This window comes from Ehrlichia chaffeensis str. Arkansas, assembly GCF_000013145.1.
Classification (GTDB): Bacteria; Pseudomonadota; Alphaproteobacteria; order Rickettsiales; family Anaplasmataceae; genus Ehrlichia; species Ehrlichia chaffeensis.
The window spans coordinates 576,717-634,387 of record NC_007799.1 but is presented as its reverse complement, the minus strand read 5'-3'; the positions used below and the strand labels follow the sequence as shown (position 1 = coordinate 634,387).

Here is a 57,671-nt window from a genome sequence, read left to right as displayed (position 1 = left end):
TAATAATATGGCATCATCTCCTTTTTGGGTTGCTGGTTTTTCTTTTGGAGCATGGGTTGCTATGCAATTAATGATGAGACGTCCTGAAGTTGAAGGATTCATAGCAGTGTCACCACCTGCGAATAAATATGATTTTTCATTTTTATCACCTTGTCCTGTACCTGGATTAATTATTCAAGGTGACCAGGATAGCATTTCTGATGAAGCTGCAGTATCTCAACTAGCTGCTCGATTGAGTAATTCTATTAAAAGTGAGTACATGCAATATTATGTTATAGAAAAAGCAGATCATTTCTTCCGTGATCATATGGATAAGTTTAATGAGATTGTTGATAATTATATAAAATTTCGCTTATCTGAATCTGTAGATAGTCGTAAGAAGGGGGTTATGCATAAGAAAATAAAGCAACGTCGTGTTGTTATGCATGATGATCCAGTATAGTTTGGAGTAATTTCCTATAAATGTTAAAACCCTTTAATTTGTTGTATGACCATGACATATTGGTATAAGGTCTTGTTGTCTTAAAGGTGACCGGGGTAGCATTTTTGATGAAGCTGCGGTATCTCAATTATCTGCTTGATTTAGGAATACTAAATAAAAGTTATAGTTATGTTCTAGAAAAGATTTTTTGATACTATTTTAAAATAGTTTATAGGGTATTTCGAAATTCATTTTGTGTAATCTTGCTATATATTTGCCACTTTATACATTTTGTGTTATATAGGTGAGTGAGATTATAAGCTATCAGTTTTATGTATTATGGTGGGACAGTACAAATTTTGGCCATTTCAAGAAGCAGAAAAAATATTAAAAAGATTTGGGGAGAATACAGAAATTATTTTTGAAACTGGTTATGGCCCGTCAGGACTTCCTCATATTGGTACTTTTGGAGAAGTATTACGTACTACAGCAATAATGAATGCTCTACGTAAAATCTGTCCTAATATTACAACAAAAGTAATAGTTGTATCAGATGATATGGATGGTCTAAGGAAAGTGCCAGATAATATTCCAAATAAAGATATGATAGCTGACCATTTAGGTAAACCTTTGACTATGATACCGGATCCTTTTTGTGCTTGTGAAAGTTACGGGCATCATATGAACATGTTGTTGTGTAGGTTTCTTGATTTATTTAATTTTGAATATGAATTTAAAAGTGCAACAGAATGTTATAAGAATGGTTTATATGATGAAAAGTTGCTCTTATTGTTGAAAAATTATGATAAAGTGATGGATGTTATGCTGCCTACATTAGGTAGTGAAAGACAAAAAACTTATAGCCCATTTTTGCCAATATGTCCTAGAACGTCAAGAGTATTACAAGTGCCTATTGTTGATATTGATATTGCATTAGGTACTATTTCTTATCAGGATGAGAATGGGGAAGTTATTCAAGTTCCAGTTACAGGTGGAAAATGTAAATTACAATGGAAGCCAGATTGGGGTATGAGATGGTCAGCACTTAATGTAAAGTATGAAGCATATGGTAAAGATTTGCAGCCATCTGCGGAATTATCTAGTAAAATATGTGAGATTCTAGGTAGTGAACCTCCGGTTCTATTCTGTTATGAGTTGTTTCTTGATAAAGAAGGTAGGAAAATTTCAAAATCAAAAGGTAATGGTATATCAATAGAAGATTGGTTGTCTTATGCTCCTTCTGAAAGTTTAGCATTATATATATTACAGAATCCTAAAAAGGCAAAGAAGTTATATTTTGATGTTATACCGCGTTCTATGGATGATTATTTATGTCTAGTGGATGATTATCATAAAAATGTTAGTTGTGATAATCCTGTGTGGCATATTCATAATGGAAATGTGCCATTAATTAATATTTCTGGGTTAAGTTTTTCTTTATTATTGAATTTAGCATCTGCTTGTAATGCTGAAACTAGTGAAGTATTATGGGGATTCATTGAAAATTACCAAGATAATGATAATCTACAAGATAATAAAATATTATCTCAATTAGTAGATTTTTCAGTTAAATATTATCATGATTTTGTAAAACCATATAAGGTTTATAAAACTCCAAATCATGATGAAAGAATCATATTAGATGAATTGAAAAATATGCTTAATGATTTCTCAGAAAATATTACATCTGAAGAAATACAAAGTAATATATTTTCTTTAATGAAAAAATATTGTTTTAATGATCTGCGATCTTGTTTTCAAAGTTTTTATGAAATTCTATTAGGGCAAAGTCATGGCCCTAGGCTTGGATCTTTTGTAAAATTATATGGAGTAAATAATACTATAGACCTAATAAATCAAGCATTGGAAAGGTGAACTGTAAGCATCTATTTTGTAGAATAATGTTTTTGTATTTACTAATAGGTATATATTTAAAAATATATAATATGAAATTGACCAGTTAATTAAATTATGATAACTTTACACGATACTTATTTTTGAGATGTTATGCTAACGAGAGTTATTTATATAGCTTTGTTTTTATTAAGTAGTTGTCATACTATATCTATTCACCATGGCTATCCTGCTTCAGAAGTTAATTTGTGGAATAATGTAAAGGTTGGGGATTTAAGTAGTCAGGTTATACAACTTATAGGGGATCCGTGCATTATTGAGGAAAATGTATGGTATTATGTTTCTTATAGTATTTATAAGAAGCGTTTTTTTTCAACAAAAGAATATGAATCTCTTGTTTTAAAAATAACTTTTGATTCTCAAGCTAATAAGGTAACGGATATACAAAACATTAAGGTGGATAGAAAGAGTTTAGTAAAATTGCTAAAAAAGAATACACCAGTTACTGGTATACATGATAGCTTACTTCGTCAATTTAGCAATAAATTACAATAGTAAGTTAAGCAAGTAAAATAGAATTTGCTAATTTTATATTTTATTTCTGTATTCATGATTAATTTATGGATAATGTTGTTTTAGCAAAGACTATGTGTCTAGAAAAATTTAAAGTTGTATTTAAAATGGTATTGTAAGATTTCAAGCATTATATAAGCTAATTTCTAAACCCTAGAAAAACGTTTGCTTTAGTGTTTAAATGGTGTGAATAAAAATAACTGTGAGAAGATTGTATTACAAATCTTTTGTATAGCTCATAGTATGTTGTAAGGAATAAATATTTGTATGTATGGAATAATAAATTCTATTAATAGGTTTTATTTTTAATCTTAGTTTGTACTTTTAAGTGCAAAGCTAGTTTGATGTTATGTAATAAAATGGTTTTTATAGTTATGTAATTAAGTTGATGATAGTCCTGGTATTAAGTTAGCAAGAACAGATCTGCTAGGTATGCCATGGCAAGTTATAATTGGTAAATCAACAGTAGAACAAGACCTTATTGAAGTAAGGAATAGATTAACAAAAGATAAAGTTTTAATTTCCACAGAACAATTCTTAAATAAATTAAAAAAATGATACTAGGGATTGGTGCAGACATTGTTTATGTTCCTCGTATATCAAATTTATGGAAAAAATTTGGTACTAAATTTCTTAAACGGGTATTTAGTGAAAAAGAAATAGAAGATAGTAAGAAATATACAAATTTTGATGCACAAGTAAGACACTTTGCAAAACGTTTCGCAGCAAAGGAAGCTTATGTGAAAGCTGTAGGAACAGGTTTTGGAAAATCCATAAAAATGCCAGATATTTATTATTGTTAATATACTATCTTATTAAGTATTTATTTTAAATATTTGTATTTATCCTATTATTTTTTATGTAAAAGCTATAAGTAAATTTCATAAAAATATTTTTGGTATTACATTAGATATGCTGTTTAACCATATGTATTTATACTGTTATTTACTTAAGCATTATTAGTGAATTTTTATTTATCGAAAGTACGTTTTGTACTGTATAAAACTTTAATAATCTACTTTTACAAAATATAAGCCGTATGGTGGTGCTGTCATACCTGCATAAGATCTATTTTTTGCTTTTAAGATATTTTTTATATGTTCTGGTGAAAAATTATTTTTTCCACACTCAACTAGTGTACCTACAATAATACGTACTTGATGATGTAAAAATGATATAGCAGAAATATGAATGTTAATAGATTGATTATTATGAATAATTTTTAAATCATCTATTGTTTTTATTGGATTTTTGGATTGACAATGCCTTGCTCTGAAACTAGAGAAATCATGATTACCTTTTATATATTCGATAGCTTGTATCATATTTTCAATATTTAAAGGATTATGTATAAGCCACGCACGATTATAATCTATTGTTAATGGTGAATAACGATTTATTATTTTGTATAAATAGTGACGTTTTTTTGCTGAAAATCTTGCATGAAATTTATCATCTGTTTTTTCTACACTTAATATGGCAATTGCATGAGGTATTAAGTGATAATTTATTGCATTTCTTACTACATATGTGTCAAGGTTTGTTGTTAAATCAAAATGTGCTACTTGACCTAAAGCATGTACACCAGCATCAGTCCTTCCCGCAACATATACTGTAGTATGTTGTTGTGAAAATTTGAGTATTGCATTTTCAAGAATTTCTTGAATGGAATTTGATGAGTGTTTTTGTTTTTGCCATCCAATAAAATTAGATCCATTATATTCTATAGTAATTTTATATCGCATTATTGATGTTATATTGACTTATTGTACAGTAAATAATGTAATATAGCTTTACGTGCTGCAACACCCATTTTTACTTGTAATAGAATTACAGAATTTTTTTCTGCCACGTTATTGGAGATTTCTATCCCTTTATTTGTAGGTCCTGGATGCATAACTATGACGTCTTTTTTTGCATGTAATAGTTTTTCATGGTTTAGCATATATAGGTGAGAGTATTCTTGTTCTGAAGGAATAACACAATTAATAATGCGTTCTTTTTGTAGCCTTAGCAACATGATGACATCTGCATTGCGTATTCCTTCAATTAAGTTGTGATATATATGTGATATACCTGTTAAGTTACATGATAATGTTGGGGGAGCAACTAAAGATATATTAGCTCCATATCTGGATAATAATCTTATATTTGATCTTGCGACTCTACTGTGTAATATATCTCCACATATAGATATATTTAAATTATTAATATCTTTTTTTATGTAACGTATAGTACAGTAATCTGTTAATGCTTGTGTTGGGTGTTCATGATGTCCATCTCCGGCATTTATTATAGAACAGCTTGGTAGATATTCTGATATTTTTTTGATAAATTGACTGTATTGCGACCTTATGATAATTAAATCAGGATTCATTGCATCTATATTTGAAATAGTGTCTATAATGCTTTCTCCTTTATTTATAGATGATGTGTTAATGTTTAAAGTAATAGAATGTGCACCTAGTGATTTTTCTGCAATTTCAAAAGAAGATAAAGTACGTGTTGAGCTTTCAAAAAATAGGTTAACAATGACTTTTCCAGTTAGGATATTATGGTTTAAGTTTGTATTATTAAAGTACTGTATTGTAAGGTTAAAAATAGATTCTATGTCATCAGATGTTAGATTACTTACCTCTAATAGTGTCTTCATTATACTCCTATTTTATATGTAAAAGTGTTATTAATTAAGATTATACATATTATTTAAACATTGAATGAAATTTTTTTACAATCTGAATTCTATTTATAAAAATAGTATGTATTGGCTGGTTACATGGTAGCTTTGATTATAGAATGTAGTTAGAATTAAGTTTTTATAACCTAAATTTACTGGTATATCGTTATGTATTAATTAATAATATTAATTAATGCACATTGTATATCAAGTTATACGCTTGATAATAATGCACTGAACTTATAAATAAAGACTTTTTTTACTTTATCTAAAATTTTCTGCAGATATAATGTCTATTAACTTAATTAACTTATAATGTTGCTATGGATGATTATAATGCGAGTTCGATTACTGTCTTAAAAGGACTTGATGCGGTTAGAAAAAGACCAGGCATGTATATTGGTGATACTGATGATGGATCTGGATTACACCACATGGTATATGAGGTTATTGATAATTCTATAGATGAAGCGCTTGCTGGATTTTGCAATAAAATAGATATTGTAATTCAAAGTGATGGGTCTGTTTCTGTTGTGGATAATGGTAGAGGTATACCTGTAGATATGCATGAGGACGAAGGCATGTCAGCTGCTGAAGTAATTATGACACAGCTACATGCTGGTGGTAAATTTGACCACAATAGTTATAAGGTTTCAGGTGGACTTCATGGTGTTGGTATATCAGTTGTGAATGCTCTTTCTAGTTGGTTAGAGTTGACCATATGGCGTAATGGTAAAGAGTATTTTATGCGTTTTGAAGATGGGATAACTGTGAAATCGTTATCTGTGGTTGGTGAGAATACAACTAAGAAGGGTACTAAAATTACTTTTTTACCATCTAAGAATATTTTTTCATCTATAAATTTTAGTTATTCAACGTTAGAGAATCGTATTAGAGAGCTGTCCTTCCTTAATTCAAATATTAATATGAACCTAAAGGATTTAAGGGGTGCTCAAATATTAAATTCATCTTTTGGTTTGAAGGATAATTCTAAAGTTAATGATATAGAGGATAGAGGAACTGCTGCTTTTGTAAAATATCTTGATCGCAATAAAACTGCTGTAACCAAAGTTGTTCATATAGAGGGAATTGTGCTTGAACATGGGATTAGCTTAGAACTCTCAATGCATTGGAATGATTCTTACTATGAGAATATGTTATGCTTTACAAATAATATTAGGCAGAAGGATGGTGGTACTCATCTTGCAGGGTTCAGATCAGCTATGACACGTTGTATTAATAATTATGCAACAAATGAGGGTTTCTTAAAAAAGGCAAAAGTAAATATTTTAGGAGAAGATGTAAGGGAAGGTTTAACTTGTGTATTGGCAATAAAATTGCCTGATCCTAAATTTTCATCTCAGACTAAAGATAAATTGGTAAGTTCTGAAGCAAGGACAGCTGTAGAAAATATAGTGTATGAAAAGCTTACAAATATTTTTGAAACTAATCCTAAGTTGGCTACTAGCATTATAGAAAGAATAATTAGATCTGCTAAAGGGAGAGAAGCTGCTCGTAGAGCAAGAGATTTGATAAAAAGTAAGAACGGTTTTGACTTTACTATTTTACCAGGTAAATTGGCAGACTGTCAGGAAAAGTCTCCAGAGTTATCTGAATTATTTATTGTAGAGGGTAATTCTGCAGGTGGTTCTGCAAAGCAAGGGCGTGATAGACGTTCTCAAGCTGTGTTATCTTTGAAGGGAAAGATATTAAATGTAGAACGTGCAAGTTTAGATCGTATATTATCATCAGCAGAAATAGCATCATTAATTACTGCAATAGGTAGTAATATTGGAACTGAAAATTTTGATATTGAAAAAGTGCGTTATCATAAAGTTATTATTATGACAGATGCAGATGTTGATGGGTCACACATTAGAACTTTATTGTTAACATTCTTTTTCCGTTATATGCGTGAAGTGATAGAAAAAGGGTATTTATATATTGCACAGCCTCCACTTTATAAGGTTACAAAACATAAGAAAGAATTTTATATAAAAAATGATGATATGTTGCATGATTATATAATTAATAATGCAGTAAAAGATCTCACTCTTAATGCAGGTGAAAGCTATTCAGGAAATAGTTTATCTAAGGTTTTACATCAATGTATGAATATTAGTAAGATAACAAAATCTTATGATAGGGTAATTCCTCAGCATGTTTTAGAATCATTGATTATTTTCTTTAGAAAGCATAATTTTGATTCTGCTGGTGCAATATCTGATCATTTAAATAAAGTTTTTTGTGAATATGAATGGAGTGTTGAAATACCTAAAGAAGATGAGATAAGTATTTTTAGATTATCTCATGGGCTGGTTGATAAATATTATATTAATAGCGCAATGATGAATTCAGAAGATATTAAGCATGTTATTGCTATGTGTGATGGAATTGAGGATATTTTTTATAATATGCCTATTTTATCTACTAAAGACAATAATATAAAAATAAGTTCACCTACTTCTTTAGTAGATAATATTATTGAATTTGGTAAAAAGGATATGACCTTACAGAGGTTTAAAGGTTTAGGTGAAATGAATGCAGATCAATTGTGGGATACCACATTAAATCCTGAAACAAGGACACTCCTAAAAATTAAAATAGCTGATTGTGAAGCTGCTGATTCAATATTTTCAGTGCTTATGGGTGATTTTGTAGAACCAAGACGTGACTTTATTAATAATAATGCTTTAAATGTACAAAATATTGATGCGTAATAACAAGTAGTAAATATTGTTGAATATGTTTTATTAATAAATTACCTCCATTAAAGATATTTTTGTAAAGATAAAGAATTAAAGTAAAAATAGCAAATCATTAAGAGTTTTGTCTATATAATTTATTGACGTTAAAAACCTAAATGGTAAAATGTGCTATTACTTCATGATTTTATGGCTATGGGGGTATTATGGCTAAGAAAGGAGCTAAAGTTGCAAAAACAGCAAGTAAGAATAATCCATTGCAACGTAAAAAAGGTACAGCTCAAAAAATGTATAATGGTAAATCTGTAAAGCCAGTTAAATATATTAATAGAGAAGCAGGTAAAATTTTTATTGCAGGTCAATATGATAATGGTGATTTAGTACAAGATACTACAGGTAATCCTATAGAATGGGCTAGTATATAAGGATAGTGCGTGGTTAAACTAGTTATAGATTCTTTAGAAATAGAAGTCGAAGATGGAATGACTGTACTGCAGGCTTGTGAAGTTGCTGGAGTACAGATACCTAGGTTTTGTTATCATGAAAGGCTTGCTATAGCAGGTAATTGCAGGATGTGTCTAGTGGAAGTTGTTGGTGGTCCACCTAAACCTGTAGCTTCTTGTGCAATGCCTGTTGCAGAGGGTATGGTAGTAAAGACTAATACTGACAAAATAAAAAAAGCTAGGGAAGGGGTACTGGAATTTTTATTAATTAATCATCCTTTAGATTGTCCAATTTGTGATCAAGGTGGAGAATGTGATTTACAAGACCAAACCATGTTATATGGTAGAGGTAAAAGCAGATATAAGGAAGAGAAACGAGCTGTAAAGAAGAAGAATTTTGGTCCACTGATAGAAAATACAATGACTAGATGTATACATTGTACTAGATGTGTTAGATTTTTATCAGATGTTGCTGGTAGCTATGAATTAGGTACAATGGGCCGTGGTGAAAATATGGAGATAGATACGTATATTTCTAAATGTATTACTTCAGAATTATCTGGTAATATAATAGATCTTTGTCCAGTTGGTGCATTAACTTCAAAACCTTATGCATTTAAAGCTAGATCTTGGGAATTACGTCATTGTGAAACAATAGATGTATTAGATGCTGTATGTAGTAATATTAGGGTTGATACACGTGGTCTAGAGGTAATGAGGATATTGCCTAGATTGAATGAAAGTATAAATGAAGAATGGATATCAGATAAAACACGTTTTTCGTATGATGGTTTAAAATTGCAGAGGTTGGATAAACCATATGTGAGAAAGAATGGGCAGTTATTACCTGCAACATGGGAAGAAGCATTTAATGTAATTGCTAAAAGGATTAGTAATGTTTCTGGAGATAAAATTGCGGCAATTGCTGGAGATTTAGCAGATTGTGAATCTATGTTGCTATTAAAGGAACTAATGCATGGGTTAGGGAGTTCTAATATAGAATGTAGGCAAGATGGATCAGTAGTACCTACTAATAGCAGAGCTTTATATTTGTTTAATACTGGTATATCTAATATAGAAAATGCGGATTTGTGTTTATTAATCAACACAAATATAAGGTTTGAAGCGCCTATAATTAATGCAAGATTGCGTAAAAGGTATTTACGAGGAGGATTTAAGATTGCTAATTTAGGTGTCTATGATAATTTTAATTATAAAGTAGAAGATTTAGGGAATAGTTGTTTGGTATTAGATGATATTCTACATGAAAAAATACCTTTTTCTGAACTGTTAAAATATGCAAAAAATCCTATGTTAATAATAGGACAAGATGCTTTGGTTGGTGATAATGGTCATTCTATATTTGTATTAGCTACTAAAATTGCAGCAAAATTTGGTATGTTAAGAGATGATTGGAATGGATTTAATGTTTTGCATAAAGCTTCTGCTAGAGTAGGTGCTTTAGATATTGGGTTTGTTCCTAGTTCTAACACTAATATAATGTCTGATATAATTAATGGTATAGGTTCTAGTGAAATAGAGGTTTTATATTTGTTAGGTGCAGATGAAGTAGAAATTTCTCGTTCTAAGTCTTCTTTCATTATATATCAAGGACATCATGGAGATAGGGGAGCACAGGTTGCAGATGTGATATTACCTGGTGCAGCATATACTGAAAAAAATGCGACTTATGTTAATACTGAAGGTAGAGTACAGAGAACAAATATTGCTGTTTCTCCTCCTGGTCTTGCAAGAGAAGATTGGTTAATTATTAAAGAATTATCAAAATATTTAAAAATGGATATGCAATACGAAAGTTTAAATTGCATTAGAAATAAATTGTCAACATTAGGAAAGCAATTTCGTGAAGAAAATATTGGAAGCTTAATTTCTAATAAATGGGCTTCAATTGATGGAAGTATGATTTTAGAAAGGGATAGTGTATTTATTAATAAAGATTTTAATTTTTATATGGCAAATCCAATTAGTCGTGCATCTATTATAATGGCAAATTGTGTAAAAGCTTTTGCAAATAAAGATTAGGTGAGTATGAGTTATTATAATATTTTTTTGGATTTTTTAAGTTACATAGGTAGTGGAGCTGCATTATTTATAAAAATAATTGCAGTGATAATATCGGTTATGATATCTGTTGCTTATTTAGTGTACATGGAGCGTAAGGTTATTGCGGCAATACAGTTGAGGCAAGGTCCTAATGTTGTTGGACCATTTGGTTTATTGCAACCTTTTGCTGACGCTGTAAAGCTTATTATTAAGGAACATATTATTCCTTTTAAATCAAATAAAATATGTTTTTTGATTGCTCCGATTATTACTTTTACTTTAGCTTTGTTAGGGTGGGCTGTCATTCCATTTGGAGCTGATGTAATTGTTAATGATGGATATGAAGTGATAATACCTAATGCTATTGCAAATATAAATATTGGTGTACTATATATTTTAGCTATTTCTTCTCTTGGAGTTTATGGAATTATAATAGCTGGATGGTCAAGTAACTCAAATTATGCTTTTTTAGGTGCAATTAGGTCTGCATCACAAATGATATCATATGAAGTATCTATAGGTTTAACTATAGTTACAGTGTTATTAGCAACTGGATCATTAAAATTAGGTGAGATAGTTGTAGCACGGCATAATATGCCTTACTGGATAGATTTATTATTATTGCCAATGGCATGTATTTTTTTTATTTCAGCTTTAGCTGAGACTAATAGACATCCTTTCGATCTACCAGAAGCAGAATCAGAGTTAGTATCTGGATATAATGTTGAATACTCATCTATGCCATTTGCATTGTTTTTTTTAGGAGAATATGCAAATATGATATTAATTAATGCAATGGCAGTAATATTTTTCTTTGGTGGGTGGTATCCACCTTTAAATATTGGCTTCTTATATATAATTCCTGGGATTGTATGGTTTGTATTGAAAGTGGTAGCATTGTTATTTTGCTTTATATGGATTCGTGCTACTATCCCTAGGTACCGTTATGATCAGCTAATGGGGTTAGGATGGAAAGTATTTTTACCTATATCTTTGCTATGGGTAGTATTAGTTTCGAGTATTCTAGTATATACAGATTCATTGCCTAGTAATAATAAGCAATATGTATCACATGCTATGCATAAATAGACTTTATTGGAAGATGATATTTTAATGTGTTTACTTCATTTATTTTTTCATACTAAGGTAGTTTTTTATTAATACATTTTGTTATAAGTGTCGTGTTTATATCTGTTAAATAAGAATTTCTCTTTATGCTATATAGAAGCTTGTTCTTGACATGTGATATATGTACTTACATAATTTATAGTTATATTCTTGGTAATTTGGTAATGTCTGATCGAGTCAAAATTACACCAATGACTTTAAATTTTGGTCCTCAACATCCCGCAGCTCATGGTGTAATGCGTTTGGTTTTAGAAATGGGTGGTGAAGTTATAGAAAGGATAGATCCACATATTGGGTTATTGCATAGAGGAACAGAAAAATTAATAGAATATAAAACATATTTACAAGCTTTACCATATTTTGACCGTCTTGATTATGTATCTCCAATGTGTCAAGAGCATGCTTATTCTTTATGTGTGGAGAAGTTATTAAAATGTGAAATACCAATTAGAGCTAAATATTTACGTGTTATTTTTTGTGAGTTAACTAGAATATTGAATCATTTGTTAAATATATCAAGCCAAGCGCTAGATATAGGTGCTATGACACCTTTACTATGGATGTTTGAAGAAAGAGAGAAGATTTTAGGTTTTTATGAAAGAGCATCAGGTGCGAGGTTTCATTCTGCTTATATTCGTCCTGGAGGTGTAGCAGCTGATGTTCCAGATGATTTGATTGATGATATATTTAAATTTATTAAAACTTTCCCTAAGTTTATAGATGATGTAGATGAGTTGTTAACTGAAAATAGGATTTGGAAACAACGTAATGTTGATATTGGTATTGTATCAAAAGAACAGGCATTAGATTGGGGTTTTTCTGGTCCAATGTTAAGGGCTTGTGGTATTCCTTGGGATTTACGTAAAAGTCAACCTTATGAAATATATGAAGATTTAGAATTTGAAATTCCTATTGGAAAAAAAGGAGATTGTTATGATCGTTATCTAGTAAGGATGGCAGAGATTAGGCAATCAATTAAGTTGCTTGAACAATGCTTGAATCGTCTTCCAAATGGTCCAATAAAAACAGATGATAGAAAAATTGCTCCACCAAAAAGGTCGGAAATGAAAGAATCTATGGAAGCGTTAATACATCATTTTAAATTATATTCAGAGGGTTATAGTGTTCCAATAGGAGAAACTTATATGGCTGTTGAAGCTCCAAAAGGTGAATTTGGTGTATACATAGTATCTGATGGAACAAATAAACCATATAGGTGTAGGATTAGAGCTCCTGGATTTGCTCATTTGCAAGCTATAGATATGATGGCAAAAGGTCATATGTTAGCTGATTTAACAGCCATAATTGGGTCTTTAGATATAGTATTTGGAGAAATAGATAGGTAATGAGTAATGTCTAATATACAGAAAAATAGTAATGAACATTATACTGAAACATTTAAATTTAATAAGGATAACTTAAAACAAGCAAATGATACAATTAGTAAGTATCCTCATGATAGAAAATCGAGTGCTGTAATGGATTTATTGCATATTGCTCAGAAGCAGTGTGGTGGATTTATTCCATTGTCTGCTATGAATTATATAGCAGATTTTTTGGGTATGCGGCTAATACATGTATATGAGGTAGCAAAATTTTATTCTATGTATAATTTATCTCCTACTGGTAAATATTTAATACAAGTGTGTAGGACAACTCCTTGTTGGTTGTGTGGTAGTGATGATATTTTAAAATCGTGTAAGGAATTGCTTAATATATGTGTTGGAGAAACAACGAGTGATAATTTATTCACTTTGAAAGAAGTAGAGTGTTTAGGGGCTTGTGTTAATGCTCCTGTTATGCAGATCAATGATGATTATTATGAGAAATTAACTCCTGATAAGGTAAAGGATATATTGATGGAAATACAAAAAAAAGAAGCTGTAGTATCAGATTAATTATATTTTTATTCGAGTATATTTCTAGTTCTTGCATATATACTAGTTTTCTTCTTGATGAAAAAAACTAAAATTAAGTTTCTTAGTATAAACAAACATAGGTATTATGTTTTTGTAAGTTTGGAATGGTGTTTTTTGCTGTTTAAAAACATTGTTATAATTTATGTTTTTTAGGTTATAGAAATCTAAAAATTTTGTGATATACTTTCTTGTTAATTTTTATCTATGATTCTACTTGAATAATTCTTTAAACCTAAATCATAAAATTCACTATCAATTATTTTATAGTGATTAGATTGTACAGAAATTTCCTTTTTACCAAAATTACCAAGATTGCTATACGATCCTATAAAAGCAATATTATTATTATATTTTAGTGAAAAACCAGCACTATAAGATAGTAAATTATTATATTGAACCTATTGCTGCTGACTACTAGCAGGTAATAGATCATTTATAGCATGTTCAACAACTCCTGAAAATATCAAAACAATAGATAAATGGGAAAAAATGCTAAGTGTGTTAGCAATTTTTTCCCATTTATCTTTTTAATTTTATTTGATATGCAGCTAGCTTAGATTAAAAAATAGTGTATCACAAGGAAATTTTTATACTTTCTATGCTACATTCTTGTATTCGCTACTAAAGGTTCTTTATCCTCATCAGTAGATGCTTTTTTAGTAATAGTTATTCTCAAATTGGAAAAAAAACTACTGACAGCACCTGCATTTGTTTCATCATGTTCAGAGGATTTCTTTTCTTGTTGATCATATATGAATTGTGCATTTAATCCTGCGACATTTTGTAGAGCGTACTCCATATCAAACTTTTTTTCCTTTCGATTTATATATGGTATATAAATTAATTCCATTGTGCCATATTGAGTAAGATCTTCAATAGGTATCATCAGTCGTTCTTTATTTAATAACCTATTATGTACATCATGGTAAAATATATTGAGCTTATCTTCATTTACCAAAAGATATATGTGCATATGACAGAAACTAGGATCATAATCCTGTGTATATTTCATAACTGCCTGACGTATTTTGCTATGATGCTTTATTAGATGTTTTGGTAATAAAGTTTTTAATATAAACATGGACTTCCCACTTGGGAAACACTTATGTACATTTTTTTTATAACTATCATTAACAAAAATTTGTAGTTGTTTAGTATCACCATCTTCGGTATTGCCTATGCAATAACTTCGATAACATATAAGAGGTTCTGTTTTTGATATCTTTGATACATCTGCACATAATTTCTCATTATACCAAGTTTGTTCTTCAAGATTATTTCCTAATATACCTAACATAACATTCTACAATATTTAATCTTTATGAAAAATCATAATAATTATATGATATAAAGGTATTATTTTTTATTATAAGATATAAAAAAACAATCTTTTGTTATATGATAATTAATTTTATTAGTGATTTTTTTAATTGTTTGTTTTTTATAATTTTATGTATTTTATGGGTTAACATATTCTAATATTATTGATTGTTAAGTACTAATAATTGTTCTTAGATTAAGTTTTGATAAGGTGGATTCATAGATTTCAATTATATTTGTAGGTAAAATAAATATCTAAATTTTCAAATCTCTATAAATTCTTTTCTTAATTCAAATATAGTATTCCTATTAACGATACAAAATGCATAAGACTTATAATTGTTGCTTTCTTTTGTTTTGTGTTTTATAATAAAATTTTCAAGTTGATCTTTACTGTTAAAGCTTTGCATTTTTTCCTATTGTTTAGCTGTCTTTTAAGTATTGGTGAAAGATTTTTGATTGTTGAATATATAATGCTAAGTTATATTCACTTTTAGTTAGAATAGTAGTGTCATCACTCCTGGTATACTTAATTTTCCATTTTGTCATTTAAATTTCTTATACAATGCACTTTATCAATTTTTATAAGAAAATAAAGAGGATTATATATTATTAAATTTCTATTTATAATTGGATATTATTTTTTTACTAAATAAAAATTTAACATGTACATCTAAGAAAAGCAGCTTAGTGGAGTTTAATGTACATATCTTAAGAAAGAAAAAAACTAATAGGAATTTAAATGTGTGCATCTAAGAAAAAAGCATCCTATTAGGAATTTAATGTGCACATCTAAGAAAAAAGCATCCTATTAGGAATTTAATGTGCACATCTAAGAAAAAAGCATCCTATTAGGAATTTAATGTATACATCTAAAAAAAAGCATCCTATTAGGAATTTAACGTGTACATCTTAAGAAAGAAAAGCAGCCTGCTGATCCTTCTACATCACTTTCTGATAGTCTTGATGTAGGTTGTTGTTGTAATATTGAAGGTGCTGATGTTGATAATATTTTTAATCTTTCTTCTGTTCTTGGTGTGCTTGGAGAGAATGTTACATAATTTAGTCCACCAGTAGTTAACAATGCATATTTTAAGTCAAACTTGACTTCTGGATTAGCATATGCTTTTGGTTTTACAAGTACAGGATTACAGGAATTAGCAATAGATGCAAAATCCAGAGCTTTATATTTCTTACTCTTTTTCTTATCTTGTTTGCGTTTTTCTTCATTGGTTTTGTCTAATATATGCACAAAATGTTTTGTATCATTTGAACGTACTATAGCAAATACCTCTGCTTCAACAGTAAGTTTGGTAATATTTTCTTGTGAGAAATCAACACTCTCCGTGAGTATTGGATCACCTAATACGGAATCTTTTGGGATCTGAACGAAGAGCTTAAACAAAGATGGACCTCCTTGTGAAGGTACAATAGGGTTTATTTCATCAGCTTCAGTAGATACTTCCAACTTATTATTTGGTTGTGTAGTACCGACACAATAACCATTTAGTACAGTAACATTCATAGACTTCAGGTTTCTGCATAATACATTGTTGTACTGTCGATGGTCTTCTTCACTAAAATTAAGCATATGATTTACCGTTAAAAAACACGTTTTTATAATAAATTTTATAATAAATCTGTAATAATACTATTATTTAAGGAAAATTAAAGAATGGTATATGTACATTTAATATATTATAAAATGTGTATGATATATTATTTATTATGTGTTTGTAAAGGCTCATAAATTGGTTCTGTTGATAGACAATCTAATGTAGGTACTGATTCTTCTTCTTGAGTGCCAATTGTTGTTGAGGTTAAAGGTTCATCATTTTGTGAAACACATCCTATAGCATGTAGTAATTTCCGGGCGATACCAACTTTAGGTATAAACTTAAAAGCAGGAAATTCTCGTGTATTTGTTAATGCCATCTTTGAAATTGTGCTTAAAGCATTATGTTCATTAAAATCTTCAAAAAGCTTATTATTACATAATACTGTATAGACAACGCTACCATATTCAGATGGTGTTACAGTAGATCCTGGTTTATTGTTATTTAATACTTCTTTCATGAATTTTTTAAGATTACATTGTTTGACAAAAATATAAAGTTTTGCATCTATAACATTTTTTCCCATTTCATCTTTTGATAATGTTAGAAAATTCATATGTCGCAATTGTTTCATCATCGCAACAGGATATTCAACATTTAATACAAATAAGGAATTCTTAGATGGCACCACTTTTTTTTTGCTTTTATGGGTTTTGGAAAGATGTATTGTTAATGTATCACTGTCTTCTGGGGTATGACCTATACAGTAACATTTTTGATAAATAAAAGAGAGGGCATCTGCTTTTCTGCATAAATGTCCATTAACAAATTTTTTAATATCTAAACTTTGCATAATATTTAATTAATTTATTTTATTTAAATAATAAATAAAATTAACTATATTACAATAAATATTTTTAATAATTTTTAATATTAAATTATATCTTAATAAATATTAATTTTGGTATTGAAATACTACAATATTTTTTGCCTATAATGTTGGACATTTATACCTTCTACACATACTAAAGATGAAGAAGTAAAACACTAACTTATCTTCTGAGAAGGCCAGTAAGTAATAATACTGATTATCTTCTGATATTGGTACATTAATATTTTATAGTTGAGCTTCATCTGCATTTAGCATTTGCACTTAATAAGCTTTCTTATGATGTACTTTATGGTTTAACATTTTTTGTTGGTTTATAACGTGGGAAACAACATTTTCTTTCCTCTTTTTCAGAAGTAATAAACGTAGTCATTTTATAGTATTTCAGTTAATGTTTCGTATTCATCTAATAATTCACGGCATAGTATAAGTTCTGTATTTAACTTAGTAAATGTGACTTCTCTATGTTTGAAGAATTGATCAACAGCATTGATTTTTTTGTGCAGGATTATATAATTTTATTAGTAAAAAATATTGTAACTTTATCTTATCTACTAATAAATGTAAAAGAGCACTTGATGTACATATTAAGTTCATATTAAGATGCTTTTTTCCTAAAATGTACACGCTAAGTTCTTATTAAGCTGCTTTTTCTCAAATGTAGACATTAAGTTCTTATTAGGCTGCTTTTTTTTTTCTCAAAGTAACTTTGTTCTTTTTATTAATCTTGCTAAATATGAATTCATTTGTTACTAGCCTGGATGGCGTGCAACGTTTATTTAGATAAATATTGAGCATGTAAGTTCAAATGCTAATTTCCATGAAGTAGTGTTTTTGAAATATGTACTTGTAATAGAAACTGTTGAGTAGTATATTACCTATACATGATGCTTGATTTATTTTGATAAGATTAAAATTCAAGTGTCCTCTTCAAATGTCTGCATAATAAATCATTTTTCATCTCATATAAAGATAAATTAGTAAGTTCTGGAGCTAGGGCAGCTGTAGAAAATACAGTGTATGAAAAGCTTAAACACTAATATTCCTGTATTGTAAATAATGTATTTCTACCTAGCTTGTATAATGTAGTTTTTATTTTTTGCAAGAAAAATCTACATGTGATCCAAATTACAAGTGCTTAATAAAGTAAGCTAGAAATACTATATCTAGAGATATGTTTTTATTTTTTAGCAAAGATATGTGGTAAAAAATGTAAACCTTTTAGTTTAAGTATGTATTACTTCTTTAACTTGTACTTTACAATAGATTACTAGTACTTTTTTGGTGTACCTACAGAAGATTGTATTAGCTTAAAATACATATATCAAATAAATATCACATACTGTATTTATTATAGCTAATACTCTAATTCTTCTGATTCAGATTTAACATGTACTTTTTTGCATGTAGTAAGCTTTTTATAATAGTAAAATTTACAGAGTATTGATGAGTAAAATAGTATTATTAAATACACATATTCTATACTTTATGTTAAGTAATTACTGGTATGGTTTACTTACTTCTTCTAGATGTTTTAGGTGTTCCTGGTGTATCTGGAAAGAACATAGGTTCATAAAGTGATGGTCCCAAGACATGTGGTGAAGGAGTTAATGGATTTAAATCTGTATCTTCTTCCTCTGACATACCTACTGTTTCTAAAGAAGAAGATGTACTATAACTAGAAGCAATGCTGTCATTAGATGCATAAGGAGATTTAGTAGGAGAAGCCCCTTCATCACATTCAGATGCTTCTTGTTCGTCTGTTTTAAGAACAATAGGCTCTAAACATACATGAAATCCAAGCATTGCTAAATATTTCTCCTCGAAATGTGGAGTTAAATGTTTACCGTCTTTTCCAGACTGTGGATGGACAAGCATTAATTCACTAAACTCCAGAAAGTCATTATTACCTTTACTTTGGGTAGAACATTTAAAATTGGTCATGTTTGTTGCGAGTACAAGACAATATAAATCAAAACATGAAGAATCGTTGTTGTTTGATATTACATTAAGTTCCTTAAGAAATGGGTTGTCGTTAAGTGCATTATTTAATATATTAACAGTTACTCTAAAAATAGATGTTCCATGTGGTATTACTGGTATTTTCTTCCTATCTCCAATATATAAGGTAAGTTCTCCAGTGTTAGAATTAGTATTACCCACACACCTTATAGATTTTAATTTCATTCTTGGATCGTTTTTTAAATTTTGTACATAATAACGTAAATACAGTAGATCTTGTACGTGATTCTTATCTATCATATTGCATATTAATTCTGCATCATCATTATCTACACCTGGACTTGATATGATATTCTGGACTCGTTGTTTTATTTGTTCCGGTGTTTCATTTTGTTGCCACGGTTCATTTTGCTCCTGTGATTTACTTTTTGACACTTTTGGTAATTTTGCTAACATAATTTATAACCATTAAACACATGAAAATACACTAGTAATTATATACTAATTGTCAGTAGTATTGCAAGTATTGCAACTAGTATCAATTATTTGTAGTTTATTATCAGTATAGTATATACAGCTGCTATCTTACATTTTAAATGTATATTATTATATTAATATAGGCACTTATCTTTATAATATTTTAATAAATCTTTATATTTCTATTGTTTAATTTTTACTTAAAAAATTAATATATAATTATATATTACTTATACTTATTACCAGATAAATACTTAAATAAAAACATTCATTTATAGTAGTAATCTTAGTTTAGTTATTTTTTATATTATAAACTGTTCTTTAATTAAGAAGCATTATTCTCTTTAAATAGTATACTATTGCTGTAACTTTACTGTCTCTTTACTTTTATAATAAAGTAAGGGTATGCTGATTGGGATTCAAAATTATATATTTATAAAACTGATTTGCTATTTTACTATCTAATCTATTAAAAAATTAATATTGTTTTTAGATTTCATATAACCAATAAAACATCTATGTCCATCATACATAACAATATTATTTAATAACTGATACTTTATCCCAACAATTGCAAAAAGCACTCTGAATTTTTTATACATTAAAAAATTATGGTTATTGCTATATATCATGATTTTCATATTCTATTGTACAATTTTACTGCTTATTATTACATAACTTAAATACAGTAATATCAAGATCAATGCGGCACAGCAATAACTTTAATATTATTAATTATAGTTTTTATAGTAATACTAATTATAGTACTGTATTGTAACAATAAACGGAATATTAATATACATACCTATCTGAATGGAAATTTAACGGTTAATGGTTCAAGATCAGTATTGTGAACAAATAACCCTGGAGCGCTTTCGTTATTTCTTGGTGAAATGTCATCTTCTAATCCATCATGGTTAATTTGTGGTACTTCAACTTCACTTGTAGATGGTAATAGAGGATGGTATTCCTGTTGACTAGAAGTAGCTACTTTAGTGGAATATGATAATTGATTACTCTCTAATATATCATCATGCTCTACACACATAAAAGTATTCGTTGATTTTTCAAGAAAATATCCTATGTTTCCTTTACACTGTCCTCCATATTTTACATTGTGACATGTGTAATTTTTATATCTTCTTAAACCACCCAGTGCATTATCACAGATAATTATATTTTTTTCAAAGTTTAACAAAATATATAATGGATATGCAGTATGATGTTCGTATTGTTGATAATATATCTTACCTTCTTTATCAAAAAAATTATAAACGCATATACTATAAGTACTATTCTGATTATTGTCATCATAAATGGATTGTAACATGCTACACTTTATATAATGAGAAACTGCTACTACAGTAAATAATCTTGTAAATTGAATAGTAGGGTTTTCGTGACGTATAAAATGGTAATATTGATGCATACTTTTTTTAATATCTAAGTCATGAATGTGAGTTGCAATACCAAAGCAACAAATGGAACGTTCTGAAAATTGAAAACTTTTAAGCAGCTGATTATTACTTATATTTCTATTAATTCGTATAGCCAAAAATAATAAATTATTTTTATGCATACCATAAAAAAAAGCGTAATAATACTTGGACAGTGTATTTTCAATGAAATAACAATCTTCAAATTTCATCCCGATAAAATGATCTAGTGTATAGTGATCGTTAGTGAAATCACTGTCTAAATCATATTCATGAAATTCATAAATATCACATAAAATATATTTTCCTGTTTTCAATTTTAATAATGTTAGATTCATAAGATTTTTAATATATATTAATACATTTAAAGTAAATTAATATATTTTATATAAAATGTTAATAATTTTTTTATTTATTAATATTTATTAATTATTATTTCTATACATACATTCATTTTTATGCGTTTATAATTTTCTTGTATTATAGATTTTTGAAACTTGTGTAATTAGCGTCATTAGAACTTTTTTTATAGTTCAATTATTATATTGAACCTGTTGCTGCTGACTACTGGTAGGTAACAGATCATTTACAGCATGTTCAACAACTCCTGATATAGAATAATCAATACCAGATGATAACTGATTTTGATATTTGACTCCTACACTAACAATATTTTTATACATATGGGATTTGATATCATTTGCAATATTCTGAATCTTATCTTTGGAATATAACTCAATCCAAGCTTTATTTCCTTGATTTGTGGAGAATAATAACTAATTACTGGAATAGCAGATCCGTGATAAGCAATATATAGACCTGGTATGAAATCTTCTTTATTGCGTCCATAGGAAAAATTAGAATTGTTAGTTCTTAGATTAACATATTACAACCAACTTCCAGTAACACCACCGAAGCTACTGATATATCTGAAGATGAAAGTTTCATTTTTTGTGAAACAGGACTTGTCAATCCTACTTGTAAACTTCCGATATTAGAAGATTTAATAAAATACTATATTAATTTTTTACAACATGTAATCTTTTAATAGCATACTTATGTGCTATGCAAAAATTGTATTTTATGTAAGTTATGTATTATTTTTATAAATAAGTTATTCTAGACAATAATTTAAAGTAGCATTTTGTACAAGATTATAATGAGGAAGCTTATTCTATATTTTGTGCATACTTTATACGTTTTAGACATTCTTCTTGTTGAAGATTAATCATAATTTCAATAATACTTGGAGCATTCATTCTTCCAACAATAGATGCACGCAGACAATGATAGATGTTACTAATCTTTATATCTAAGTTTTGTGAAATGTTTTTTATTGTTGATGTTAGTATGCTGTTATTCCATTCTTTTTCTGAAATTCTTGATAAATTATTATATAATATAGAAAACACGTGCTTATAATCTTTTATAATAGCACTAGCTTCTTGATCAATAGAGATTGGTACATCTTCAACGTAAAACAAAGATTCGTTTGCTAAATTTACTAGATTTTTTGTCCTTTTCTTTAGTTCATATAATCCTTTTAATAAATATCCTTTTTTTACTTCATTTAGCATATATCCTATCTTTTTTTCTATAATTGGAATAATCATATTCAGAATCACTTCATCTTCAGTAAGACTGATATAGTGATTGTTTAAAAATTCCAGTTTTTTATTATCTAATCTTGCCGGAGATTGTCCGATATTCTTTATAGAAAACCACTTTATTGCTTGATCCATACTAATAATCTCATCATCTTCATGACTCCATCCCATTCTTAACAAGTAATTGGATATTGCTTCTGGTAATATACCTAAATTTTTATATTCATGTATGCCAATTGCTTGATGTCTTTTAGATAATTTATTACCATCTTCATCATGTATCAATGGAATATGAGCAAATTTAGGAGGATTCCATTCTAATGCATTATATATTAATAATTGACGTGCTGTATTTGTTAAATGGTCTGTTCCTCTAATAATATGAGTAATATTCATGTCATGGTCATCTACAACTACGGATAGGAGATATGTAGGAGTGTTATCAGAACGCAATAAAACCATATCATCTAATTGTGTATTACTTACTGTGATATTACCATATACTTTATCGTCAAATGATGTGACACCTTCAGTAGGGCTTCTTAATCTAATGACTCTAGTAAGATTATCAATTGTAAAATTTTTGTTTTTCCATATACAATTGTGTTTATAATATAAACCCTTTTTACTAAATTCTTCTTTTTCTTTATTTATTTCTTCCTCAGAACAATAACAGTAATATGCTTTATTGTTTAATATTAGTTGATTTGCAATTTCAATATGTCTAGATATATTTTTTGATTGTAATACTATTTCCCCATCATAAGGAATTTTTAACCAAGACATTGCATTAATAATAGAGTCGATAAGTTCTTTAGATGATCTTTTTTTATCAGTATCTTCAATGCGTAATAAAAATTTTCCATTGTTATGTTTAGCATATAGCCAGTTGAATAGAGCTGTTCTTGCTCCTCCTAAATGTAAATGTCCAGTTGGTGAAGGGGCAAATCGAGTTATTACATTATGTGACATAAAAAAATCTTATAAAAACTAGAATTGTTTTATATTTCAACATTTTTGTAAAGTAATTATATAATGATGTATCGAATTATAATACCAGCAACAGTAAAGTAAATTTTGATATAGTATTATTGGTTTATGTATTAACTAAATGTTATTAAAAGAGGCAATATCATAATGGGATTTATAACTTTTACTGTTAGGTTCTGATTTGATAGATTTTATGGTATAAAAAATATTTTTTAATTCTTCAATAGTTATTCCATAATCACTTATTATAAGATTTTTATGTATATTTTTTTAAGTAGTTATGTAGTAAATAATCTACCATTTTTGTGATAAAGAGTGTTGTTATCGTGATTCTGAGAGAAGCAATAATACAAATATATAAAAAGATAAAAATTTACTTTATAAAATAATTGGGTTCTTTTTGTTAATTATCAGTATTGTTATAATTGAAGAACTGTAGGATTATACAAATGGAGAAAGTACACTCTATATTATAGTGTTTGCAATTTTGTAAAAAATATATATGCTAATAAGTGAGTGCCGTTACCAAGAATCGAACTTAGGTCTCATCATTACCAATGATGTGCTTTGCCACTAAGCTATAACGGCTTAATTAGGTTTTATTTTATTTTTTTATTATGGATAAGTCAAAAAAAATTAAAAATGAAGATAAAAATAAAGCATTATCTAACGCACTAAAGGCTAATTTACTACGTAGGAAAAATAAACAGCGTCAAGTAAAAAATGCCAGAACTACCTGAAGTAGAAATAGTTTGTAGAGCATTATCTAGTCAGATTCTAGGTAAGACTATATTAGATATAGAAGTTAATAGGTATGACTTACGTGTTCCAGTCACGCAAAACCTATGTGATATTGCTGTAAACAGTTCTGTATTTCAAGTACTTCGAAAAGGTAAGTACATTGTTTTAGTCCTTAGTAATCAGTACTACCTTGTTATACATTTAGGTATGAGTGGCAATTTGATTTATAGTGAAAGCTACATAAAACAAAAAAAGCATAATCATGTAATTTTTCATTTCAGCAATAACAATTTGCTTATTTTTAATGATCCAAGAAGATTTGGAATAGTGATATTATTAACTTATAGTCAATATATAGAATTTTTTAAGAATTTTGGTGTTGATGCACTATCTGATGAATTCAATACTAATTATTTATATAACACTTCTAACAAAAGGTGTACTATAAAATCCTTGCTAATGAATAATAAGTTTGTTACTGGTATAGGTAATATATATTCTACAGAAAGTCTTTTCTTAGCAGGAATAGCACCTAATAGGTTTGTAAAAGATTTATCAATAATAGAGTGCAATAATATTATTGATGGAGTTAAAAATATATTGTTGTATTCAATAGAAAATGGTGGATCAAGTATAAAAGATTACACATCACCATTTGGAATAAGAGGAACATTTCAAAATCATTTTTTGGTATATAACAGGACAAGACAACAATGTTATAAGTGTAATAGTTCTATTTTGGTAATAAAGCAAAATGGTAGAAGCACTTTTTTTTGTCCATACTGTCAGTTATAAGATAGATCAATGTATGCTAAGTTCAATTTAGGATAAAACAATATTTTAATATCTATTATTTTTACTAATGCTAAAAATTATTAAAATAAATATTAGTTATTCTACTTTTATTAATAAACAATTAATAATTATTGATATTATTTAGTAATTATATAATATTATTAATATCTATTAATAAATAAAAAAAATATTATGAGTCTCACGTTACTAAAGTTAAAAACAGGAGAATACTGTTTATGTGTCAGTGACCATTGTAAATTTAATAAATCACTTAATACTTACTATACATGTAATGATGATTTGAATCGTGTTTTAGAACATAATTCTACAAATAGTGGTGATGGATTAGATGAGTTAATTGGTGTTAAATTTGATGATTTTCATCTTGTTGAAAATCCATTAGGTGTATATAACTATGTTTTTTTCTATGGTATGCATAGAAATGAATTATCATTTTTAATTATTCCATTTAGTCCTAATTTAAGCTTTAATGATATACTTAAAGGTTTTCAATTTTCAAAAAGTTCTGTATCTTGTATTGGACATGTTATATATGATTATGGTCATGCATTTCGTAGAGATATTCAAGGATATCGTAGATTTGTTAATTTAAAATTTACAGAAGCGTTTACTGTAACATTTACTGATCATTACATACAACGTGTTGTATCAAATATTCCTACTGAAGATCACTCCCGTGACATGTATTTTTATAAATTTTTTGATAAACACAATACTTTATATTATGTACAAAATAAAACGTTTAATAATCAATTATCATCATCATTAAATATCTCTTCTAGGCAAAATACTGTTACCCATAGTGAAGAGCATGGTAATTCGTTATCTGATAATTCTATGCAGTTAGAACATAATGTTGCATCGACAAGTAATGTTACACAACAAATGCATTGTAAAGTACGAAACAATAATGTGGACTCATCCTATGTTGTAGATATCAATAATGTTGAGAGTGAGTACTATGTTTTGCCAATAAGTGTTTCTGAACAATCTATACAGCATTATGTAATACCAAAAGACAGGTCTGATCACTCAATGTATCATGTAAAAATAAATGATTCTCATCAACGAGAGTGTTATGTAACGCGGATAGGTGATTCTCGTGTACAAGAACATTATTCTGTATTATCACGACGTCAAAGAAATGGTGAATCTAGTATTGTATTAAAAAGTCATACTAGCAAGTCAGTAGCAGAGACTTTACCGAGAAATAATGGAAATATCCCAACATTATCTCTAAGTAGTGTTACTTCTGAATCAGTAACTACTCAGTCTTCAATTCTCAGTAGTCTGTAATATGTTCTGCTTATTATTACAATATAATATTGATTTATACATTAAGTTATAGTTTCAATCATGTAATAGTAAGCAGTAAAACTGTAAAATATAATCAAAAACTGATATGTTTTTAAATGAATTAATGTAACAAGTATAAAGTAATCTGTAATATGTTCTACTTATTATTACAATATAATATTGATTTATACATTAAGTTATAGTTTCAATCATGTAATAGTAAGCAGTAAAACTGTAAAATATAATCAAAAACTGATATGTTTTTAAATGAATTAATGTAACAAGTATAAAGTAATCTGTAATATGTTCTACTTATTATTATCATATAATGTTGATTTACACATTAAATTGTAATTTCAATCATGTAATAGTGATCAGTAAAAATTGAATATATTACATGCATAATTATACTATGTAGTTTTAAATATTTCTTTTTCAGGTTTTATATAGTACAAAATGTACTTTCGATAAATAAAAATCTGTAAAATGTAATCAAAAACTGATATGTTTTTAAGTTAATTAATGTAATAAGTTAGTAATTTTATAAAATTATAAAAAAAAGAATAGAATTCTTTAGTTTTTTTTATGTATTATTATAGAATAATGGTTAATGTTAGTGTTATAGGTTATGCAATTACTAATTCTTTTATTAGATAAAAATTCCCAAATGTTTTTATCTAGTGCAGACTCATATAGATCTGAAAATGATACATTTGTTACTAACGACCCAGTCTTAAAAAGTATAATAGGAGATACTTCGGCTAATCCAAGTGCAAGTCCAAACTATGATCCTACTTTATATGGAGCTTTGTTTACTAAATATTGTGTTGTCAGAAGTAACAATTGTCTTAATGAAATTATTATATTGTCTGGTCTCAATAACAACAATGAAGAAGTGTTTGTAGCTCTATCAGTCAGTAAAAATGAATTTAAATCTTTTACGCAGCGTACAGAACACACGCCATGTTTTTTTTTCAATAAAGAAAATTATATCGGTGGAGGAGCAACTAATGGCCGTAGTGTTAAACAATTATTTTGTGACGTAAAAACCAATGCAACTTTTATACCTCAAGTTAATGCAAGCACTGTCCGTTCACGTTTCAATTTCTGTGATGAAGATGGTAAAATAGTTGATGCTATATATTGTGCTGGTACATTAACCGAAGTAAGTGCTACAGGATTAGGAAATGTCAGATTATTATAATCAATCACTTTCTGTTATATTGTGTATATAGAATTTCATCTATATAATAAAGAAAAATAATTATAAAGTTTACATGTTTGATATAAATTGTGAAATGTGATAAGAGTATTCTAATACTTCTATTTCTTTTTGGATATTATGAATTTTGCAGGGTTACAGGATTTAAATAACAGGCAATCAAAATCATATAATGGTGGTGGATTGTCTAGAATAGAAAAGCAGCATCTTAAAGGTAAGTTAACAGCAAGAGAAAGACTAACTGTCTTACTAGATGATAATTCTTTTGAAGAATATGGAGCATTTGTAGAGCATAGATGTGTAAATTTTTCTATGGATAAGTCTAAGATACCAGGAGATGGTGTAGTTGTAGGATATGGTACTATCAATGGTAGAAAAGTATGTATTTATTCTCAAGATTTTACTGTTTTTGGAGGATCTCTCAGTGAATCAAATGCTAAAAAAATCTGCAATATTATGGATAAAGCTGCTTCATTAGGAATTCCTATAATTGGTATTAATGATTCAGGAGGAGCAAGAATACAAGAAGGTGTGGATTCATTATCCGGTTATGGAGAAATTTTTCAACGTAATGTTAACTTGTCTGGAGTAGTCCCACAAATATCTTTAATTATGGGACCTTGTGCAGGTGGAGCAGTTTATTCTCCTGCATTAACTGATTTTATTTTTATGGTACGTAATACTTCTTATATGTTTGTAACAGGACCAGATGTAATAAAAAAAGTTACATATGAAGAAGTTACTCAGGAAGATCTTGGTGGAGCAAAAGTACATGCTAGTAAAACTGGTATTGCAGACTTAGTATTTCATAATGAAATTGAAGCATTATTGCAAGTGCGTAGATTCATGAATTTTATTCCATCTAATAATATGGAATCAATAGGATCTCAGTCAGCTTCAAATTTTATAAATATGGAAGATTTATCTTTAAATACATTAGTACCTAAAAATAGTACTACTCCATATAATATGTATGAGTTATTGGAAAAAGTATGTGATGAAAGGCTATTTTATGAAATAAAACCAGATTTCGCACGTAATATTATTATAGGATTTGGCAAAATAGGGGGTTATAATGTAGGGTTAGTAGCAAATCAGCCTTTACATTTGGCTGGATGTTTAGATATTGATGCTTCAAGAAAGGGAGCAAGATTTATACGCTTTTGTGATGCTTTTAATATACCTGTTATTACTTTTATTGATGTTCCAGGATTTATGCCAGGGGTCAACCAAGAACATTCTGGTATCATAGCACATGGTGCAAAATTACTGTATGCATATGCAGAAGCTACTGTCCCAAAAATTAGTGTAATAGTACGTAAAGCTTATGGAGGAGCATATATCGTAATGAATTCTAAACACCTGTGTGGTGATGTTAATTATGCCTGGCAAGATGCTGAAATTGCAGTTATGGGTGCTGAGGGAGCAGTTGAAATAATCTTTAGAAATGAAAAAGATAAAGATAAAATACAACACATTATTGATGAATACCGTACTACAATAGTAAACCCTTATGTAGCAGCTTCTAGAGGGTATATTGATGATATTATAGTACCGTCACGTACAAGAGAACATCTATTTAAATCTTTACAATTTTTAGAGAAAAAGAAAGTACATAAGATTATGCGTAAACATGATAATTTACCTTTATAGAGTAAACTTGCATTTAATAAACTTTTTATCAATGTTTTACAGATTCGTAAGTTATTTATTTAATGTGTTTTTACACTAGATTATTCTTTATATGTGATTATCCATCCTTATCTTTTCATAAAATATTTTTGGTATTATTATTAGATATTCTGTTTAATCATTTATATTTATAGTGCTATTTACTTAAGCATTATTAGTGAATTTTTATTTATCAAAAGTACATTTTGTAGTATATAAAATCCAAAAAAGAAATATTTAAATATTACATAGTATAGTTCATGACATATATTAATTAAGATATTGAGGTAAAATAACATTCTCATGTTATTATGCATGTAATATATTCAATATTTATTTTATATTTTGACAATCTCTATAATTCTGAATTTTTCTGTGATTATGTATTAATATTCATGCTTTAATACCATATACTATACTTCTAAAAATTCACATTCCTACAATATCCATGTATTTGCTATACGAAACTCTAAATTTTCAAACAAGCTTTGCAAGTTATCAAATAATTTTTAGATATGAAATTCATATAATACTAATAATATTATCTAGCAAAAAATATGTAAAATTATTAGAAGTTAATATAATGATCCATTCTACATCTTTAAGACATGACAAATTGCCATTTTAACTGACACTATTTACTAAAATATGATCTTCCTGGTTTTTAAGAGTTATACTCGGCTTCGTCTAGGATTAATCAATATTACTAAAATGTTATGCTTAACCATATAGATGATTAGACTATTACTATTGATTTTCTGGAAATCTGACAACTGCTACCTTTTTCATCTGAATAAAATCCTTTTTTTAGTAATAAATTCTAGTACACATCTATAACAAGAATTTATCAAAAATGATTCTATTAAGAATAAACTTTTTGACTCTATTGGATATGACAATTTGCCACAAATCTTATCCGTCAAAATAAAGAATGTATAATAATAAAAACAGTGTCTTAATATAAACGGATAATAATATTTTGCAAAAACTTATTTTGAGAAAAAGTTTTATTTTTTATGAGAAAAGGCAAGAGTAAAGTGAACTTAATGTAATATCAAAGAACAGCAGTACAAATTTGAGATATATTGTCCTGTAAACACAACAAACATTAATATATGGCAAGTTTTAAGCATATATTTTAATAGTAGTTAATAACTTACATAATAACTGTTTTTTATTACATATACTAAAGGAATCATCAACTTACAACCCTCAATCTAGAATTACAGATCATAGGATAAATCTTATATTATAATGATATATAAATGAATATCAATGTGTTTTCCTTAACATAAGTGCTACAAAAGACACAATTGCTAATATTAAGCCATTGATGAACCCTACAGTAATTCTTTAAAAAGTAATCTAATCTGGTTTGTAAAAGTTTTTTTGATCAAATATGCAGGTTCTTTAATTTATTTGCTTCATCTTCGGCTATTAATGCTTCAATAAACTCATCCAAATTTCCTTCTTTCATAATATCATCTAATCTATATAATGTAAGATTTATCCTATGATCTGTAATTCTAGATTGAGGAAAATTGTAAGTTCTTATACGCTCAGAACGGTCTCCTGATCCTATCTGACTTTTTCTCATTTGTGAAATTTCTGCATCTCTTTTTTGTTTTTCTAGGTTATAAAGCCTTGCTCTTAATACCTTAAGAGCTTTACTTTTATTTTTATGTTGAGATTTCTCATCTTGCTGTATAACGACAATTCCGCTTGGTATATGCGTAATACGTACAGCACTATCAGTAGTATTCACAGATTGTCCTCCTGGACCGCTTGAACGATATACATCTATTCTTAAATCTTTTTCATCTATCTTTAAATCTACTTCTTCAATTTCTGGTAAAACTGCTACTGTAGCAGCTGAAGTATGAAGTCTTCCAGAAGCTTCAGTTTCCGGTACCCTTTGTACTCTATGCACTCCAGATTCAAATTTTAACCTTGCAAATACATTAGATCCGCTTATACATAATGATATTTCCTTATGTCCGCCTATACCGGTTGAAGATGAGTTAATCTGTTCAAATTTCCAATTCTTTTGTTCAGCATATTTTGTATACATTCTATATAAATCAGTCACAAATAATGCAGCTTCTTCTCCACCTGTACCTGCTCTAATTTCTAAAATAGCATTACGTGCATCATCTTTATCCTTGGGAAGTAAGGATAATTTTAATTTATGCTTAACTTTAGGTAATTGTTTTTGCCGTTCATAGAATTCTTCTTTAGCTAGACTTTTTAATTCATGATCAGTTTCTGGATTATTTATCAGTTCTTCTAAGCCTGCTATATCTTTTTGTAAGATATTATATTGGTCTATCACTGATATCACAGGCAATAATTCTGAATATTCTTTTGAAGCAGCAACAAAGGAATCCACACTCAATTGACTTGGATCTTCTAACATACTTTTTAGTTTGTAGAATTTTTGAGACAACTCTTCTAAACTATTATCAAAGCTCATAGCTTTGTCACCACTCAATTAATAATCTTTATCTACTTTTTGCTAGATAATATCATTTGTAATATTAATTGCAAAATTTTTTTCTTTAAATTTTTATATGTGATAGTATTGAAGCATAGTTTTTTATATATTTTAATATTTTTATAATTAAGCATTTAACTGCATGAAGCTAAAAACTATAATGTCAAAGTGTGAATTTATGATAGGAGCTACTCACATAAAGTCTTTACCAGATTTTTCTATACCAGAAATTGCAATTGCTGGTAGATCAAATGTAGGCAAATCTAGTCTAATTAATGCAATAACAAATAATAAAAAAAATGCTAAAACATCTTCTAAACCAGGATGTACAAAACAAATTAATTTTTATCTTATTAACAAAGATTTTATGGTATTAGTAGATTTGCCAGGTTACGGATATTCTAAAGCAGATAAAACTACTATCAATAATTATTTATGTCTTATGGAATATTATCTACTAAATAGTAGAAACCTATTAAAAGTTATATTACTTATAGATGCTAAAGTTGGATTTAAGGAAATAGACTTAGATTTTATCAATTGGCTTGAGTTACACCAAATACATTACCAATTAGTATTAACAAAAATTGATAAAATAAAAAAAGAAATGCTTGATGTTAACGTAAATTATATTAAAAATCTTAATTTGGATTTTATTATGTATCCAATCATCAGTACTAGTAGTCAATGTAAACAAGGAATAGAGGAGTTGATTTATGAAATTGCACAATGTATTAAAAAATAATAATAAAGAAGATGTTGTATCAAACATTGAGCAATTTGGTGGAAATGCTGATTGGTTTAACGCAGCAAGAGTTTTATCAGAATCCTTACCGTATATACAGCAGTTTTCTGGTGAGACATTTATCATTAAATATGGTGGTGCTGCTATGAAGGATAGAAAATTAGCAGAAAATTTTGCTCACGATATTGTATTGTTAAAACAATTAGGTATTAATCCAATAGTTGTGCACGGTGGCGGCAGCAAAATCAACGAATTTCTAGAGAAGATAAATAAGAAAAGTACATTTGTTAATGGATTAAGAGTTACTGATGCTGAAACTTTGGAAATCGTAGAAATGGTATTATGTGGATTAGTCAATAAAGATATTACACAACTAATAAACAAAGCTGGAGGTAATGCTATTGGATTATGTGGTAAAGATGCTAATTTAATAGAAGCAAAAAAAGTTTGTTATACTTATAAGGAAAATCAGTCAAATAATGTTGAAAAAATACTAGACATGGGTTTTGTTGGAGAACCTCATGAGGTGAATACAGACTTATTATTTTTTATGGAAGAATCTGATTTTATTCCAGTAATAGCTCCTGTATGTAGTGGTGAAAATGATCTTACTTATAACGTAAATGCAGATTTAGTAGCTGGTGCATTAGCAAATGCCCTTGCTGCTGCAAAATTGATTATTTTAACGAACGTACCTGGAGTTACTGATGTTAATGGTAACTTGTTATCTGAAATATCAGTAAGTAATGCAGAAAGTCTAATAGAACAAGGTATAGCAAATGCAGGTATGATTCCTAAGTTACAAACTTGCATTAAAGTAGTAAAAGAAGGTTATGGATCAGCTCACATAATAGACGGTAGAATACCACACGTATTGTTGTTAGAATTGTTTACCATACATGGAACTGGTACTATGGTATTAAATACAGATATATAATCTATCAAAAATTATAATTGTAAAGTTTTAAATATTTTTCTATTTTGTTTATTTACTTACTCACTGTGCTATGCTGTTACTAAGTACAATATCTATAAAAAATAATATAATATATTATATATTAAAGTAAGAATAATTTTTTATTATGAAAAATCTTGATTATTTTAATAACTAATGTTATTTTACCTCAATATCTTAATTAATATCTGTCATGTGAGGTAGATTTGGTGTGTAGAAAACTATTATATATATCTGCTATATTTTCCTTAATGTTATTTATAAATCAAGCTACGGCTAATGACTTTGCGTTAAGTGGTAAGTTAAATCTACAATACGGTTTTAATAGCAATGACTTTTCAAGGTTGTCCTTTAATGCAACTTCCACTTTAGAGTATTCATATCACATTAATGATTACTTTTCTGTTGGGCCTTTTCTAAAATTAAGCACAAACCTAATGAGTAATAGTATAGACAGCTCAGGTAATGCAAAAGATTCTATATTAGATATAAATAGTAATACAAAAGAAGCATATGTCTTTATTAAATCTTCTAATATCGGAAGTTTACAAGTAGGATTGACAAGTCCTGTTTCACAAAAAATGAAACTTTCATCTTCAGATATATCAGTAGCTTCAGGTGGTGTTACTGGAAGTTGGTTACAATATGTTAATCTAAGAACTGACAATTCTAATTTTTCCTATGGACACAATAAAGAAGATACTGTTTTATTCACACCAGGTCTATATATTGCTTATCACGGATCTGCTATTCCAGTAGTTAGTTATTATTCTCCACAAATTAAGGGAATAAAGCTTGGGTTAAGCTATATTCCAAAAGATAAGATTCAGGATATTGCAAACAATATCAAATCCCATGTGTATAAAAATATTGTTAGTGTAGGAGTCAAATATCAAAATCAGTTATCATCTGGTATTGGTTATTCTATATCAGGAGTTGTTGAACATGCTGTAAATGATCTGTTACCTGCTAGTAATCAGCAGCAACAGGTTCAATATAATAATTTACTATCTTATAATGCTGGTTTTTCACTAAAATATAATAATATTACTTTTATAGGATCGTATGGTAATCTTGGTAATTCTGGTAAAAAGGAAATTTCTGTACAATCTAATCATTATAAAATAATTGATAGTGAATTTTATGATTTAGGTTTAAAGATTGAAAATGATTTGTTTAATGTTGGCCTCAGTTACTTCTATGGAGGTAAAAAGGTAAACCTTAAGACTTCTCCTGAAAATTATGCAAAACATGCATTATCAGCATGTGCATTAGGTATAGAGAAGATATTACGTAATAATATGATTCTTTATGCTGATATTGTATTTTTCGATGTTGACAGAACTGATACTAATAAATCTGGCTATATTGGATTGATAGGAGCAAAACTAAGTTTCTAACAGAAAAAAACACGATTGATTTATATAAAATAACATATTAAAAGGTGTTTTTCAATATATGTTCATTCTATACCACTTCCAAACCAATTTTTATCTGATATACAAATAAATCTAGTATTCATATGTACAGCTGGTACAAATGGAGAGCACATATGCGCAACAATAGAAATTCCGCTTGCCCAAAATTTTTTGTCTTTTCCTAGTATCACCAAAATATATCTTATTTAAGTGTACAGCAAAAGTTAGAGTACAAGTTTTTCTACATTTTGCAGTTAAGTATTTATATTACAGGAAGATTTTTATATAACTTTACTATAATTATCAATTTTATAATAAAATTTTAACACTAAGGTGGTTATTAATCATAATATTGCATTCCATAAATAATTCTTTACAGAATTATAAATTACTTATATTTATGTTGAATAATATCTTATTAGTTTTTTTAATATTTTCTTTTTTATAAGAGTATACTTTTACTGTATCACAATTTAGTGTTTTTTTTAAGTTTATGAAAGCAAAACAAAAAAGAGCAGTTGACTGGTTTAAGACATTACAAAATCAGCTCTTATCTGAGTTTATATCAATAGAGAAACAGTTTTCATCTTTTATACCACAAGTAGATCATAAGCATTGGGAAAGACCTGGAGGTGGAGGAGGGCATTCTATAGTGATATATGGTAAGGTTTTTGAAAAAGCCGGAATAAATGTTTCAGAAGTATATGGAGATATGGAACAAAATCATGAATTATCTCATGCTGTAAATCCTTCTGAGTTATCTAATACTTTTATAGGAAAAGACAAAAAATTTTGGGCAAGCGGAATTTCTGTTGTTGCGCATATGTGCTCTCCATTTGTACCAGCTGTACATATGAATACTAGATTTATTTGTATATCAGATAAAAATTGGTTTGGAGGTGGTATAGATTTGACTCCTACATATGAAAACAAAAAAGACCAAGAACTTTTCCATAGTAATCTACGTGAAATGTGTGACCAGTACGATAAGAGCTATTATCAGAAGTTTAAGCAACAATGCGATGAGTATTTCTTTTTACATCATAGGAAGGAGCCACGTGGTATAGGTGGTATATTTTATGATAATATAAATTCAGGAAATTGGGAAGCTGACTTTCAATATACTCAGGCAGTAGGTAAGTTTTTATTAGATATCTACCCAATTATCGTAAAGAGAAATCTACATACACCATGGACTGCAGAAGAGCGCGAGTATCAGTTAGTTAAGCGTGGAAGATATGTAGAATTTAATTTAATTTACGATAGAGGTACAAGATTTGGTTTACTGACAAATGGTAACTCTGATGCAATCATGATGTCCATGCCTCCTATAGTCAAATGGAAATAGTTTTTATTATATAAAAATCAAAATAACCCATCTCATTCTGATGATTATGAATAGGTGTACTTTCATGATACACACTTTTATTACATCATTTTTAATATTAGTAATAAGTATTTACTTTTCAACGTGATATTCACTAAATTTAAACCGTTGACTAAAAGTTAAATAAGATATCTTTTTAATTCCTTTATATTTTTAATTATAATGTCAGTGAAAAATTACTAAAATATACAAAAACAAAAAGTTAGATTAATATCCTAATGCAATTAATCTATCATTAAATATGAGAAGAGTAATGACATGATCAATAAAGAAACTATATGAAATTGTTGGTTATTTAAAAACATATATTTCTAAAAATCAATACATATAACTTGATCAATTGGAAGGTGAATTACATAAATCTGTACAGTAATAAAAAAAAAATCGAATTTTACTAATTAACAATTTTTTAAAAATTAAATACTATTAAGCAGTAACAATACTAACTATAACAACCTGAAAAATAAACATTTAACTTAACAATACTAATTAAGTAGAAAAGACAATACACTTATAATAAATTTTTTTATCCAATGCATCACTATATATGCATAATATCTTCTTACATTGCAAGGGAATATGCACCTTCTATAGAAATAAACATTAATATAAAATCTGATATTTTTAATTTTTCTATATTTTGGTATTTTTATTTGATAGTACATTAACATGTACCCTTATAGATTATAAATTGTTTGAGAAGGGCATTTTTGATTCCTATGATTTTGTTGCAAAATATTTTTCATAGTGAATTAAAGATATTTTCAAATTCTATTTTTTACAATATCTTCTGGAGGGTTTTTCTTCCCAACCGAAATATAATATTTGCCCATATCAAGCCACATCTATGAATCCTGATCTACTTTTAGCAAGAAACATCTCTCTTTTGAGTTTATCTATTAATACATAATGCCCCACCAAGCAGATCTTCCATTATCTTTTCCACGTACGAGAAAAATGGGCAATCTAGCCTACTTTTCAATAATTAAGTGTTTGTTTTCTGTGGTAAATTAGTAATTAGCATCTGGTTGTTGTTTATTACCTTCATTACTATCTTGTAAAGCGATACTGGTGCCATGCAAGACATAATCTTGATTTTCCCTAAACCAGAATTCTAATATTTGTTCTAATATCGTTCTTCCCCAATCTCGTTGAATTTCAACATTTTCCTAGTGTGAAAAGTATCTTTACCACCTTACTACAAATATAAAAAATCTAAATGTAGATTGTAAAGGCTACAAAAAAATAGAGCAAGACAAGAAATGACATTATTATTGGATTAAGGTGTTTTAATTCGAACAGTTTTGAATTCAGTTATAATATACATAACTGTTTTTTATAGATTCTAACAACTGATCCTGAGATTCATAGAATAATGCATTTCGGAATTGATGCTTAAACCATGTATATTGACGTTTAGCATAATTCCTAGTATTTTTTTGAGCTATTTCTATTGCTTGATCAATACTGATTTTATTTTGTAAATATTGAATTATTTCTGGCACACCGTGTGCTTTCATTGCAGGAAAATGTGCAGGTATATTCAGTGAAAGCAAATTTTCTATTTCTTCTATTACAGATGTATTGATCATATTAATAAAACGTTCGTTTATTTTTTTATATATTTCGCTTCGTGGTGGCATAAGAATACAAAGCTTAAAATTCTTAAATATAGGTTCACGAGGTGCATTTTCCTTCCATACAAATATGGAAATTCCTGTTTGTTCTATGACTTCATATGCTCTTAATAATTGATGTGAATTGTTTTTATGTAAACATTTTGCTATAGGATCTTTATCTATTAATAATGCATAAAACTCTTTTTTCCCTAGAGTTTTAAATAGCCTTCTTGTTTCATTCCTTACACTATCTTCTATCTTAGGAATTTGCGATAAGCCATATATTAGACTATTGATATACATTCCACTACCTCCAGTTATAACTGGAAACTTTTTTTGTTGTATAATGGATGATATTTCATCCTTTAAATCTTCTATCCATAATCCTACAGAATATTGTTGTGTTACTGATACATATCCATATAATTTGTGTTCTACAGAAGTATCATTCAAATTCGGTTGATCTGTAATTATAGGGATTTCTCGATATATTTGCTTTGAATCACAATTCACAATAATTCCATTATTATCTTGCGCTATTTTCATAGATATCTTAGACTTTCCTGATGCTGTAGGTCCAGTAATGATTAATATATTATTCATGTTAATTATGCATAATTAAGTTAACTTATATTGTATGTATAAAATATATCATATAGTATTATAAACTGGTTATTTTACAATACATGATTTTATCAAGGTAGGTGTAAGTAGATGGGTGATGAAACAAATAAAGATTCAAAATTTACTAAGCAGTTTGCTGCTAATAGAAAAGGTAATGCTGCAAGTTTTAGTGAAAAGTATAAAAATCCTAATGCTTTGCCTAATAAATCAGCAAAATTCTCTAGTATATTACAAGATAAGCCTGAAAAAGAAGTGCCTTTTTCCGATTCAAAAAACTTGTTAAGAAAAAGCAAATTAAACAACAAAAACTTTGCAGAATCTACTAAGAAGAGTAGACTAGATTGCCTATTTCTCGTACGTGGAAAAGATAATGGAAGAGCTGCTTGGCATTATGTATTGGTAGATAAACCCAAAAGAGAGATGTTTCTTGCTAAAAGTAGGTCAGGCTCCATAGATGTGGCTTTATATGGGCAAATATTATATTCCGGTTGGGGAGAAAATCCTCCAGAAGATATTGTGAAAAAAATAGAAGATGAGTTTGGTGCTTAATTAGTATATATCTTTACTTTACTAAATATTTTGATAAATTCTTGCTATAGGTGTTTACTAGAATTTATTACTAAAAAGAAAGGGTTTTGTTCAGATGAAAAAGGTAGCAGTTGTAGGTTTCCAAAAAATCAATAGTAGTAGTCTCATCAGCTACATGGTTAAGCATAACATTTCAGTAATTTTGATAATCCTAGACGAAGCTGATTATAACTTTCAAAACCAGGAAGATCATGTTTTAGTAAATAGTGTCAGTTTAAATGGCAATTTATCATGTCTTAAAGATGTAGAATGGATTATTAATATTACCTCTGAAAAATCAGGAGAAGATTATAATCTAATATATAACACATACAACAAAATATTACCCCATGTGAGCAATAATGTTATCATATCGGCTACTTCAAATTTTTTTTTAGATGTTGTTAGCAAAATACCGCACAACACATTTTGTCATTTCCTAATAGTATCCTTCTTTTATTATGCTAATACAGTCAAATTAATAGAATGTGCTTACTATAATAGTTTAGAAAATAAAGGCATTGAAATATTAAGCAATAGTTTCTCTAATGTAATTACATGCAGTAACATTTCAGGGCTTATATTGGATAGAATACTATCATTCTGGTCCATGATTTTGCTAATAGGAACTTATACATTCAATATTAATATAGAAGATGCAGATTCTATTATAACGAATAAATACATGGGAATACCTAATGGGGCATTCAATTTACTAGATGAAATAGGTCTAGACAATTTCATACTTACAGTAAAACATTTAATAAACAGTTTACCCAGTAATGATCACTTACATAAATTATATAACGCCATACCTAGAGTAGTACTACAAATGATTTCCGATGGATACACTGGCTCTACAAGCAAAATTGGTGGATTTTACCGTTTTTATGAGTTATATGGTGGCAATAGTAATCAGGTTATAGATTTACATACTGGACTATATAGAAAAGCATACATTATTAATCATGACTTTAAAAACATTCAAGATCTATTTGATATTCACGATAAATATGGGCAATTCATGTGGTATGTATGGTCTAATACTTTAATCTATATTTCATCTTTAATTCCTGAATTATCTTCGATATCAGCCATTGATAAAGCCATGAAGTTAGCATGTGACTGGAAATATGGTCCATTTGAAATTGTGGATTTATTAAATGATGCTATTGAGAATAAACTTTCTGACTCTACTGGAGATGACAATTTGCCACAAATCTTGTCCTTCAAAAAAAGAATGTATAACAATAAAAAACAGTGTCTTAATATAAACGGAACATATACTTAAGATTTTTTGTTTTTTTTTAACATAACCACGTATAAGATAAGATACAATATTATATAAATAATTGAATTTTATGCACGATATAGATTTTATAAAACAGAATCCAGAATTATTTGATAATGCAATGCAAGTACGAAATTCTGAAAAAGTTGCAAAAAAAATTATAGAATTAGATGTTAAGAAAAGACATTTATTAACACAACTATACTCTTTACAGAAAGAACGTAATCAAATCACTCAAGAGATTGAAAAGTTAAAAAAAAATAATCTTCAGTGCAACATACAAATAGAATTATCAAAAAATGTAACAAGTAAAATAAACGATATTAACAATATGATAAAAGAAGATTCTCAATTAGTTAATCTTCTCAATATGTTACCGAATATACCAGATGAAAGAGTACCTATTGGGAAAGACGAAAACAGTAATGTTGAATTGAGAAGACATGGGAATAAAACAAGCTTTGATTTTCCAATAAAGACTCATTATGAATTAGGGGAAAATCTAAATTTAATGGATTTCAAACAAGCCGCAAAACTTTCTGGATCAAGATTTGTAATACTCAAAAATCAGCTTGCACAATTAGATCGTGCTTTATCTAATTTTATGCTAGATATTCATACTAAAGAATTTGGTTATTCAGAAATATCTCATCCAATATTAGTTCATGAATCTGCTATGTATGGAGTAGGACAATTACCAAAATTTGCAGATGATTCCTTTAAAACAACAGAAAATTTTAGACTTATACCAACAAGTGAAGTAGCACTTACCAATTTGGTATCAAATATGAATATTAATGGATGTGATTTACCTCTAAGATTTACTGCTTGTTCTCCATGTTTTAGATCAGAAGCAGGAAGTGCTGGTAGAGATACAAGAGGCATGATGAGACAACATCAATTTAATAAAGTAGAATTAGTTAGCATTGTAACTGAAGAACAATCAGCACCAGAATTAGAAAGAATGACACAAATTGCTGAAGAAATTCTCAAGAGATTAGAATTACCATATAGAGTAATGATGTTGTGTACTGGAGATATGGGTTTTTCAGCAAGTATAACATACGATATTGAAGTATGGATACCAAGTCAGAATCAATACAGAGAAATTTCTAGTTGTTCAAATTGTAAAGCTTTTCAAGCACGTAGAATGAATACTAAATATACTACTATAATTAATAATGTTAAAGTAAGTAAATTTGTACATACATTAAACGGTTCTGCTTTAGCAATAGGAAGAACTATTATTGCAATTTTAGAAAACTACCAAAATAGAGATGGTTCTATAACAATACCGCATATTTTAAGAAAATATATGGATAATCAAGAAGTTATCAAATAATTTTAATAATTTATATATGAAATTCATACAGTACTGAGGTAATATTAATAATCCATCATACATCTTTAAGACATGATAAATTGCAATGTAAACTGACACTATTTACTAAAATGTGATCTTCCTGGTTTTAAGAGTTATAATCAGCTTCGTCTAGGATTAATCAAGATTGCTAAAACGTTATGCTTAACCATATAGATGATTAATTTTCTACCTTTTTTATCTGAATAAAATCCTTTTTTCTAGTAATAAATTCTAGTATACATCTATAGCAAGAATTTATCAAAAATGAATGTTCTATTAAGAATAAACTTTTTGACTCTATTGGATTGACAATTTGCTACAAATTTTATCCATTAAAAAAGAATGTATAATAATAAAAAACAGTGCCTTAATATAAACGGATAGTAATATTTTGCAAAAACTTATTTTGAGAAAAACTTTGATAGTTCTAATTAACATAAAGCATATAATCTTTTTTGTAATAGTTGTTGTGATATATGTTCAGTATGGATATCAATAATTCAAGAATTCCTGTTTATTTTGTCTGATGTTATTCAATTATTTATTAATTGTGTAGTATGTCGTGCAATAGTACTTGTTATTATTTTTGTACAGAAGAATAAATTATTTTGGTAAGTACATTTTAATTTCTAATATTTAGTAGCTATTTTTAGTGCGATTTAGTATTAGTTATTATATGTGCTTAAAAAAAAAATAATAATATAACTTGAGTTATTACTGAATATCTTGCTAACCGCTTTTCTATTATATCTTTTATATCTAAATTAGCTTTTTTAGTATTTGCTGTATTAGATTTCCTGTATACTATACAAAGAAGTGAAACATATAATTACAATCTAATTTGTATTTCTTTTATTTTTTATGAGAAAAGACAAGCAATATACGGCAAGTTTTAAGCAACATAAGAACTGTTTTTTATCATGTTATATAAAAGAATCATCAACTTTCTATTTTCCTCAATCTAGAATTACAGATTATAGGATAAATCCTACATTATATAAAGAAGAATTCTATGAACAGCAAAAACAATTATCTAAATTAAGCATAAATTAAAATTATCCTTAATCCAACCTTTTTCTAATAGAGTTGACATTCCATATAGCTATTTTTAAAGTCATTGTGATCTCTAAAAACTACTTATCAAATTAAGTCAAATACTTACCATACTTCTGAAATTAAAATTAACATATTTACTAAAATAGCTTATATATTAAGATACATACTAAAAATAGTTCATTGATCATTTATTCCAATTTTCTTACCTTTTTTTATCAACGCATCATATTCTTTATGTACTATCTGAGTAATGCATACATCTGACCATACATTAATTGCAGTTTCAAACATATCTATTATTGTATATACAGGCAATATAACTCCCATGATACTCAAAGGCACTTTCATTGACATGAGATAACTCATAGCCATAAAGTAGCACCCCATTGGAACCCCTGCATTACCAATAGCTGCTCCAGTAGCTAGGAACACCCACAAAAACATCTCACCAATAGAAAATGTGTATCCGTTAACTTCTGATACAAAAAATACTGTGATTAATATGAAAGCAGCACATGCATTCATATTAATAGTTGTACAAACTGGCAGTATAAAAGATGATATCTTTTTTGGAATATTTAAGTAATCTTGTGTGCAACGAAGAGTTGTTGGTAGAGTAGCTGTAGAAGATTTTGAAAAGAAAGCTATGGTTAAAGCTGGCAAAACACCGCGAAATGTTTTTATAACAGGAATCTTCTTTAATTTTAGTAACAGAGGCAGTATTATACATGCTTGTATGAAATTTGCTATCATGATACATAACAGATATTTTAAAACATTTGATATGTTATATCCTTCCTTCATGTTATATAACAGTACAGTAATAAATGACCATAATGCTATGGGCATTAGCTTTAATATAAGCTTTGCTATTTCTAAAAATGTATCGAAGAGGGCATCAAAAACTTTATGAAGCAATTCGCGTTTATTTTTATCAGGCAATAATAGCAGTGCTCCTCCTATAAGGAATGCAAGTATGACACACCCAATTACATTATTATCTAGAAATACCTTAATGAAGTTATAAGGTAATATAGACATTAAATACGATAAATAATCTGGAGTATTGCTAATATGCTTATTGGTACTCAATATGTTATATATAAGTTCTTTTTTTGATGGATCAATTAATAGGTATGTGATAAGACCTACAGTAGCTGCAATCACTGTAGTAGATATAGTATAAAATATGGTTTTTCTTATTAAAGTTTTAATTTCTGTCAAATTTGCCAATCCAGAAATTGTCGATGTAATAGAAAAAAATACTACTGGTAAGCTAATTAGTTTGAGTAAGTTAATAAAAATATCTCCCAACGCTTTAGCCAATTCAGTTATCCATGATTGATTTATATAATATGAAATTACTGCAAGAATTATGGGAACAAAGATTTTTAAAACAAATTTATACATCACAAAATAATACAAAAATACATATATAATTTAATATACATCAACATATGATAATAGATACTTTTTTGTTCAAAACTTTTATCAATAAAAATTACATAATTATTATTATGGAAAATAAATAGATAAAAAGTTATAAATTGTAATTTACTAGATTCAAACTTCTTTGGGGAAAATTCAAATAATTCAAAAATTTAATTTTAAAATCTTACAAATACTATCCTATAACGCAGTAAATCCAGATTCATCAGTATATCAGGAAGTAACCTAAGCAATAGCAACATGGAAGTATCAAATATTTCCTTATTTCCTTGCTAATTTTTATAATGCTAATTTAAGCAATACAAACATGCATCTTGTAAATGATGCTCATTAAAGATACAAACCTTAATAATACAAATTTACATAAAGTTCGTATGAGTGTGATGCAACTCTAATTGGAGTAAATTTAATCATAGTTATAATGAAAGCCTATGTCTTGTCTTATAAGCTTTAATCGACTTTAATCTAGTTTTTTATAGTCGTGTACAAGAAACTCTAATGGCATAATTCCTGATATAGCCATTTTAATACTAGATAAAGAAAAGGTTACCAGTACTTTATAAGATTGAACATGTGATATTACACCATTTATCGCAATTTGTTTTTTAAAAGTAACAATGGCATTATTTGAAGAAGTAAAATCTTTTGATAAAAGCTTCACATTATGAATTGTTGTTTCAATTGATATTGCATTATATTTTGAATTATCAATATAATGATGGGAAGCTATCATTTCTTTAAATGCTAAATATATTTTTCTTGAAGAATTATTCTTTATGAAATTGAATTGACTATCCAAATCATTGTATAGATATGATTCATATTTTTTTACATACTGTGCAACAAGGTATTGTGATAACAATGTCTCTTCACTGTCTTCATTATTGGTACTCAACTTTTTTATTACAGAAAACTCATCTGTGTAATGATCTGTATATTTGGTAAAGGAAAAATTTGTTTTTAATGGAAAATATGAAAATATATCAAGTATTAGTATTAGTAATATAGAAGATAAAAAAAGTGATATTACAAACAACCAAGCTCTTTCAGTAATACATAATAAATAACGACCACAATACCAGTTTAATGCATCTTGAAAATATTGATTACTTCCAATATACCTATCGTCATTAGTTTGAGTATCATCCATAAAATTCTACATAATACATAATACAAACATATAAATAACACTACTGTAGAAGTAATGGTATTTAAATTTATCCATTATATCACACTAAATTTATAGTAATAGTACATAACAGTTAAAATACATATAATGCCCTATTACAATTTACAAATAACGATAACATGGTTAATTTATATAGTATGACAAATATTACTGAATAAATGATAATTGAGAAAATAGCTTCTAATTTCAATACACAAACATAAAAAATTAAGGTCTAAGTTAGCTGGAAATTAGTTATTGTTAATTCTTGTATAATTTATTTTTTGCATCGGAATTATTTCTACAACATTTTGTACTAATTTACTCCAATAACTAATTGGAAAAGTAACAGTACTTAATTGAGGATTAGCACTACTTTTACATATGTCTTTAAGATTTTTTTTGAAATTAGACATACTCATTTTACCTATACCGGAATATATTATTTCACCATAATCTTGTATATCACATATATGAACAATTATTCCTATAGGATTCCTTTCCTTTTCCATATTAATAATAATGGAAGTTTTATCTACAAATTGGCTGACTTGACATCCTTTAATTAAAACACAATGCCATACTTTAACACCCTCTTCTCTACCTTTCATAAAAAATATATAACTTGGTACAACTTGTTGTTCATAATAAAAAGGAATTGATTCGTCTTTTAGTAAAACAAACTTATTATCTGTTGTAATAATGCCAATACATATTGACCGATAGAACCATATATAATTTTTATGTGTAATAAGTTTATTCAAAAGCTTAGATTTATCAGCATCTACACCATCTATGTGAAATATCATTTTATTCTAATTATTAATTAATAATTAGACATTATATATAATATTTTAATAAATAAATATAAAAATTTAATAAATTTATCTTTATTTATAATAAAGTTTTACTATAAGCACAAATATAGAATAATTATTTTTTTTCTTGTATTATGTAAAAAATACATAAATATAAAACAGATATGATAATAGCTCTGATATGTGTCTTAGAAGGATTATTGATAGCTTTAATTGGTTATTCTATTGCATTAAAATGTAGAGTATCGAAATTTGATTATCAAGTCCTTAACATGCTTAAAAATGATTTAGAAAAGCAAGTGAAGAAGTTAGAATATGAAAATGATAACTTAAAAAACAAAAATGATGGATTTATTACTAAATTACAAAATATACAAAATAAGGTTGCAGAGTTAGAATTTGAAAAAAAGGCTTTAAATCATACACTTGACTTATATAAAAACGAATTCACAACAATTGATGAAAAATATAAGTTATATTTTGAAAATCTAGCAAATCGCATTTTCGATGAGAAAACAGATAAATTCAATAAAATATCTCAAGAAAGTTTAAGTAGAATATTAAATCCATTACAAGAACATATTAACTTATTTAAAAAGCAAGTTGATGATTCCTTTAGTATACATAATAAGGAACAGTTCTTATTAAAACAAGAAATTCAGAGGATTATACTTGCAAATGAAAAAATCACTTTGCAAGCTGAAAATTTAGCTGATGTTTTAAAGGGAAATGTTAAAATTCAAGGAAACTGGGGAGAAATGATATTAGAAAAAATATTAGAAAGTTCTGGTTTAAGGAAAAATCAAGATTATGTCTTGCATGGCACCGGTATGGATTTACAAGATAGTGAAGGTAACAAACAACAACCAGATGCTATTATTAATTTACCAGAAAACAAACATTTAATTATTGATTCGAAAATATCTTTAATTCACTATGAAAAATATTTTGCAACAAAATCAGAGGAATCAAAAAATGTCCTTCTCAAACAATTTATAACATCCATAAGGGTACACGTTAATGTACTATCAAATAAAAAATACCAAAATATAGAAAAATTAAAAACTCCAGATTTTGTATTAATGTTTATCCCTATAGAAGGCGCATATTCCCTTGCAATGCAAGAAGATATTATGCTACACAATTATGCATGGAATAAAAAAATAGTAATAGTATGTCCATCAACATTATTTGCAACTTTAAGAACAATCGAATCTGTTTGGAGGTTAGAACGTCAGAATCGTAATACTATGGAAATTGCACGTCAAGGTGGAGCATTATATGATAAGATAGTAGGATTTATATCTGATATGCAAAAACTTGGAAAACAAGTAAATATCCTGAATAATGTATACAATGATGCAATGAAAAAACTATCAGAAGGACATGGTAATATCCTATCACGTACTGAAAATTTAAAACATTTAGGCGTTAAAACTTCAAAAACAATACTAGAGAATACATAAAACTTGTTTAAACTCATACTGTTTTTTATTTTTTATAAGTAGTTATTACTTTACAAAAAAATTATTCATCAATTTCAACTAATATCCCAAGTGCTCTTTTATAAGTCATTAAAAGCATTTCATGCTCTTCTCTATCATCACTATTCATTTTTCTTAATTTTACTATTTGCCTCATTACCTTTGCATTAAATCCATTACTATTTGCTTCATTATATACTTTTCTAATATATTGACTTATTTCTTCTTTCTCAGATTCTAGCTTCTCAATTCTTTCTATATAACGTTTCAAATTTTCGATAACTACATTATTTTCATCTTTTGAACTAAGATTGGAAAGGGACATGCTATTTTCTCATTCTACCATATATAGCAGTATACCACAATTTACTTGAACATAAATAATTATTCAAAACCAAATTATAAAACGAATAGAACTTTAGTTTAGCAGCATTATACTAGTATAATGCTGTCTAAAGTAAATATAATATAGTTAAGCAAGGATATTCATAATTTCTATGAACAAACGAGTATAAACACAGGATAAATATTACTTCAATATAATATTTATTGAACAAAAAGATAAAAAACTTATATTAACTTTTTATTAAGAAAATATTTTTTTTCCAGATGCATTCCAGTTTTGTAAAAAATCTTCAAGACCTTTATTAGTAAGAGGATGCATAAACATTTGCTTAAAAATAGATGGAGGAATCGTAACTATATCAGCACCTATCTTTGCAGATTGTATAACATGCGTAATATTACGTACAGATGCTACAAGAATCTCAGTATTAAATGCATTATAATTAGAATAAACATCACGTATATCCTTAATTAATTGCATACCCGGTTGTCCAATATCATCTATTCTTCCTACAAAAGGAGATATAAAATAAGCACCAGCCTTTGCTGCTAAAATTGCCTGAGATACAGAAAAACAAAGAGTTACATTAACCTTTACATTATGTTCACAAGATAAAACTTTGCATGCAATTAATCCATCATAAGTCAAAGGAAGCTTCACTACAACGTTACCAGCAATTCTAGATATTTCCAACCCTTCTTTAATCATATCCTTGTAAGATGTAGATATCACTTCAATACTAACAGGACCTGTTATCAGTGAACAAATCTTTACAATCAAATCATAACATTCCAAATTTGATTTTGATAACAACAATGGATTAGTTGTAATACCATCTATCAAACCAGTAACACTAAACTCTTTTAGAAAATCTATATCTATGGTATCAAGGAATATTTTCATACTAACTGACTATTTGATTTATAAAATTCAATTGCATTTGTGCCATTTTAAGTAATGCTTTATCACTTATACAATGCAATATCTTCTCTATATCTTGTTTATATTTTTTAAGTATTACAGCATTAACATCACAAGCATTTATAAATTGATTCGCTAAGATTTTACAATTATACAAGTCAACCTTTAATATGGGGTTTAATATATAAAATAAACTAAGACCTGTATCAACTTTTAGTTTAATAATCCCAGAGCGCAGCTCTATAATGTATTTTTCATGTCCAGGTAATATTACAAATTCTCCATCTACAGTATATGAAGTAATAGACAGAACATTTGTTACCTCTAAAAAAGCATCTGGAGTAATAAATTCAACAGAGAGATACTTCATTAAACTTTACCTTCCTTTTGAAGTAATTCTGCTTTTTTTATGACATCATCTATACTACCAACCATATAAAATGCAGCTTCAGGCAAGTGATCATATTTACCTTCTACCAATCCTTTAAAACTTAAAACAGTATCTTCAAGAGATACAAATTTACCAGGAGCACCTGTAAACACTTCAGCAACATGAAAAGGTTGTGATAAAAACCTTTGAATTTTCCTTGCCCTTGCCACTATAAGCTTATCTTCCTCTGAAAGTTCATCCATACCAAGAATTGCAATAATATCTTGTAAAGACTTATATGTCTGTAATATACGTTGTACTTCCTTAGCAACGTCATAATGCTCTTTACCTACAACATCAGCAGATAAAGCTTGAGATGTTGAATCTAAAGGATCAACAGCTGGATATATCCCTAGCTCAGATATTTGTCTTGACAAAACAGTAGTTGAATCAAGATGTGCAAAAGAAGTAGCAGGAGCAGGATCTGTTAAATCATCTGCTGGTACATATATTGCTTGTACAGAGGTAATAGATCCACTATTAGTGGAAGTAATTCTTTCTTGCATTGCACCCATTTCTGCTGCCAATGTTGGCTGATAACCAACAGCAGAAGGTATTCTCCCTAACAAAGCTGAAATTTCTGATCCAGATTGAGTAAACCTGAAAATATTATCTACAAAAAATAGTACATCTTGATTTTCAGCATCCCTAAAATATTCAGCCATAGTTAAAGCTGATAATGCAACCCTTAACCTTGCTCCAGGAGGTTCATTCATTTGACCATATACTAAAACCGCCTGTGACTGATCCTTATTTTCTAAATTTATTACACCAGATTCTATCATCTCATGATAAAGATCATTCCCTTCACGTGTACGTTCCCCAACACCAGCAAAAACTGATACTCCTTTATGTGCTTTTGCAATATTATGTATTAATTCCATAATCAATACAGTTTTACCTACACCAGCACCACCAAACAATCCAACTTTTCCACCTTTAAGGTATGGAGCAAGTAAATCTATTACTTTAATACCAGTCACCAATATTTCAGTTGCAATTTTCTGATCAGTTAACTTAGGAATCTCTGAATATATTTGCTTAATAAAGTAACTTGATTCTTCTAACGGGCCACATTCATCTATTGTATTACCTAGTACATCAAAAACTCGTCCTAATGTGCCACGCCCTACAGGAACTGATATAGGAGCACCAGTATCAATAAATTTATCATTTCTAGACAAACCATCAGTGCCATCAAGTGCTATACACCTTACAATACTATCACTAATATGCTGAGACACTTCAAGAACTAATTTCTTACCATTATAAATTTCTTTACTTTCTAACGCATTAAGTATTTTTGGTATTTTACCACTAGCAAACTTTACATCTACGACTGCTGTCATAACACGAACTACTACTCCAACATCTTCGTTTAATTCATCAGCATGAATATTTGTGCTATTTTTACCTTTGCTACTCTTAACCCTACTCTTTGCTTTACTAGCTAAACCCGACATCTCATACCTTACAATAAAAAAACACCAAGGGAAAAACCCATTAACGATTACCCAAACTCACCAGTATTGTAATAAAATAAAAAAAACTTGCAACAACTAACAATTTATTTTTAAGTACCCCTAGCCGGACTTGAACCAGCATATCCTTTCGAATAGTAGATTTTGAGTCTACCGCGTCTACCATTCCGCCATAGGGGCTAAAAACATTAAATACCATATATAAATTTTGACTTTTAGTCAACGGTTTAGATTTAGTGAATATCACCTTGAAAACTAAATATTTATTATTAACATTAAAAATGTATTTAGAATTTATCTATATAACTGTATATACTTGGTATTGATAATTTTTTATATTATTTTGTGAATAATCTAAGGGCTATATTATTATGTACACACAGGAAAGTGGCCATGCTTTACACTACATATTAGATGAAAAAACCAGTAACTCTTTAACTGAAGCATTAGAAACACAAAATTACCTAGTTGTAGAAGAAATAATTAATAAATCAGATAATGTGCAGCTTGCATATTTCTTACTCACTTCAACATATCAACATCGTAAAGAATTTTTTAATAGTATAAATGATAACTTAATAAAAGATATTCTTATCCACCTTGTTCCAGACTTACGTCAAGAGATAATTAAAATCCTAGGAATAAAAAAGGTAGCATCTTTAATATCTCAGTTAAGCACAGAAGACATTGTTGTAATTATCGAAGATCTTGATAAGGAAAGTCAAATAAACATTTTAAATATATTACCAAAAAGCAACAAAATTCATGTTAATGAATTGCTATCCTATCCAGAAGAAAGTGCTGGTAGGTTAATGCATAAAGATATCATTATTGCTCCAGAATATTGGACTATAAATCAGTTATTAAATTTTTTAAAACAAAATAATAAACTAAATAAAGAATTTTATGAAATTTTCATCGTAGATCCTAAACTAAATCCTATAGGATACTTAAGGTTAGACAATATTATTTGCTCAAACAGTACCCAAATCATTAAAAATCTCATGAAAACTGATATAAAAATCATAAAATCACACACTACACAAGAAGAAGTTGCAGAAATTTTTAGAAAATATTCTTTATTATCAGCTCCAGTCATAAACAGAGATGGAAGAATTATAGGGTCAATAATAGTACATGATATATTAAATGTAATGCATCAAGAAGCTGAAAAAGATGTTTTACACTTAGGAATGGTATCAAATAATGACATGAGTTCTTCTCTTTCAAAAACCGTTATAAAAAGGTTACCATGGCTAATAATAAATCTACTTACATCTACAATTAGTTCAATGATCATAGGAATATTCAGTAATACTTTACAACATTTTATAGCACTATCAGTAATAATGCCAATTATTGCATCTATGAGTGGTAATGCAGGATTACAAGCCTTGACAGTGACAATCAGAGCTTTATCTACTAAACAACTTACTAATAGAAATGCTCACAGATTACTTTTTAAAGAATTATTTGTAGGATTCATTAATGGCTTAATATTAGCGATTGTGTCTTCGATAGCACTCATGTTAAGAGGACAACACGTTGATATTCAAGTATTAGCAGGAACTTCAATGATAATCACTTTTTCTATCGCAACATTCTTAGGTGCAGCTATACCAATGATATTAAATCTTTTTAAAATTGATCCTGCAATATCTTCTTCTATTATCATATGTGCTACAAGTGATACTTTATCTTTTTTAATCTTTTTAGGAATGGCAACTATATTTTTGTTATAAATTAAAAAATATTCTATTGCATATTACATAAAAATGTATATAATACTGAATTGTTGTGTGTTTTGCATGACAAATTTAACTTGGTGCAATGAATTATGGAGGATTGTAGTTTTATATGTATTATGCTAAGCCTCTAAGTACTAGCTTTAATATTTTTTTATATTCAAAGTATTGCAATACTGTGTATTATATTGACTCCTGTACTCAGTATAGTAAGTGTATTGCGGAAAGTGTTTGAAGTAGATGGTGGTAGCATGTCATTTTCCTGTCCACTACCATTTAGTATTTGACCTTTTCTGTTATTACTGTTCTGGAAAATATTAACTATTATAAAGGGGGCAATACTACATATTAGGCATATTACAGCGGACATTTTTATATTCTTTATATATTCTGCATCCTTGCTCTTACTCATGAAAAGCACAAGTGTTAAGACAAGAAAAGCAAAAAGCGCAATAAAAGTGCATAATGTACTTATTCTGATCAGTTGCTGGCATATTATTTTTTTCAATGGCAACTTTTGATTTATGGAAGGTTCATCTATATCCACTGTTTCTTTTGGTATCATGTGTCCTTATTAAATCATTAAAATAATTAGGCAATACGTCTACTTTAAAAAAGCAAAAGCCGCATTAGATTTATAAAATTAATGTTATTTAGAATTTAAGAAATAATTTATAAAATGTAAATAAAAATATAATAAAAATTACATTTTTTATCTATAAGAAAACAGGAAATATACATTTGACTTTTATTCAACAGTTGAGATTTAGTAAATATCACCTTTTAATGTTAAAATAAATTTGAAAACTAAATATTTATTATTAACATTAAAAATGTAATAAAAAGTGTGTATCATGAAAGTACACATATTTATGATCATCAGAATTAGATGGGCTATTTTGAAATTTACATAATATAAAATTACTTTCATTTGACTTAGGAGGCATAGATATTATGATTGCACCAGAGTTACCAATTTGGTAGTAAACCAAATTTTGTCTATCGTGAATCAAATTAAATTCCACATATTTTTCACGCTTAAATAACTGGTGTTCACGTTCTTCTGCAGTCCATGGTGTGTATTTATAAAATTAATGTCACATTATTATAATAAAAACAAAAAAGCATTTTTCATGAACACCACAACACTTTATTATACAAATATGTATTATAGAGCATGAATATCTGTCGCTTTCAGTAGTATATTCCCTGGACAAAATAGCAGAACATTAGGCACTTGTCGTATACCATCATCAATTTCTTTTAAATATTGAATATTTCTTTGATCTACAGAGTTATCCATAAACTCTTGAATTGCCGTATATAACTTTAATTTATAGGAATATGATACTTTTTCACTTTGATAAGTATCAATCAAACATTCCATACTATCTATTCTTTCCTTGCACATCAAGGATACTAATGCACTACTTGAACATTGTACTTTTTCTTTTACACTATCTTCCAAAATTTTCATCAAATCATCAAATATAATTCCATTATCTATAAATCTTCTCTTTATTAATCTTACATTGATTAAATCTTTAGGGTAATATATTGGCTGATCTAATAAATTTCGTATATTCTCATCTAACTCTTTCCTAAGATTTGCTTTTAATTCTGAAACTAACACTTCTTGCCTATATATCTTAACATTTAACTCCATAACCATATCTTGCTCTATACTAAAACCTACTTCAATTACAGAATAAATTAAAAATTTAATATATAATAAAAAGTGAGTGGTATATGAATCTAACCCCAACATTTTTTTACAGTGCTCACTGTGTAACAGTATATTTGATATGGAATCAACCAAATCTTTATCTTCTAAAAACATACTTTTCATATTTTTGCATATTTCTTGAAATTTTTGTATAGCACCAAATGTTATTATTTTCCTTTCTTGCTGTAATAAGCTTTGCAAGTCGTCAAGATCATTTGCTATTTTAAAATATAATGTCATTTCTTGCTCTACCCTTTGACAGCTTTTACATCCACAGGTAGATTTTTCATATTCATGTAAAGGTGGTAAGATACTTTTCACAGTATTTATCATATACTCTACAAATTTACGCAATTCACCCTCTAATTGATCAAGTTCTATATATCGACTTTTAGAAATATATGTTTTTAAATAATCAGTAACTTCATATAGTGTATTTAGTGTCGTCATATCTTGTAAAGTTTTATGCAGCCTTTCTCCCGTAAAGGGTAAAGTAAATGATGAAAACTTTAGCAATTGATCAGCCAGCTGTTTAAGGTTATTTGGTTCTTCTTTTAATATTGATATATAACTTTCTAATCGCCCCAATTTACTCACATCTTGACGTTCTTGATGCATAAAACTACTCACAACTTCTGATGAAGAAAAACTGTTACCTAAAGATTTCAGCTTATTATTTACTAATTCTACAAAAGAACTCTTATCCTCTTCCTCAACATCTACAATTTCTAGCACTGACTCTATAGCTTCTTTATATAAGCTATTAAACTCTTCCTGCAAGTATTTTGCTACATCCAAAAAACTGTATAAATCATCAAGTACACTTAATTGATCTTTAATATTTACCTGTTGACCAATACTAACTAATTCTTCAATTAATTCAGACTGTTCACCACCTAATGGTAATTTTTCAGTTTGCTTTGCTTTTAATTCACTTGATAATCTAGAAATGTTTCTTAGATTTTCAAGTATATATTTCGTATAATTCTCTTTATCACCTGTACAATCTATACCCCTTTCTAATTTAGCTAACGAATCATCAAATATTTCCATACAATATAGAAATTCTGGTATATCATCTTTATGATCAATCCTATTTAATAATCCAGACACTAACTCGACAAATTCTTTGAATTCACCATCTTTTTCTATTATTAACAGCATTTGCCGATTAACTTGACAAATTAGATCATCAATTTCTTTTTTCAAGTTTACTAATTCACCATCTAGCTCTTCATTTTGCACAAGCGCTATCTTTAATCTATCTAAAATAGGAAGCAATGATTCTTTCTTGTTTTTAATTTCCTTCTTTAAGTTAAATAAATTTAATAATTTATCGTGTATTAAAAAATTCTGTTGTAAATATTCTAAATAATTTTTTATAATTTCTCCCTTTTGCACTGAAATATTATCATTGTTATACAAGACATTCACTGCTCCCCTTATCCAATCTATAATATAATCAATATCATTTACATATTCACCAAATATCAACTGTCTAGTTTCATTAGATAATAATGTTAATGTCCCCTTTAACTTTTCTAACTTACTAATAAAATGAACTCCCATTCGTCCCTCATTAAATAGATGCTGTACAACAATCGGGGACACTAATATTTCATCTCTCTTATCTATAAAAGTAAATAAAGATTTACTAATAGCTTGAACTTTTCCATCTAATTGGTTCAGTTTCTCGCTTTTAAGCATACTAAACTCCACTTTTTTCATAGATAGTAATTTCAAAAGTTCTATTGGTTCTTTTTGTTGACTTAGTTCAGCTAAAAAACTACTCTTCTCATCTTCTGAAATATCCAATAAATGTAAATAAGATGATCCATCTCTGACTCCTAACACTGCCTCCATTAATTCTTGTAATCTAGTCACCATATATTGAAAAGCGCTATATTGACTTTCCAATTTTAATAACTTCTCAAATAAAATATGAACATGTTCCACATTTTTAAATGCAACTAACCACTGCGCATTTAATGTTTGTACTTTAGATAATTTCAATGATGCTTCTTCAAGATTACAGTAATTTTCTTCTAAATATTGATATCTCGTATATAAAATATCAAATATTTTTTGTAAACTCGCTGACTTTGTATTTAGTAAATGTTCACAATACACTACTTCATCTTTTGCTACGCTCTGATTAGAAAATACCGTTTGTATACCTTGTAAAAAATCTGAATAATATTTTATAATAATATCTAATGATTTTAATAAAAAATTCTCTTCAAGATCAGGAGGCATTTTACCATTAGTACATTGGATTGCATCTTGAACACATTGTAATAATTCTATTTGATCTTCCTCTTCCCTAAACAATCGTTTAGATAGATATGTAATTTGTGTTTCCACATCTTCTAAATTTAAAGGCTGACCTTCAAATTGCAAATTTAAAGGACTACTTTTCAAATCTAAATCTAATAATGCTTGTATTTGAGAAATATCCTGAGATAGCATAGGCGAATATGCTAACAAACCATCTTTTACTTCATCAAACCTTGATTGAAGATAACACATCATCTGCCTTATCTTCCCTTTAGGACCATCTTCTAAACTTAAATTATATTTTTTATCAATCAAACTTTTTAATTCTTCTTCTGCTTCAATGACATCAATAATCTTCCTACCTAATAATGTTTCTGGCAATTCTGATTGTACGTTATTAAGGGTTTCCATCCTATCTTTTCCAAAAAAATTCAACTCCCTAACTATTTTTTGCATAATTGGGTTACTACCCTCTATAATTTTATCTATCTCACCTTTTGGTAATTGCGTATTTAGTGTATTTTCAAGTTGACTTATCGT

45 protein-coding genes, 2 tRNA genes and 4 pseudogenes (2 of these 51 cut by a window edge) are annotated in these 57,671 nt (G+C 28.0%); 26 read left to right on the top strand and 25 right to left on the bottom strand.

The window, feature by feature from the left end; translation table 11 throughout:
• The 5 genes and pseudogenes from ECH_RS02620 to acpS all read left to right on the top strand — a co-directional run.
• Positions 1–442, top strand: partial view of an alpha/beta hydrolase gene (locus ECH_RS02620; RefSeq protein ID WP_006011178.1) — the 3' portion only. It extends 281 nt beyond the left edge of the window; 442 of the gene's 723 nt are visible here — the last part of the coding sequence; its start codon lies off the left edge, out of view; the stop codon is at positions 440–442.
• Between the two features lie 318 nt (positions 443–760).
• Complete coding sequence (locus ECH_RS02615; RefSeq protein WP_011452723.1) at positions 761–2,296, top strand: lysine--tRNA ligase; 1,536 nt, start codon at positions 761–763, stop codon at positions 2,294–2,296.
• A gap of 132 nt (positions 2,297–2,428) precedes the next feature.
• Positions 2,429–2,830 (top strand): outer membrane protein assembly factor BamE, encoded by a 402-nt coding sequence (locus tag ECH_RS02610; RefSeq protein WP_006010919.1) that lies wholly within the window; start codon positions 2,429–2,431, stop codon positions 2,828–2,830.
• 405 nt (positions 2,831–3,235) lie between these two features.
• Positions 3,236–3,406, top strand: a pseudogene (locus tag ECH_RS04760) (His/Gly/Thr/Pro-type tRNA ligase C-terminal domain-containing protein); the annotation flags it as partial.
• Positions 3,403–3,639 (top strand): annotated as a pseudogene (gene acpS, locus ECH_RS02605) (holo-ACP synthase); the annotation flags it as partial. The pseudogenes ECH_RS04760 and acpS, both read left to right, overlap by 4 nt.
• 216 nt (positions 3,640–3,855) lie before the next feature.
• Here the strand turns inward: acpS and truA are convergent.
• Together truA and ECH_RS02595 are read right to left on the bottom strand one after the other, a co-directional pair.
• Entirely contained in the window at positions 3,856–4,593 is a 738-nt protein-coding gene (gene truA / locus ECH_RS02600; protein ID WP_006010921.1) for a tRNA pseudouridine(38-40) synthase TruA, read from the bottom strand.
• Between the two features lie 8 nt (positions 4,594–4,601).
• Positions 4,602–5,501 (bottom strand): aspartate carbamoyltransferase catalytic subunit, encoded by a 900-nt coding sequence (locus ECH_RS02595; protein WP_006010922.1) that lies wholly within the window; start codon positions 5,499–5,501, stop codon positions 4,602–4,604.
• Between the two features lie 347 nt (positions 5,502–5,848).
• On the opposite strand from ECH_RS02595, the gene gyrB reads away from it, so the two are divergent.
• From gyrB to nuoE, 6 genes are all read left to right on the top strand, one after another.
• Positions 5,849–8,245 (top strand): DNA topoisomerase (ATP-hydrolyzing) subunit B, encoded by a 2,397-nt coding sequence (gene gyrB / locus ECH_RS02590; RefSeq protein WP_006010924.1) that lies wholly within the window; start codon positions 5,849–5,851, stop codon positions 8,243–8,245.
• 191 nt (positions 8,246–8,436) lie between these two features.
• Positions 8,437–8,655 carry a hypothetical protein gene (locus ECH_RS02585; RefSeq protein WP_006010926.1) on the top strand — a complete coding sequence of 73 codons (219 nt, stop codon included), beginning with the start codon at positions 8,437–8,439 and terminating at the stop codon, positions 8,653–8,655.
• A 9-nt stretch (positions 8,656–8,664) separates the two neighbouring features.
• Positions 8,665–10,716, top strand: a complete 2,052-nt coding sequence (gene nuoG, locus ECH_RS02580; RefSeq protein WP_011452721.1) for an NADH-quinone oxidoreductase subunit NuoG — start codon at positions 8,665–8,667, stop codon at positions 10,714–10,716.
• Between the two features lie 6 nt (positions 10,717–10,722).
• On the top strand, positions 10,723–11,826 hold the full coding sequence (nuoH, locus tag ECH_RS02575) for an NADH-quinone oxidoreductase subunit NuoH (protein ID WP_006011902.1): 1,104 nt from the start codon (positions 10,723–10,725) through the stop codon (positions 11,824–11,826).
• Positions 11,827–12,029: 203 nt separating this feature from the next.
• On the top strand, positions 12,030–13,211 hold the full coding sequence (locus ECH_RS02570) for an NADH-quinone oxidoreductase subunit D (RefSeq protein ID WP_011452720.1): 1,182 nt from the start codon (positions 12,030–12,032) through the stop codon (positions 13,209–13,211).
• A gap of 6 nt (positions 13,212–13,217) precedes the next feature.
• Positions 13,218–13,763 (top strand): NADH-quinone oxidoreductase subunit NuoE, encoded by a 546-nt coding sequence (gene nuoE, locus ECH_RS02565; protein WP_006011198.1) that lies wholly within the window; start codon positions 13,218–13,220, stop codon positions 13,761–13,763.
• A 622-nt stretch (positions 13,764–14,385) separates the two neighbouring features.
• Here the strand turns inward: nuoE and ECH_RS02560 are convergent.
• From ECH_RS02560 to ECH_RS02520, 8 genes are all read right to left on the bottom strand, one after another.
• A complete protein-coding gene (locus ECH_RS02560) occupies positions 14,386–15,081 on the bottom strand; it encodes a DUF3023 domain-containing protein (RefSeq protein ID WP_011452719.1) in 696 nt (231 codons plus the stop codon).
• 921 nt (positions 15,082–16,002) lie between these two features.
• Entirely contained in the window at positions 16,003–16,695 is a 693-nt protein-coding gene (locus ECH_RS02555) for a DUF3023 domain-containing protein (protein WP_044233238.1), read from the bottom strand.
• Between the two features lie 128 nt (positions 16,696–16,823).
• A complete protein-coding gene (locus ECH_RS02550; protein ID WP_006011204.1) occupies positions 16,824–17,513 on the bottom strand; it encodes a DUF3023 domain-containing protein in 690 nt (229 codons plus the stop codon).
• A gap of 1,548 nt (positions 17,514–19,061) precedes the next feature.
• Positions 19,062–19,967, bottom strand: a complete 906-nt coding sequence (locus ECH_RS02545) for a DUF3023 domain-containing protein (protein ID WP_011452715.1) — start codon at positions 19,965–19,967, stop codon at positions 19,062–19,064.
• An 826-nt stretch (positions 19,968–20,793) separates the two neighbouring features.
• Positions 20,794–21,762, bottom strand: coding sequence for a hypothetical protein (locus ECH_RS02535; RefSeq protein WP_011452713.1), 969 nt, complete (start codon positions 21,760–21,762; stop codon positions 20,794–20,796).
• Positions 21,763–21,957: 195 nt separating this feature from the next.
• A complete protein-coding gene (locus ECH_RS05015) occupies positions 21,958–22,107 on the bottom strand; it encodes a hypothetical protein (protein ID WP_011452712.1) in 150 nt (49 codons plus the stop codon).
• Between the two features lie 486 nt (positions 22,108–22,593).
• Entirely contained in the window at positions 22,594–24,003 is a 1,410-nt protein-coding gene (gltX, locus tag ECH_RS02525; RefSeq protein ID WP_006011666.1) for a glutamate--tRNA ligase, read from the bottom strand.
• A 535-nt stretch (positions 24,004–24,538) separates the two neighbouring features.
• Positions 24,539–24,609, bottom strand: a tRNA-Thr gene (locus ECH_RS02520).
• 29 nt (positions 24,610–24,638) lie between these two features.
• On the opposite strand from ECH_RS02520, the gene ECH_RS05075 reads away from it, so the two are divergent.
• The 5 genes from ECH_RS05075 to ECH_RS02500 all read left to right on the top strand — a co-directional run bounded on the left by ECH_RS05075 (position 24,639) and on the right by ECH_RS02500 (position 29,749).
• A complete protein-coding gene (locus tag ECH_RS05075) occupies positions 24,639–24,761 on the top strand; it encodes a hypothetical protein (RefSeq protein WP_011452711.1) in 123 nt (40 codons plus the stop codon).
• Positions 24,745–25,557: a bifunctional DNA-formamidopyrimidine glycosylase/DNA-(apurinic or apyrimidinic site) lyase gene (mutM, locus tag ECH_RS02515; RefSeq protein ID WP_011452710.1), complete on the top strand. Its 813-nt coding sequence runs from the start codon at positions 24,745–24,747 to the stop codon at positions 25,555–25,557. Before ECH_RS05075 ends, mutM begins: the two co-directional genes overlap by 17 nt.
• 192 nt (positions 25,558–25,749) lie before the next feature.
• Positions 25,750–26,874 (top strand): hypothetical protein, encoded by a 1,125-nt coding sequence (locus ECH_RS02510; RefSeq protein WP_011452709.1) that lies wholly within the window; start codon positions 25,750–25,752, stop codon positions 26,872–26,874.
• A 628-nt stretch (positions 26,875–27,502) separates the two neighbouring features.
• Complete coding sequence (locus ECH_RS02505; RefSeq protein WP_006011263.1) at positions 27,503–28,078, top strand: hypothetical protein; 576 nt, start codon at positions 27,503–27,505, stop codon at positions 28,076–28,078.
• A 138-nt stretch (positions 28,079–28,216) separates the two neighbouring features.
• Complete coding sequence (locus ECH_RS02500; protein WP_006011265.1) at positions 28,217–29,749, top strand: acyl-CoA carboxylase subunit beta; 1,533 nt, start codon at positions 28,217–28,219, stop codon at positions 29,747–29,749.
• Positions 29,750–31,160: 1,411 nt separating this feature from the next.
• Here ECH_RS02500 and prfA read toward each other — a convergent pair.
• Positions 31,161–32,240, bottom strand: a complete 1,080-nt coding sequence (gene prfA, locus ECH_RS02495) for a peptide chain release factor 1 (RefSeq protein ID WP_011452706.1) — start codon at positions 32,238–32,240, stop codon at positions 31,161–31,163.
• A 163-nt stretch (positions 32,241–32,403) separates the two neighbouring features.
• Here prfA and yihA point away from each other — a divergent pair, with 163 nt between their 5' ends.
• The 3 genes from yihA to ECH_RS02480 all read left to right on the top strand — a co-directional run bounded on the left by yihA (position 32,404) and on the right by ECH_RS02480 (position 35,361).
• A complete protein-coding gene (gene yihA, locus ECH_RS02490) occupies positions 32,404–33,006 on the top strand; it encodes a ribosome biogenesis GTP-binding protein YihA/YsxC (RefSeq protein ID WP_011452704.1) in 603 nt (200 codons plus the stop codon).
• Entirely contained in the window at positions 32,978–33,943 is a 966-nt protein-coding gene (argB, locus tag ECH_RS02485; RefSeq protein ID WP_011452703.1) for an acetylglutamate kinase, read from the top strand. The genes yihA and argB overlap by 29 nt, the downstream gene beginning before the upstream one ends.
• A 269-nt stretch (positions 33,944–34,212) precedes the next feature.
• Complete coding sequence (locus ECH_RS02480; RefSeq protein WP_011452702.1) at positions 34,213–35,361, top strand: porin; 1,149 nt, start codon at positions 34,213–34,215, stop codon at positions 35,359–35,361.
• Between the two features lie 65 nt (positions 35,362–35,426).
• On the opposite strand, the pseudogene ECH_RS04755 reads toward ECH_RS02480, so the two are convergent.
• A pseudogene (locus ECH_RS04755) lies at positions 35,427–35,549 on the bottom strand (coproporphyrinogen III oxidase); the annotation flags it as partial.
• 323 nt (positions 35,550–35,872) lie between these two features.
• Between ECH_RS04755 and hemF the strand changes: the two are divergent.
• Positions 35,873–36,727 carry an oxygen-dependent coproporphyrinogen oxidase gene (gene hemF / locus ECH_RS02475; RefSeq protein WP_011452700.1) on the top strand — a complete coding sequence of 285 codons (855 nt, stop codon included), beginning with the start codon at positions 35,873–35,875 and terminating at the stop codon, positions 36,725–36,727.
• A gap of 803 nt (positions 36,728–37,530) precedes the next feature.
• On the opposite strand, the pseudogene ECH_RS05100 reads toward hemF, so the two are convergent.
• Together ECH_RS05100 and miaA are read right to left on the bottom strand one after the other, a co-directional pair.
• Positions 37,531–37,745, bottom strand: a pseudogene (locus ECH_RS05100) (hypothetical protein); the annotation flags it as partial.
• A 331-nt stretch (positions 37,746–38,076) separates the two neighbouring features.
• Positions 38,077–38,988, bottom strand: a complete 912-nt coding sequence (miaA, locus tag ECH_RS02470; RefSeq protein WP_006011101.1) for a tRNA (adenosine(37)-N6)-dimethylallyltransferase MiaA — start codon at positions 38,986–38,988, stop codon at positions 38,077–38,079.
• Between the two features lie 111 nt (positions 38,989–39,099).
• On the opposite strand from miaA, the gene ECH_RS02465 reads away from it, so the two are divergent.
• The 4 genes from ECH_RS02465 (at position 39,100) to ECH_RS02450 (ending at position 43,283) form a co-directional block, all read left to right on the top strand.
• The gene (locus ECH_RS02465) at positions 39,100–39,558 is read left to right on the top strand and encodes a hypothetical protein (RefSeq protein ID WP_011452697.1); all 459 of its coding nucleotides are present in this window, start codon (positions 39,100–39,102) and stop codon (positions 39,556–39,558) included.
• Between the two features lie 94 nt (positions 39,559–39,652).
• Positions 39,653–40,867: a hypothetical protein gene (locus ECH_RS02460; RefSeq protein WP_006011097.1), complete on the top strand. Its 1,215-nt coding sequence runs from the start codon at positions 39,653–39,655 to the stop codon at positions 40,865–40,867.
• Between the two features lie 70 nt (positions 40,868–40,937).
• A complete protein-coding gene (serS, locus tag ECH_RS02455; protein ID WP_011452695.1) occupies positions 40,938–42,209 on the top strand; it encodes a serine--tRNA ligase in 1,272 nt (423 codons plus the stop codon).
• Between the two features lie 882 nt (positions 42,210–43,091).
• On the top strand, positions 43,092–43,283 hold the full coding sequence (locus ECH_RS02450; protein WP_011452693.1) for a hypothetical protein: 192 nt from the start codon (positions 43,092–43,094) through the stop codon (positions 43,281–43,283).
• Positions 43,284–43,463: 180 nt separating this feature from the next.
• Here the strand turns inward: ECH_RS02450 and ECH_RS02445 are convergent, their stop codons facing one another.
• The 3 genes from ECH_RS02445 to ECH_RS02435 form a co-directional block, all read right to left on the bottom strand.
• Positions 43,464–44,696: a dicarboxylate/amino acid:cation symporter gene (locus ECH_RS02445; protein ID WP_044170547.1), complete on the bottom strand. Its 1,233-nt coding sequence runs from the start codon at positions 44,694–44,696 to the stop codon at positions 43,464–43,466.
• A 499-nt stretch (positions 44,697–45,195) separates the two neighbouring features.
• Positions 45,196–45,885 carry a type IV secretion system protein gene (locus tag ECH_RS02440; RefSeq protein ID WP_011452690.1) on the bottom strand — a complete coding sequence of 230 codons (690 nt, stop codon included), beginning with the start codon at positions 45,883–45,885 and terminating at the stop codon, positions 45,196–45,198.
• A 269-nt stretch (positions 45,886–46,154) separates the two neighbouring features.
• Complete coding sequence (locus ECH_RS02435; RefSeq protein WP_011452689.1) at positions 46,155–46,712, bottom strand: hypothetical protein; 558 nt, start codon at positions 46,710–46,712, stop codon at positions 46,155–46,157.
• Positions 46,713–46,885: 173 nt separating this feature from the next.
• Between ECH_RS02435 and ECH_RS02430 the strand changes: the two genes are divergently transcribed.
• Positions 46,886–48,187 (top strand): DNA recombination protein RmuC, encoded by a 1,302-nt coding sequence (locus ECH_RS02430; protein ID WP_006011423.1) that lies wholly within the window; start codon positions 46,886–46,888, stop codon positions 48,185–48,187.
• A 61-nt stretch (positions 48,188–48,248) separates the two neighbouring features.
• Here the strand turns inward: ECH_RS02430 and ECH_RS02425 are convergent, their stop codons facing one another.
• The 5 genes from ECH_RS02425 to ECH_RS02405 all read right to left on the bottom strand — a co-directional run bounded on the left by ECH_RS02425 (position 48,249) and on the right by ECH_RS02405 (position 51,563).
• Complete coding sequence (locus tag ECH_RS02425; RefSeq protein WP_006011421.1) at positions 48,249–48,530, bottom strand: DUF2312 domain-containing protein; 282 nt, start codon at positions 48,528–48,530, stop codon at positions 48,249–48,251.
• A gap of 261 nt (positions 48,531–48,791) precedes the next feature.
• A complete protein-coding gene (locus ECH_RS02420; RefSeq protein ID WP_006011420.1) occupies positions 48,792–49,454 on the bottom strand; it encodes a transaldolase family protein in 663 nt (220 codons plus the stop codon).
• Between the two features lies 1 nt (position 49,455).
• Positions 49,456–49,842 carry a F0F1 ATP synthase subunit epsilon gene (locus ECH_RS02415; RefSeq protein WP_006011418.1) on the bottom strand — a complete coding sequence of 129 codons (387 nt, stop codon included), beginning with the start codon at positions 49,840–49,842 and terminating at the stop codon, positions 49,456–49,458.
• Complete coding sequence (gene atpD / locus ECH_RS02410; protein WP_044161102.1) at positions 49,842–51,251, bottom strand: F0F1 ATP synthase subunit beta; 1,410 nt, start codon at positions 51,249–51,251, stop codon at positions 49,842–49,844. The genes ECH_RS02415 and atpD overlap by 1 nt, the downstream gene beginning before the upstream one ends.
• 229 nt (positions 51,252–51,480) lie before the next feature.
• Positions 51,481–51,563 (bottom strand) — tRNA-Leu (locus ECH_RS02405).
• 191 nt (positions 51,564–51,754) lie between these two features.
• Here ECH_RS02405 and mgtE point away from each other — a divergent pair.
• Positions 51,755–53,125: a magnesium transporter gene (gene mgtE / locus ECH_RS02400; protein WP_011452686.1), complete on the top strand. Its 1,371-nt coding sequence runs from the start codon at positions 51,755–51,757 to the stop codon at positions 53,123–53,125.
• 163 nt (positions 53,126–53,288) lie between these two features.
• On the opposite strand, the gene ECH_RS02395 is transcribed toward mgtE, so the two are convergent.
• The 3 genes from ECH_RS02395 to ECH_RS02385 form a co-directional block, all read right to left on the bottom strand.
• Complete coding sequence (locus ECH_RS02395; RefSeq protein WP_011452685.1) at positions 53,289–53,693, bottom strand: hypothetical protein; 405 nt, start codon at positions 53,691–53,693, stop codon at positions 53,289–53,291.
• 262 nt (positions 53,694–53,955) lie between these two features.
• On the bottom strand, positions 53,956–54,153 hold the full coding sequence (locus ECH_RS02390; protein WP_080692345.1) for a hypothetical protein: 198 nt from the start codon (positions 54,151–54,153) through the stop codon (positions 53,956–53,958).
• 143 nt (positions 54,154–54,296) lie between these two features.
• Positions 54,297–57,671: the 3' portion of a hypothetical protein gene (locus ECH_RS02385; protein WP_011452683.1), read on the bottom strand. It continues 1,026 nt past the right edge of the window; only the last 3,375 of its 4,401 coding nucleotides appear in the window; its start codon lies beyond the right edge, outside the window — the gene reads right to left on this strand; the stop codon is at positions 54,297–54,299.

Bases quoted from the DNA above. Each gene is read 5' to 3' on its own strand.
- ECH_RS02615 (WP_011452723.1), top strand. From the start codon at position 761: ATGGTGGGACAGTACAAATTTTGGCCATTTCAAGAAGCAGAAAAAATA.
- ECH_RS02610 (WP_006010919.1), top strand. From the start codon at position 2,429: ATGCTAACGAGAGTTATTTATATAGCTTTGTTTTTATTAAGTAGTTGT.
- truA (WP_006010921.1), bottom strand. From the start codon at position 4,593: ATGCGATATAAAATTACTATAGAATATAATGGATCTAATTTTATTGGA.
- ECH_RS02595 (WP_006010922.1), bottom strand. From the start codon at position 5,501: ATGAAGACACTATTAGAGGTAAGTAATCTAACATCTGATGACATAGAA.
- gyrB (WP_006010924.1), top strand. From the start codon at position 5,849: ATGGATGATTATAATGCGAGTTCGATTACTGTCTTAAAAGGACTTGAT.
- ECH_RS02585 (WP_006010926.1), top strand. From the start codon at position 8,437: ATGGCTAAGAAAGGAGCTAAAGTTGCAAAAACAGCAAGTAAGAATAAT.
- nuoH (WP_006011902.1), top strand. From the start codon at position 10,723: ATGAGTTATTATAATATTTTTTTGGATTTTTTAAGTTACATAGGTAGT.
- ECH_RS02570 (WP_011452720.1), top strand. From the start codon at position 12,030: ATGTCTGATCGAGTCAAAATTACACCAATGACTTTAAATTTTGGTCCT.
- nuoE (WP_006011198.1), top strand. From the start codon at position 13,218: ATGTCTAATATACAGAAAAATAGTAATGAACATTATACTGAAACATTT.
- ECH_RS02560 (WP_011452719.1), bottom strand. From the start codon at position 15,081: ATGTTAGGTATATTAGGAAATAATCTTGAAGAACAAACTTGGTATAAT.
- ECH_RS02555 (WP_044233238.1), bottom strand. From the start codon at position 16,695: ATGCTTAATTTTAGTGAAGAAGACCATCGACAGTACAACAATGTATTA.
- ECH_RS02550 (WP_006011204.1), bottom strand. From the start codon at position 17,513: ATGCAAAGTTTAGATATTAAAAAATTTGTTAATGGACATTTATGCAGA.
- ECH_RS02545 (WP_011452715.1), bottom strand. From the start codon at position 19,967: ATGTTAGCAAAATTACCAAAAGTGTCAAAAAGTAAATCACAGGAGCAA.
- ECH_RS02535 (WP_011452713.1), bottom strand. From the start codon at position 21,762: ATGAATCTAACATTATTAAAATTGAAAACAGGAAAATATATTTTATGT.
- ECH_RS05015 (WP_011452712.1), bottom strand. From the start codon at position 22,107: ATGTATAAAAATATTGTTAGTGTAGGAGTCAAATATCAAAATCAGTTA.
- gltX (WP_006011666.1), bottom strand. From the start codon at position 24,003: ATGTCACATAATGTAATAACTCGATTTGCCCCTTCACCAACTGGACAT.
- ECH_RS05075 (WP_011452711.1), top strand. From the start codon at position 24,639: ATGGATAAGTCAAAAAAAATTAAAAATGAAGATAAAAATAAAGCATTA.
- mutM (WP_011452710.1), top strand. From the start codon at position 24,745: ATGCCAGAACTACCTGAAGTAGAAATAGTTTGTAGAGCATTATCTAGT.
- ECH_RS02510 (WP_011452709.1), top strand. From the start codon at position 25,750: ATGAGTCTCACGTTACTAAAGTTAAAAACAGGAGAATACTGTTTATGT.
- ECH_RS02505 (WP_006011263.1), top strand. From the start codon at position 27,503: ATGCAATTACTAATTCTTTTATTAGATAAAAATTCCCAAATGTTTTTA.
- ECH_RS02500 (WP_006011265.1), top strand. From the start codon at position 28,217: ATGAATTTTGCAGGGTTACAGGATTTAAATAACAGGCAATCAAAATCA.
- prfA (WP_011452706.1), bottom strand. From the start codon at position 32,240: ATGAGCTTTGATAATAGTTTAGAAGAGTTGTCTCAAAAATTCTACAAA.
- yihA (WP_011452704.1), top strand. From the start codon at position 32,404: ATGAAGCTAAAAACTATAATGTCAAAGTGTGAATTTATGATAGGAGCT.
- argB (WP_011452703.1), top strand. From the start codon at position 32,978: ATGAAATTGCACAATGTATTAAAAAATAATAATAAAGAAGATGTTGTA.
- ECH_RS02480 (WP_011452702.1), top strand. From the start codon at position 34,213: ATGTTATTTATAAATCAAGCTACGGCTAATGACTTTGCGTTAAGTGGT.
- hemF (WP_011452700.1), top strand. From the start codon at position 35,873: ATGAAAGCAAAACAAAAAAGAGCAGTTGACTGGTTTAAGACATTACAA.
- miaA (WP_006011101.1), bottom strand. From the start codon at position 38,988: ATGAATAATATATTAATCATTACTGGACCTACAGCATCAGGAAAGTCT.
- ECH_RS02465 (WP_011452697.1), top strand. From the start codon at position 39,100: ATGGGTGATGAAACAAATAAAGATTCAAAATTTACTAAGCAGTTTGCT.
- ECH_RS02460 (WP_006011097.1), top strand. From the start codon at position 39,653: ATGAAAAAGGTAGCAGTTGTAGGTTTCCAAAAAATCAATAGTAGTAGT.
- serS (WP_011452695.1), top strand. From the start codon at position 40,938: ATGCACGATATAGATTTTATAAAACAGAATCCAGAATTATTTGATAAT.
- ECH_RS02450 (WP_011452693.1), top strand. From the start codon at position 43,092: ATGAGAAAAGACAAGCAATATACGGCAAGTTTTAAGCAACATAAGAAC.
- ECH_RS02445 (WP_044170547.1), bottom strand. From the start codon at position 44,696: ATGTATAAATTTGTTTTAAAAATCTTTGTTCCCATAATTCTTGCAGTA.
- ECH_RS02440 (WP_011452690.1), bottom strand. From the start codon at position 45,885: ATGGATGATACTCAAACTAATGACGATAGGTATATTGGAAGTAATCAA.
- ECH_RS02435 (WP_011452689.1), bottom strand. From the start codon at position 46,712: ATGATATTTCACATAGATGGTGTAGATGCTGATAAATCTAAGCTTTTG.
- ECH_RS02430 (WP_006011423.1), top strand. From the start codon at position 46,886: ATGATAATAGCTCTGATATGTGTCTTAGAAGGATTATTGATAGCTTTA.
- ECH_RS02425 (WP_006011421.1), bottom strand. From the start codon at position 48,530: ATGTCCCTTTCCAATCTTAGTTCAAAAGATGAAAATAATGTAGTTATC.
- ECH_RS02420 (WP_006011420.1), bottom strand. From the start codon at position 49,454: ATGAAAATATTCCTTGATACCATAGATATAGATTTTCTAAAAGAGTTT.
- ECH_RS02415 (WP_006011418.1), bottom strand. From the start codon at position 49,842: ATGAAGTATCTCTCTGTTGAATTTATTACTCCAGATGCTTTTTTAGAG.
- atpD (WP_044161102.1), bottom strand. From the start codon at position 51,251: ATGACAGCAGTCGTAGATGTAAAGTTTGCTAGTGGTAAAATACCAAAA.
- mgtE (WP_011452686.1), top strand. From the start codon at position 51,755: ATGTACACACAGGAAAGTGGCCATGCTTTACACTACATATTAGATGAA.
- ECH_RS02395 (WP_011452685.1), bottom strand. From the start codon at position 53,693: ATGATACCAAAAGAAACAGTGGATATAGATGAACCTTCCATAAATCAA.